Below are 57,146 nucleotides of genomic sequence, written 5' to 3' on the forward strand. Positions count from 1 at the left end.
AGCATCGGCGTCTCGAAGGTCATCTGGCCCCGCCACATGGTGCCGATCCAGTTGAAGAACTTCAGCCCGGTCGGGATGGCGATCATCAGGGTCAGCAGCGAGAAGAACGGCAGCAGCACGGCACCGGTGGCGTACATGTGGTGCGCCCACACCGCCGTCGACAGCCCGGCGATGCTCATCGTCGCGTAGACCAGGGTGACGTAGCCGAAGATCGGCTTGCGGGCGAACACCGGGATCACTTCGCTGACGATGCCGAAGAACGGTAGCGCGATGATGTACACCTCGGGATGGCCGAAGAACCAGAACAGGTGTTGCCATAGCAACTCGCCGCCGTTGGCGGAGTCGTAGATATGTCCGCCCAGGTGCCGGTCAACGGCCAGGCCCAGCAGGGCCGCGGTCAGCAGCGGGAAGACGATCAGAACCATGATCGAGGTGACCAGGATGTTCCAGGTGAAGATCGGCATCCGGAACATGGTCATCCCGGGGGCGCGCATGCACGCCACGGTGGTGATCATGTTGACTCCACCCAGGATGGTGCCCAGGCCACCGACGGCCAGGCCCATGATCCACAGGTCTGCTCCGGCGCCCGGGGTGTGCACCGCGTTGCTCAGCGGGGTGTAGCCGGTCCAGCCGAAGTCGGCCGCACCGCCCGGGGTGATGAAACCGGCCAGTGCGATCGTGGCGCCGAATACGAAGAGCCAGAACGAGAACGCGTTGAGCCGCGGGAAGGCCACGTCCGGCGCGCCGATCTGCAGCGGCAGCACCAGGTTGGCGAAGCCGAACACGATCGGGGTGGCATAGAACAGCAGCATGACCGTGCCGTGCATGGTGAACAGCTGGTTGAACTGCTCGTTGGACAGGAACTGCAGGCCCGGCGCGGCAAGCTCGGTGCGCATCAGCAGCGCCAGCAGACCGCCGATGAAGAAGAACACCATGCAGGCGACGCAATACATGATGCCGATCAGCTTGTGATCGGTGGTCGTGATCATCTTGTAGAGCAGGCCGCCCTTGGGACCCATCAACGGCGGGAATGGCCGACTGGGCTCGAGTTCTGCGCGCGGGGGTGCTTCGGCGGTCAACATTCCTCCAAACATGGGCATCCCGGGACTTGGCTCGAATCCTAACCCCGGGCCTCGCTCCGTCGGTATAGGCCTCCTACAAACTGTCGTATTCGTCTCCCCACGGGACTTGCCCCACCCGGGTGTTACCGTCACCGCGTGACCAGGGCGAACCGGCGAGCGGTGTCGGCGGCAGCACTGGCCGTGATGCTGATCACGGTCGCGGGTTGCGCCGGTGAGGGGACGGAATCGGCACCGACGTCCACCACCACCACCATGGTCGCCGGGGCCGGTGTGCTCGGAAACGACCGCCGCCCCGACGAGTCCTGCGCGCCCGAACCGGCCCGCGCCGATCCGGGGCCGCCGACGCGATCGGTGCACAACGCGGACGGGGTGGAGCCGCCGGGTACCGAGGTGCCCGAGGAAGCAGAACGCATCGTGGTGCTCTCCGGTGATCAGCTCGATGCGCTGTGCGCCCTGGGCCTGCAGTCCCGCATCGTCGGGGCTGCGCTGCCGGATGGCTCGGAGAGCCAACCGTCATATCTGGGCGCCGTGGTACACGGGCTGCCGGCCGTGGGCACCCGCAGCAACCCCGACATCGAGGCCATCGCCGCACTGCGTCCGGACCTGATCCTCGGCGCGCAGGGCCTGACGCCCCGGTATCCGGAGCTGGCCGCGATCGCGCCCACCGTGTTCACCGCGGCGCCGGGCATGGCGTGGGAGGACAACCTGCGCGGCGTCGGCGCGGCGACCGCGCGCAGCGGCGCCGCCGACCAGGTGCTCGACAAATTCAGTGAAGACGCCACCGAGGCCGGCGAGGTCAGCGACGCCACCCACTTTCAGGTCTCAGTGGTTGCTCTCACCGACAGTGGCCTGCGGGTGTACGGGGCGGCCAACTTCGCTGCCAGCGTGCTCAAGACCGTCGGCGTGGACCGGCCGCCGTCGCAGCGGTTCACCGACCAGCCCTACATCGAAATCGCCGCGGGCGAAAGCGATCTCGGCGGCCGCGCGGACTTCTCGGCGGCCGACGGCGACATCGTCTACGTCTCGTTCACCTCGCCGGCGGCCAAGGCGCGGGCGGCCAGAGTGTTCGACAGCGTCTCGTGGCGCCGGCTGGGGGCCAACCGCGACAGCCGGGTGTTCGTGGTCAACAACGAGATATGGCAGACCGGGCAGGGACCGGTCGCGGCCCGCGGAGTGGTCGAGGACCTGCGCTGGGTGAGCGCACCGATCAACTGAGCCTCAGGCGGGCTCGTCCTGCAAGCGCATCCGTCGCCGGTGACCGAACTCACCGCGTCGCCCGGGCATCACGGCAAATAACTTTGTTAAGCTATGTTTTTACGATTGCCGGTATCCCCGAAGAGGAATCTCGACTATGAGCACCGTTTCCGCTTACGCCGCCACCTCGGCGACCGACCCGCTGACCAGGACCACCATCACCCGCCGGGACCCCGGTCCGCACGACGTGGCGTTCGACATCGCCTTCGCCGGTATCTGCCATTCCGACATCCACACCGTCAAAGCCGAGTGGGGCGCTCCGCAATATCCGCTGGTTCCCGGCCACGAGATCGCCGGCGTGGTGACCGCGGTCGGATCCGAGGTCACCAAGTACAAGGTCGGCGACCGGGTCGGCGTCGGCTGCTTCGTCGACTCCTGCCGCGAGTGCCCCAGCTGCCTGGCCGGCCAGGAGCAGTACTGCACCGGCGGCGGCATGGTCGGCACCTACGCCGGCATCGGCCGTGACGGCCAACCCACGCAGGGCGGCTACAGCGGCGCGATCGTCGTCGACGAGAACTACGTGCTGCGCATCCCGGACGAGATTCCCCTGGACGCGGCCGCTCCCCTGCTGTGCGCCGGCATCACCACCTATTCACCGCTGCGGCACTGGAATGTCGGGCCCGGCAAGCGGATTGCGGTCGTCGGCCTCGGCGGTCTGGGCCACATGGCCGTCAAGCTGGGCACCGCGATGGGCGCCGAGGTCACCGTGCTGTCCCAGTCGCTGAAGAAGATGGAGGACGGGCTGCGCCTGGGTGCTCAGCACTACTACGCCACCAGCGACCCGAGCACCTTCAAGAAGCAACGCGGCACTTTCGACATCATCCTCAACACCGTGTCGGCGAGCCTGGACCTGGGCGCCTATCTGAACCTGCTCACCCTGGACGGCACGCTGGTGGAGTTGGGCATGCCGGAGGGTGCCCTGGCGGTGCCGCCGGGTCCCCTGGTCAGGATGCGGCGCAGCGTATCGGGTTCGTTGATCGGCGGGATCGCCGAGACACAGGAGATGTTGGACTTCTGCGCCGAGCACGACGTGCGGCCCGAGATCGAGGTGATCGAGCCGGAGTACATCAACACCGCCTACGAGCGGGTGCTGGCCTCCGACGTGCGCTACCGGTTCGTGATCGACACCGCGTCCTTGCGACAGCCCTGAGCTAGACGCACTAGACGTAACGGTTGCGCCCGGCCAGTGCACCCGCCGACGTCTGCACCAGGTAGACGGCGAGCACCATCAGCCACGGCACGGTCCATCCACCGCTGACGTGGTGCAACAGACCGAACAGGAACGGGCCGACGCCTGCGAGCAGGTAGCCGAAACCCTGCGCCATCCCCGACAGGCTCGCGGTGTCCTGCGCGTCGCGGGCACGTAGCGCAATCACGGTGAGCGCCAACGAGAAAACGCTCATCCCGAGCCCCACCAGCACGCTCCAAAGCAGCGGTGCGGCCGCGGGCGCGATCAGCAGACCGACCATGCCGGTGATGCCGAGCGTTCCCAGTCCGACGATCCATCCGCTTTGGCTGTCGCGCCGGGCGGCCAGCGGCGAGACGATCAAGCTGATCGGCACGGCGATCAGCGAGATCAGGCCGAGCAGCAGGCCCGCACGCGTTTCGCTGATGCCGTTGTCGATCAGCACCTCCGGCAGCCAGCCCAGCACCACGTAGGCGAGGAACGACTGGGTGCCGAAGAACAAGGTGACCGTCCAGGCCAGTTTGCTGCGCAACAGCGATCGGCCTTTCGTCGCGGCCGCGGGTGCGGTGGATCCGGGCCGATCGAATCCGCGGGCACCCACCACCCATGCCGCCAGTGCCAGCAGCGCCAGGGCACTCCACGCGCCCAGCGCCGATCGCCAGCCTCCCAGCGCGTCGTCCAGCATCGGGGTGGCTGCCGAGCCCAGTGCTCCTCCCCCTTGTAGCGCCGCGGTGTAGATCCCGGTCATCAGCCCGACCTGTGCCGGGAAGGATCCGCGGATGATCACCGGGATCAGCACGTTGATCAACGCGATTCCCGCGGTCGCGACCAGTGTTCCGCCGAGCACGACCAAGGCGCCATCGCAGATCCGGATCAGCAGTCCCGCAACAAGTGTGAGCAGCGCCGCCGAGACGGTACGGGCCAATCCGATCCTTCGGGACAACCACGGCGCGGCGAGGCCGGCTGCCGCGAAGCACAGACCGGGCAAGGTGGTCAGGACACCGGCCCAGGTGTCCGAGGCGCCCAGGGCTCCCCGCATCTCCGGGAGCAGCGGGCCCACGCTGGTGATGGCCGGGCGGAGGTTCAGCGCGGTCAACACCACCGCGACGGTCAGCAGGGCGCCGCCGGCCGCCATCGTCGCAGGCCGGAACTCGGCGGCGCCCTCGAGCTCCAGTTCAAGGTCACGCTCGTACTCGCCGAGTCTTTCGGTACGTGCTGCGCGGGTCACCTAAAGTAGGATCGCATACATCCGATGATTGGATGACGGGAGGATACTGTGCCGTTGATCACCACCCGCCGCACCTGCCTGGTCGATCAGGTGATTGACCAGCTCCGGGCCTCGGTGACCGGCGGGGAATGGCCCGTCGATTCTCGAATCCCCCCCGAGCCGGAGCTCGCCGAGGCGCTCGGGGTCGGCCGCAACACCGTGCGCGAGGCGGTCCGGGCGCTGGCCCACGCCGGCATTCTGGAGGTCCGTCAGGGCGATGGGACCTACGTGCGCGCCACCAGCGAGGTGTCCGGCGCCGTGCGTCGGTTGTGCGGCCCGGAACTGCGCGACGTGCTACAGGTGCGGCGCTGCCTGGAGGTTGAGGGGGCACGGATGGCCGCCGTAGCCCGCACCGACGAAGACCTGGCCGAGTTGCGCGCTCTGCTAAAGCGCCGCGACGATCACCAACAGCAGGGTCGAGATGAGGATTTCGCGCGGGCGGACACCGATTTCCACCTGGCCGTGGTCCGCTCCGCGCACAACCCGGTGTTGACCGAGCTGTACTGCGGGCTCACCGAAGTGGTCGTCGCCAGTGTGGCCACGGCGAGCGGGAAACCGGTGCGGGCGGACCAGATCCGGCACCGGGGCTTGCTGGAGGCGATCGCCGCGGGCGACGTCGAGGCGGCCGGGCGCGAGGCTGGTGGATTCCTCGACGAGCTGTTAGACCAGTTGCCGGCCCGCTGAGCCGCTCACTCGCGCCGCAGCCCCAACACGCGCAGCAACTCCGGCCGCCGCAGGATGAGCGCGATCCACACCAGCACGCCGACGTACACCCCGGACAGCACGAAGCCGGCCAGCGGCTTGTCGGTGAGCAGGTTGACGGTCACGGCTCCGCCCAGATAGGCGGTCAGGCCCAATGCCCCCAGCACCGCGGTGCGCGGGATCAGGAAGACGACCAGGCACACCACCAGCACCCAGCCGATCACGGCGGTCTTGTCCGGGGAGAACCCGAGTCCTTCGGTGGCTTCACGTGCGAAGGACATGCCGAGGATCTTCGGGATGGCATCGAACGCGAAGAACAGCCCCAGCAGGGCGGTGATCACGGCTCCGATGATCCAGGTCCGAGAACGCTTGGTGTGGTCGGTGTGAGTCGTCATCGGTGGCCCTCCTGAATTCGAATAGCGATGGTGATCGGCGTAAGGACAACACTATGAGGTTGGCGAGGTTTCCGGTTCGCGCGTATGTAGCCGCAGCGCGGTGTAGCCGAACATGATCAGCGCGGTCGCCACCAGCAACAGCAGTCCGACCGTGTAATCGTTGCGCACCGGGTCGTAGGTAGCGCCCATCACGATCGGCGGGAAATAACCACCCAATCCCCCTGCCGCAGAGACGATTCCGGTGACGGCCCCCAGTGACCCGGCCGGGGCGCGACGGGCCACCCACCCGAATACGCCACCGGTGCCGATACCCAACCCGACCGCCAGCGTGATGAACGTGGCCGCCGACAACACGTCGGGCGGCGGTTTGAGGGCGGCGGCCGCGGCCATTACCGCGGTGACCGCCAGCGAGGCCAACACGACGTACTTGGGCGCGATCCGGTCGGCCAGCGCACCGCCGACGGGCCGGGCCAGCACCGCGGCCAGCGCAAACGCGGCGGTGCGTTCACCCGCGGCCACCTGCGAGAACCCGTACACGGTTTTGATGTAGATGGGCAGGTAGTTGCTGAACGCGACGAACCCGCCGAACACCAAGCCGTAGAGCAGCGACATCTCCCAGGTGACCCGCAACCGGGCGGCCGCCGTGAGTTTGGGCACCACCGGCGAGGTGTTCGGCGCGAAGTACTCGCCGTTGCTCATCACCACCATGCACACCAAGACGGTGACCGCCAGCGCGGCCGCGATCATGTAGTGGGTGTGCAGCAATCCGAACCGCCGCACCATGCGGGGGGTGAAGAACGCCGACAGCGCCGTGCCCGCCATGCCCATGCCGAATACGCCGGTGGCAAAACCACGGCGGGCCGGCTCATACCAGTTGTTGGCGAACGGAATACCGATCGCGAACACCGTGCCGGGGATGCCCAGCAGCAGAGCCGAGGCCAGCACCAGCGGATAGGACGCCGCGGCTTCGGCCGCACCTACCGCCAGCACCGGGCCGATCGAGGCCAGCGACACCCCGATGAACATGGCGCGGCCACCGAACCGATCGGTCAGCGGCCCGGCCACCAGCCGGCCCAGGGAGCCGGCCAGGATGGGTGTCGCGACCAGCAACGCGACCTGGGTGCTGCCCAGCGACATCCGCGCCGCGTCGGTCAGGGCCACCGGGCCGATGAGGTTCCAGGCCCAGAAGTTGATGATCGACACCCAGGTGGCCAGGGCCAACTGAACGCCCGGCCGGGCGCCGGCAGCGGGTCGATCAACGCTCTTCACTGGAATATGCAAACACCGGGAAGCGCGGTCGGGTCGTCGTTCGGGCGAAATAGCCGGGGCGGCGCGCCCGGCGTTCAGCCTTGCAGCGCGGTGCGGAATCTGTCCCGGTAGGCCTTCGGCGAAACGCCGAGGTGATCGACGAATACCCGCCGCAGCGTTTCGGTGCTGCCGAAGCCCGCCAGACGTGCGGTGTCGGTGACGGTGTGGCCGGCGTCCAGGGCGGCACGGGCGGCGTCGACGCGGACCTTTTCGACATAGTCGGCCGGAGTCATCCCCAGCTCGGATCGGAATAGGCGTGTCAACTGCCGCGTACTGAGGCAGGCCCGGGTGGCGAGGACGCTCACCCGGTGGTCCGCGCCGGGGTCGGCGGCGATCGCATCGGTAACCGCTCGCAGCGGCGACTGCGGCGCCGGGTCGGCCTCGACCAGTGTCGAGAACTGCGATTGCCCGCCTGCCCGCTTGAGATAGACCACCAGCCAGCGGGCCACCGCGCGGACAAGATCTGCGCCATGGTCCATCTCGACCAGTGCCAGCGCCAGGTCGATGCCCGAGGAAATCCCCGCCGAGGTGAACACATCACCGTCGCGGACGAAGATGGCATCCGGCTCGACGGTGATCTCGGGGAAGGCGCGCGAAAACAATCCGACGTCGTGCCAGTGGGTGGTGGCGCGGCGGCCGTTCAGCAGACCGGCCTGTGCCAGGACAAAGGATCCGGTGCAGATGGAGGCCAGCCGTCGGGTGCGGCCGGCGAGCGACCTGACCGCCTCCACGAGTCCTGGGTCGATCGCGCGGCGGGGCAGGGTGTCGGCCCCGGCGACCATGACGGTATCGGCGGACACGATCGACGCGAGGGACTCGGTGACACCCAATCGCGTCCCGATCGAGGTGGTGACGTCGCCGCCGTCGACGGATGCGAGCATGATCTGGTAGTTCGCTCCGAAGCGATTGGCTTCGGCGAAGACCTCACCGGCTCCCGCGACGTCCAACATCGTCACCTCGTCGAACACGACGATCACCACGACCCGCGTTGGTGCGCTGGGTTCGGCCACGGATTCATTGTGTCGCGATCTGAGGTTTTGACGGCTCAATCGACACCTGTGAACCGGGCGCATCGGCCGCAATCTGGTTACTGATCGCCCCACCGAGGAGACCGACCATGACCATCCAGCCGATCGAGACCATCGCCGACGTCGTCGTACCCGACACCCGGCTCGCCCGAGAGGCAACCGATCTCGTTCGCAGCGCCGAAGACGACGTGCTCTTCCACCACTCCCGCCGGGTGTACTTGTTCGGAGCGCTGCACGGTCGCCGGTCGGGGCAACAACCCGATCTGGAACTGCTCTACGTCGCGGCGATGTTCCACGACTTCGGCCTCACCGCGCGCTACCAAAATTCAACTCAGCGCTTCGAGATCGACGGCGCCGACGCGGCACGGCAGTTCCTGTTGGAGCACGACGTCGACCCGTCCGACGCCGATAGGGTGTGGCTTGGCATTGCGTTGCACACGACACCGGAGGTCCCCGCACGCCTTGACACCGAAACCGCCTTGCTCGCAGCGGGTGTCAAGACCGATGTGGTCGGCGTCGGCAAGCACGACCTCGCCACGGCCGACATTGACGCGGTGATCACCGCCCATCCGCGCCCGGAGTTCAAAAACCGCATTCTGGCCGCCTTCAACAGCGGTATGAAGCATCGTCCGGAAACCACCTTCGGGACGATGAACGATGACGTACTGGCCCACTTCGATCCCGGCTTCCAGCGCGGCAACCTGGTCGAGGCCATTCTCAACAGCCCATGGCCCGAGTAGCGGGAAGGAGCAGGCACATGGAGATCCACGAAGCGCTGTACACCACCAGGATGATGCGGCGGCTGCGGCCCGATCCGATTCCGCTGGACACCCAGGCCCGCATCCTCGATGCCGCGGTACGCGCCCCCAATGGCGGCAATACCCAACGCTGGCATTTTCTCGCTGTCGATGATCCCGAACTCAAACGCGCGCTGGCCCAGCTGTTCCGGGAGGCCCGCGCCGTCGAGTACGAGAAGTTCGCGGGCGGGATGGGGCCGATGGCCGCGCCGGCGCCCGGCGCGGATCCGACCCAGCATGCCGAGACCATGCGCCGAATCAAGGGCTCGGGTGACTATCTTGCCGACCACTTCGAAGACGTTCCGCTGCTGCTGTTCGTCTTCGCCATCGACGACCTCGGCGGCGCCAACATCTACCCGGCGATCTGGAGTGCGTTGCTGGCCGCCCGCGCCGAGGGCGTCGGCGGCGTCATGACGATGGTGCTGCGCAACGTCGAGGACCGCATCAGTGAGATGTTGGGGGTGCCCGTCGCGGACGGCTGGAAGATGTCGGCCATGCTCGCGCTTGGCTATCCCCGGGGCATATGGGGTGTCGCGGCCAATCGGCGTCCCGTGCAAGAGGTTTCATCCAGAAACCGCTGGGGCACACCGTTCGGCGTCGACGTCCCGGAGCCACCGTGGCCGCACGACTACCTGGCTCCCGACCTGGCCACGGTGGGTTGAGAATGCTCCCCGGCCTCCGGCCCGCGCGTCTTTAGAACTCCCAGTCCTCATCCTCGGTGATGACGGCCTTGCCGATCACATACGACGAACCCGAACCGGAGAAGAAGTCGTGGTTCTCATCGCCGTTGGGACTCAGCGCCGACAGGATCGCCGGGTTGACGTCGGTCTCGTCGCGCGGGAACAGCGCCTCGTAGCCGAGGTTCATCAGCGCCTTGTTGGCGTTGTAGCGCAGGAACTTTTTGACGTCCTCGGTCAGCCCGACCCCGTCGTAGAGATCCTGGGTGTACTCGACCTCGTTGTCGTAGAGCTCGAAGAGCAGCTCGTAGGTGTAGTCCTTGAGCTCCTGGCGCTTGGCTTCATCCACGGCGGCCAGTCCACGCTGGAATTTGTAGCCGATGTAGTAGCCGTGCACGGCTTCGTCGCGGATGATCAGCCGGATCACGTCGGCGGTGTTGGTCAGCTTGCCCCGGCTCGACCAGTACATGGGCAGGTAGAACCCGGAGTAGAACAAGAAGCTCTCCAGCAGGGTGGAGGCCACCTTGCGCTTGAGCGGCTCGTCACCGCGGTAGTACTGCATGACGATGCCGGCCTTGCGCTGCAGGTTGACGTTCTCTTCCGACCAGCGGAACGCCTCGTCGATCTCGGCGGTCGAGCACAGCGTGGAGAAGATCTGGCTGTAGCTCTTGGCGTGCACCGACTCCATGAAGGCGATGTTGGTGTAAACGGCCTCTTCGTGCGGGGTCAGCGCGTCGGGGATCAGACTGACCGCGCCGACGGTGCCCTGGATGGTGTCCAGCAGGGTCAGGCCGGTGAAGACCCGCATGGTCAGCCGTTTCTCGTCGTCGGTCAGCGTCCCCCAGGAGGGGATGTCGTTGGAGACCGGCACCTTCTCCGGCAGCCAGAAGTTGCCGGTCAATCGGTCCCAGACCTCGAGATCCTTGTCGTCTTGAACCCGGTTCCAGTTGATCGCCGAGACCCGGTCGATCAGCTTCACTTTTTCGCTCACCACAACCCCATTTCACCCGCGGGAAGCTAGGCCCCCGACACTACCCCTGGGGGCCGACAACCCGCCGCAACACAAGAAGTTGTGTCTGCGTGTCGTGTCAGCCGACTCCGGAGAATCGGTACTCGCCGGGTCGCAACGAGCGGGTGGACTGCCAGTACTGCCAGGTCATCCCGCTCCACAGGGTCCGGTTGACGCCGTGTTCGTCGAGGTACCAGCTGTTGCAGCCGCCGGTCATCCACACCGAGCCGGCCAGCTTGTCCTGCAACTCGGCGTTGTAGCGGTCCTGGGCGGCCCGGCTGGGCGCCAGGGCCTGCGCGCCGGCCTTATCGGCGGCGGCGATCGCCTGAGCCACGTAGCGGATCTGCGACTCGATCATGAACACCACCGAGGTGTGGCCGAGCGCGGTGTTGGGACCCAGCAGGAAGAACAGGTTGGGCATATCGGCCACGGCGATGCCGCGGTGCGCCTCCACCCCTTCGCGGTTCCAGCGCTCCACCAGATCCTCGCCGTTCGGCCCGGTGATGCCGACGTAGGTGTAGGAGTCGGTGACGTGGAATCCGGTCGCGTAGACGATGACGTCGACGGGGCGCTCCACATTGTCGGCGGTGACGATGCCGTCGGCGGTGATGCGGGATATCCGCTCGGTGATCAGCGTCGTGGTCGGATCGGCCACCGCCCGGTAATAGTTGTTGCCGGAATAGAGGATTCGCTTGCAGCCGGCCCGGTAGCGCGGGGTCAGCTTGCGGCGCAGCTCTTTGTCGCGGACCTGGCGCCGGATGTTGAGCTTGCCGATCGCCTCGATCACACGCAGCAGGCCGGGTCGCTTGGTCATCGCGAATCCGACGCCTTCCAGCGCCCAGTAGATGCCCGCCCGCACCGCATAGCGCAGTCCGGGCACCACCACGAAGGCTTGTCGCACCGCATCCGGCAGCTGATGATGCGGCACCGGCACCACCCACGCCGGGGTGCGCTGGTAGAGCTGCAGTTCAGCAACCCGGTCGACGATCGCGGGCACGATCTGGATCGCGCTGGCGCCGGTTCCAATGACCGCGACCCGCTTGCCGGTCAAGTCCACGCTGTGGTCCCACTGCGCGGAATGGAATGCGGTACCGGCGAATTCGTTGATCCCCTCGATGTCGGGAAACCGCGGGATGTGCAGGCCACCGACACCGGAGATCACGAACTGGGCCACATACTCCTGACCGTCTTCGGTGAACACATGCCAGCGGAACTCATCGTCGTCCCACGCCGCGCGGGTGACCTTCGAACCGAACCGGATGTGGCGGCGCAGGTCGTATTTGTCGGTGACGCCCTTGAGGTAGTCGAGGATCTCCGGTTGCGGGGAGAACAGTCGGGTCCAGGTGGCCTTCGGCTCGAAGGAGAAGGAGTACAGGTGCGACGGCACGTCGCAGGCGCAGCCCGGGTAGGTGTTGTCGCGCCAGGTCCCGCCGATCTCGTCGGCCTTCTCCAAGATGAGGAACTCCACACCCTGCTTCTGTAGCGCGATGGCCATGCCCAGGCCGGAGAATCCGGTCCCGATGATGAGCGCCCGGGTGCGTACCGGTGCACGTCGCCCGGCGTCCTCGGCGGTGTGATCGGTCAGCGTCATGATGCGTCCTCCCCTTTTCGGGTGTCGATGTTCAGTGTGTTTGCTGGGTCTGAGTCCGTCAACGCCGGTGCCGCCTCCCGCAGGGTGGTGCGGAAAGGCGGCACGGCGGTTAGGACGCTCAGCCCATGAGGGCGGCCATCACCTGCTGGTTCAGATCTACCAGCGACTCCATCAGCGGCGCGTACCCGCTCAGATCAAAACTGTTGCCGGCGTTGAGAATTCCGGTCGATATGTCGTCACGTGCGTTGAGCAGGCCTGCGATGATGCCAGTGGTCGGGTCGTCCCAGGCCAGCTCGAAGACCGTTCCGAGCCTTTCCATACCACCGGTCAGCGTTGTCAACGCCTGCGTCCAGTCGCCGGAGCTGAAGTCGCCTTGCAAACTCTGCCAGGTCTGGTCCATGACAGCCTTCGAGCTCATCATGGCCAGCAGCATCGGCATCTCGATGTCTTTGACCGCCAACGGCATATTGCCGACCAACGCCGCCATGGCACCGGCCGGGTTGGTCAAGAACTCCGAAGAGACGGCGTCCAGGTTCGGCATCAGCGCGGGGTCGCTCATCCGGTCCCAGACGGTCGGTGCATCAACCTGGCTGCCGAAGATCTTCTCGAAGTTCTCCTCGCCCATCGCAGCCATAACCTGGTAGCGCAGCAGGTTGGCCCCCAGCCAGGAGATGTCGTGGTCCTGGTCCTGGTTGTAGTTCCAGTTGAACAGGCGCTCGTGCAGCAGTGCTGCCTGTTCGTCGGGGCTGACCAGGGGATGATCGGCCGGCAGGTAGTCCTTGACGTCGGCGACGTTCACCACCTGGGAGAACGTCTGCGAGCCCGTCGGATCGCCCTGCACTCCCTGCCAGCGAATTCCGAGCATTCCGTTGACGAGGCCACCGGTGTCGATCCAGTTGGCGACCCCGGGATCTTTGCCGCTGATGACGTAGTACGTGTAGCCGTCGGGATCCTCGAACGTCTGGGTGCTGTTCAAGCTGCCCTGTGCGGTCACAATCGGAACGTTCTGACCCCACGCGTTGGCCAGCTCCAGGCCCGAGTACCGAGCGTCGAGGTTGGGCACCTTGACGATCAACGCCTCGTCGTCGTCCAGTTGGAAGTGCCCCATCGTGCTGTATTGACCGGGCATGAGTCCGTTGATCGCGGTGGTGGACGAGGCCACGGGTGTCATCCAATTGGGCGGGAGGCTATTCGGGATCGCGGTCTGGTCGTAGTAGACGGCATCGGCGTTCGTTGTGGGGATGTCCCTGGCGACGTTGCTCAACAGCGACGTCAGCTGTTCGTCGGAGAGGAACGGCAGGTGATACGTCGGCGCAACACCGTCTTGCTGCAGCGAGAAGAAGTCGTGCGGTAATCCGGCGTCACCGATGGAGTTGCGGATAAGCATGGTTTCGGCGCCGCTGGTGTCGATCCAGTTCCCGTCATGCTGTGTCGGGCTGAAGGTAATCGTGTAACTGCCGTCAGCATTCGGTGTCGCCCCGGACAGACTGAGCACATGACCGGTCGGCAGGTAGCCCTGCTCCGAACCGATCGTGCCGGACAGCGTTGTGAACGACACATCGAGGCTGCCCGCGCCGGGGTGGACCGTCATCGTGTACGTGCCGTCCGCGCTGATCGGGATGACACCGTACTGATTGTCGGGGTTCACCAGGATGTAGAACTGTCCCGGGTCAGCCGAGTTGGCGTCCCACGGGAACCCGAGCAGCCACTGGATTCCGGTGTTGGGGTTGAACATTTCCCCGTACTGCAACACCAGCTCGGTGGCTGCCAGGCCCTGGATGTACTGCGGCAGCGACTCAAGATCCGACGGGATGATGAACGGATACTGGCTGTTGGTGTCGTACACCTGCTGCTGCGCATCGAGCAGCTGGTCGATGATCGATTGCATATCGGCCGTCGGCCCCGTGGCCGCGACCGCGTGCGGGGTGGCCAGCGCCATCGCCAGCGCCCCGGCCACCGCGCCCGGTGCGGTTGCGGCGACGACGCGCAGCCGCTGCCGCGCCCGGCGCCGCTGAACCGCCTTGCAGTGGGCGCGCCCGACGGCAGCGCGTTGTGTGGATCCGATGCGCGACATGTGGTCCTCCGGTGTGTGGTCAAGGTGCGCTGTGACGGCTGTCACCTGATAGCAACCTGATTGTTCGCTGCACCGAATTTCAGGCGTAAGAGCAATTCGCACCGAGTTAACCGATCAATAGATGCACTTTGCACCATTGCGCTACGCTCGGCCGATGGATTGGGAGAGGCCCTCCGAGCGGGTCTGCGAGCTGATCCGGCAGACCGCCCAGGCCTTGGTCAGCGCTCCCCCGGAGGCGCTCGACGAGCTTCACGAAGCCACCCTGTCCGCCGTGTACACGCAGGCCATCGCCTCGGATCCGGTTCTCGCCGAAGGTATCCGCCGGAGCAATCGGTCCAACCTGATGCACTGGGCGGCCGCCAATCTCAGTCATCCCGGGGAGCCGGTAGCGGCCAACCTCTCGACGGAGTCACTGGTGATCGTCCGCGACGGGTTCCGCCGCGGCCTGGACGAATCTGCGGTGCTGGACGCCTATCGGGTCGGGACGAACGTGGCGTGGCGGTCATGGATGCAGACCGCGTTCACCTTGACGCGAGATCCCGACGAACTGCGCGAGCTGCTCGACGTCACCTCTCGATCACTGACGTCGTTCATCGATGCCACCATCGCCGGAATCGGCGAGCAGATGCAGAGGGAACGCGAGGCGCTGACCCGGGGAACGCACGCCGAACGCCGGGAAACGGTAGCACTGATCCTGGACGGCGCGACGATCTCCAGACAGCGCGCCGAGAGCCGACTCGGTTACCGGCTGGAACAGCACCACACCGCTGCGGTGATCTGGGGCGACGACTCCACCACCAACCTGGCGGATCTGGACGCGGCGGCCGAGGTGCTGACGCGCACCGAGGGCGGGCAGCGCGCGTTGTCGGTGCTGGCGAGCGCGGCCACCCGTTGGGTGTGGGTCCCCGGGCCCGCCGGGCCGGACCTGGCAAGTGTCGCCGCTGCAGTGGACAAGCTGCCGGGGGTACAGATCGCGGTGGGCACGACCGTGGCCGGCATCGACGGGTTCCGGCGCAGCCATCTCGACGCCGTCGCCACTCAACGGGTGATGGTGCGGCTGGGGTCCACCCAGCGCGTCGCCAGATTCACCGATATCGAACTGGTGGCGCTGGTCAGTGCCGATCCGGAGCAGGCGGACCGATTCATCACCCATACACTCGGCGACTTCGCGTCCGCCGACAGCGAACTGCGGCAGACGGTTCTCACCTTCATCCATCACCAGTGCAACGCCTCGCGAACAGCCGAGCAGATGTTTCTGCACCGAAACACGTTGCTGCGCAGGATTGCTCGCGCGGATGAACTGTTACCGACGCCGTTGGCCGACAACAGCGTGCGCGTGGCGGTGGCGTTGGAGGCACTGCGCTGGCGTGGCGCCTGACACCCAGCCGTGCCCCGCAGCGCAAATCGCCGGGGTCAGGCGACCGGTTGACGCCGGACGGCCTCGTGGATCGGCCGGTCCGGATCCATGGTGGCACCGAGATTCTCGGCGGTGCCGCTGACCACACCCATCATGATCGTGGCCAGGTATGCCACGAACGTCTCACGCGCCATCCGCCGTGGACTGTCCGGTTCAGGGCCCAGCCACCAGTCGGTGGCCGATGTCGCGGTGCCGAAGGCCGCGAACGCCGCCAGGTCGATCCCCTGCCGGTCGAGTTCGACGTCGCGCAGTTCGTTGTTGAACATCTCCGCCATCGCCAGGGTGATCTCGCGGCCTTCGTTGAGGGTGCGCATCGTCGACTCGGAACGCTCCGGGAACCGGCCCTGAATGAAGAACCGCAGCACGTTGGGATGGGCGTCGACCAGGGCCACGTACTCCTCGACGCTGCGCCGGATGATGTCGCGTAGGGAGTCAGTGGCGAAGTCGATCGAGGCGATGATCGCCTCCCACAGCTCGTCGCGCAGCCGCTCTCCGATGGCCTGGAACAGGTCGGACTTGTCAGCGAAATGCCGGTAGATCTTGGGCTTGGCGGTGCCGGCCTCTTCGGCGATCTCCCGCACGCTCAGATCGGGTCCGAGCCGGTCGATGGCCCGGAATGCGGCCTGGACGATCTCCCCGCGGACCTTCTTGCGGTGTTCGCGCCAGCGCTCACTGCGTGCGTCGACCTTCTTCCCGCCGTTGTCGGCCGGGTTGACTCTGCTCGTTCCGCGCACGTCAAGCACCTTACCGCGTTCTCGCAGCTCACCTGGGGAGACCGCGCGGTGACCTGGTCCGTTAGCATCGACGGACAGTCCCGGTGGCCCCAGACGCGGCCGCGCCCATATCTGAGACGAGACGTAGTGACACAACGATTCGACCTGGCCATCGTCGGCGGAGGACCGGCGGGATCGGCGGCGGCGTGGCAGGCCCGCCAGGCCGGCGCGAGCGTCGTCGTACTGGACAAGGCCGACTTCCCGCGCGACAAGCCCTGCGGCGACGGCCTGACCGCCCGCGCGGTCAGCTACCTGCAGAAGATGGGCCTGTCCGAGCAGGTCGACAAGTTTCACCGGGTCAATCAGGTCAAGGTGTTCAGCCCGAGCGCCTGGCAGCTGTCGTTTCCTCGTCGGCCGGGAATGCCCGATCACGGGTATGTGGCGCGCCGACCCGAGCTGGACACCCTGCTGCTCAAGCACGCCGAATCGGCCGGGGCGCAGATCCGCCAGTCCGCCGAGGCCGCCGGGCCGATTCTCGACGACACCGGCCGGGTGGTCGGGGTGTCGCTCAAGAGCGGCGAGAAGGTGCTGGCCGACGCGGTGATCGCCGCCGACGGCGCCTATTCGCCCATCAAGCGGGCGCTGAAGCTGGACTCGCAGTACAACGGCTATTCCGCGATCGCCATCCGCGCCGAGATGCCGGCCACCCGGCCCGACGTCGATTCGCTCGACATCTACCTGAAGCTGGTGTTTCAGGGCGACCAGCTGCCGGGGTACGGCTGGGTCTTCCCGCTGGGCGGCGGCCGGGTCAACATCGGCTTGGGTTACATCAACAGCTACAAGAACTGGCAGGCCATCAACGCCACGGACTTCCTCGGCGAATTCCTGGCGACGCTGCCGCGGGACTGGGAGCTGCCCTCTATCACCGAGCTGAAGAAATCCAAGACGGTGCGGGCCTGGCGGCTGCCGATGGGCTTCACCGCCTGGCCGCCGTGGCGACCCGGTGTGCTGTTCGCCGGGGACTCGCTGGGCGCGGGGCGGCCGACCTCCGGTGCCGGCATCTCCAAGGCGTTGGAGTCGGGCTTGGCGGCCGGTGAGTGCGCGGTTGCGGCGTTGACCAACGGCGGGCCCGACGACTTCACCAATTACGCCCAGCGGATGTACGCCGCCTGGGGCCGCGAGTACCGGCGCGGCCGGTTGTTCCACAAGCTCGCTGGGATACCGGCGGTGGCCAACACCGGACTCAAGTTCGTCGACAACGCGCGCTTCCGCGACGTCCTGCTCACCCGGCTCTACCGGGGGCAGCAGGGGCCGCGGCACACCTACTGAGTCGAGCGGTGCCCGGGTGCCGCTGAGCTATCGGCTGCGCGTCACGGCAGTGCGCCCGCTGCGTGACGCGCGCGTGGATCGGCTCGGCGGCGACCGTCGTGAACGGCACCGCCATCGGAAATTCCGTGCTCAGTGAGCGGATCACGCAGCGCCGCACGCAGGTGGCCAGCGCCAGGGTGGCTTCCAGCATGGCGAAGTGATCCCCGACGCATTTGCGTGGCCCGCCGCCGAATGGCAGGTACTGCCACCGGTTACGGCCTGCAGAGTTCTGCGGACTGAATCGGTCCGGATCGAACTCCAGTGGGCGCTCCCACAGCGTCGGATCGCGGTGCATCGCATAAATGCCGACCCCGACCATGGAGCCGGCCTGAACCCGATAGCCGTCCACCGCGATATCGCGCACCGCGGTTCGGCCGTTGAGTGCACCGGGCGGGCACAACCGCAGTGCTTCATTCAAGACCTGGACGGTGTACGGCAGCCTGGGCACATCGTCAGGGCTGAGCTGCGCACCGAGCTCGGCGACCTCTGCGGCGACCCTGCGCTGGATATCGGGGTGATTTCCCAAGGCCCACAACGCGTAAGCCAACGTCGTGGCGGTGGTGTCGTGACCGGCCAGCATGAACACGAGCAGCTCGTCGCAGATCTCACGGTCGGTCAATCCACGGCCCGTGTCTGGGTCGGTTGCAGCCATCAGTCCCCGGACCAGCGGTGCGTCGCGCTCGGGGTCGGCACGACAGGCCTGCAGGATCTCGTCGGCGATCCGATGCAAGGTGGCGCTGGCGGCGCGGGCGCGCTGTCGCGCCGGGGTCGGCAACCAGCGTGGCGCGCGTACCGGAGCAAACACCCGATCCGTCACGTACTCCTGTGCGATGCGCATCGGCGCACCCAGTTCGGCGGCCTGCTCGTCGAGGTCGACGCCGAGCACCGAACGGCCCAGGGCCCGCAAGGTCAACTGGCGGCACTCGGCGTCCAAATCGACCGTTGACCCATCAGCCCAACCGGTGGCGATCATCTCGGCAGCCTGTGCCATATGCCCGGCGAACCCGCGGACATGGTGCTTGGTGAACAGTGGCTGCAACGTGCGTCGCCGCGGTAACCAGGCATCATTGCGCAGGTCGAACAGGTTCGGCCCCATCAGATGGCGCAACTCGTCGTGGGCTGGGGCGCGATCGACACCGCCGCTGCTGAACACGTCATGCGCACCTTGCGGCGAGGTCACCACCACCACCGGGGGCGCTAGCCAGCGCGGCGCCAGCTCCACCCTGGTTATCGGCCCGCCGGCGTCCCGCAATACCTCGATTCCGGTATGCAGTTGCCGGACCTCGCGCAGTTGCCGCCGGTACGGCAACGGGTTCTTCGGCGCAAGTGGCAGCGCACGAACATCGACCCCGACATCGTCCACGGTCATAGCGGTCAGCAAATCAGGCCGGGCTCGCGCCGCGCCTCATCCGAACGGTTGAGATTTTCCCAGGAAAATCCAGAGCAACCGGGCGTCCCGCGGGAGCAGAATGTCCGATAAACGGGCCATATGTCCGCTGAGCGAAAGACCTGGGTGCAGCGATGGCGACCCTGGACGACTTCTCCCGAATAGTCGCGAGCGTATACAGCTCGGTGATGGCACCCGAGAACTGGACCGTGGCACTGGGCCAGCTTCGGCACACCCTCGATGTACACAGCTGCGCGCTGATCCGAGCCGACGGAAACGGCCGGTCGGTCCAAGCCGCGCACCTGGCCCCGCAAGTGCGCCTCGACTATGAGCAGTACTACCACCGGATCGATTACGTGCTCGAGGCCGTCGAACACAGCCCCGTCGGAGAATTGCGCCGCGGGCGGTCGCTGGTGCAATTGCAGAAGGATTCGGAGTTCAACGTCGACTGGCTGAGCCCGCTGGAGATGACGGACGGCCTGTTCGTACGCCTCACCGACGGCCCCGCCCCGCTGATGTTCCTCGCCGCCGGGCCACGCCCGCCGACGCCGTTCGTCCCGTTGGTCAACGCCTTGGTGCCGCATCTGCAGCAGGCCCTGCGCAGCCAAGCGCACTTGGAACGCCTGCGTCGCTGCGCCGACGACCTCAGTGCGCTCAGTGAGGCGCTCGGCCACGCCGTCATCGTCGTCACCACCGACTCCACGATCGTCTACACCAACTCCGCCGCTGAGCAGCTGTTGCGATCGGCCGACGGACTTCTGGTCCGCGCCGGGCGACTCGAAGCGGCAGCCGCCAGCACCGACGCTGCGCTGCGGTGCAGCATCCATGCCGCGGTGACGCCCGGGGACAATCACCCGGCGGGAAGCTCCCTGCTGTGCGCTCGCTCCTCGGGTCATCGGCCCTACGTCATCGAGGTTCTGCCCTCCGGTCCGCCCGGAGCCACCGGTTTCGCCCGGCGCGCCATCGTCGTCGTGGCTGATCCAGAACACGAATCCGACACTGCGCCAGCGTTGTTGCGCCGCCACTACGGCCTGACGCGGGGTGAAACCGAGATCGCCGTCATGGTGCTGAACGGCGGCGGAGTCAAAGACATCGCCGAACGTATGTCGCTGTCGCAGGCCACCGTCAAAACGCACCTGCAGCATGTCTTCGACAAGACCGGAACGCATCGCCAATCCGACCTCATCCGGCTGATGCTGGGCCTACGCTCGCCCTGCCGCTGAGCTCAGCGCCGACCGCGCGCGGCGCGGCCCGGCTTGCGGGCGATTTTGCCCGCGGCGGCTCGCGCGGCTTGCTTGGCGAGGGTCTTTTCCCGCGCGCTGCGTTTCGGCGCCGGCTGAGCCTGCCCGCGTGACGAACCCGGTCTGCGGCCCCGCACGATGCCGACGAACTCTTCGACCAGCTCCGACTGCGCCCCTTCCGGGAAGGCCAGCGCCACCGGGCAGGTGGGTGCGTCGGCGATCGGCCGGTAGGTGAGGTCCTTGCGGTGATATAGCCGCGCCAGTGACTGCGGAACGATGAGCGCACCGAGACCAGCGGCGACGAGTTCTATTGCATCCCTGGTGGTTTCGGGTCGGTGATCGATCGGTTTGCCTGGCGCGTCCATCCAGGCAACGACGTCGTCGGCTGGGAGCAGTACCGGCTCGCCGTCGAGGTCCCCCGGGGTGATCTCATCAACGGCGCTGAAGACGTGATCCTTGGGCACCACGACCACCGTCGTCTCCGCGTAGAGCGGGATGACGACCAGCCCCGCGGTGTCGGGCCGCGGCCGCAGCAGCACCACATCCACGGTGCCGTCCCGCACCGCTGCGGCCGCGTCGGCGGCTTCCACGGTATGCAGCAGCAACGGAACGTCCGGATGGCGCTCCGCCCAGACTCGCGCCCACTTCGCGGGCGTCCCGCCGGGGACGTACCCGAGGGTGAGGGAAGGCGGGTTCACCGCCTCAGGCTACCGATAGGCTGGCGCCATGAGCAGGCCGAACGCCCAGTCCATGAAACCCGCCACGGCGGCCAAGAAGCTGGACGTGTACCTGCCCGCGACACCCGCGGAGTTCCAGGAGAACTCGATCACCCGCGCCGAGCTCGCCGCGTTGCAGGCAGACCCGCCGCCGTGGCTCAAGGACCTACGCAAGAACGGGCCGCACCCGAAGAACCTGGTGGCAGCCAAGCTGGGCATCTCGATCTCCGGCCTGACCCGAAGCGGCGTGGGAAATGCGCTCACCACCGAGCAGATCGGCGCGCTGCTCGAGGAGAAGCCGCCGTGGCTGGTCGCCGAACGCGAGAGCTACCAGGAGGTGCTGCGCGAGCAGCGACGCCTCAAAGCGGAGCGCGCCGAGCAGGCTCGCGAGAGCTGATTCTGATCATCAGACGGAATCAGGACTTACGGGCGGTCAGCAGCAGATACTCCCAACCCATCGACCCGTTTTGCAGCGCGCGATCGGCCAATGCCGCGATGTCGGCGTCGAGTGCAGCCACCCGATCCGGGTCGTCGGCGATCCCGCGGTAGGCGGCGATGGTGGGCCCGTAGTTCTCCTTGAAGTAGTCGCGGAACGCGGCGCCGTCGGCGAAGGCGGAGACGATCAGTTCGCGCCGTTGCGTTGCCACATCGGTGACCTGCTCCCCGAGTAGGGCGCGCACGTAGGGTTCACTGCCCCACAGCGGCGGCGCGCCGGCCCCGGCCGGAGGCGCAGGCACGTACGGCTTCATGGTGGCGAACAGTTGCCCGATGAAACCCTCGGGCGTCCAACTGATCACACCGATGCGGCCACCGGCGCGGCAGACGCGGATCAGCTCCTCGGCGGCCGACTGATGGTGTGGTGCGAACATCACGCCGATACAGGACATCACCACGTCGAACTCGGCGTCGTCGAACGGCAGCGCCTCGGCGTTGGCCTCACGCCAATCCAGCTCGACACCGCGTTCCGCAGCCGTCGCGCGCCCGCGTTGTACCAATTGCGGGCAGAGATCGCTGGCCACGACGTGGGCGCCGGTGGCCGCAGCGGGGGTCGCCGCATTGCCGGTTCCCGCGGCGACGTCGAGCACGCGGTCTCGTGGCCCGACCTCGCAGGCGCTCACCAGTACCGGGCCCAACGGCGCCACCACGTCGGTGGCTATCGCCGCGTAATCACCTAGTGCCCACAGCGCACGGTGCTTGGCCTCAATGTCGTTCACTACAGCGTTCATCGGTTCTGACTTCCTCTCGCACCCGGTGAACCCATCGTCGGTCCGGCCGTCGCACGCCTCCAGTTCTAGATCTGTACCGACCGCGCTACAGGATCTGTACCGGGCGGGCCGGCTGCGAGACCATAGATTCGGCGATCCACGAAAGGTACGCAGATGTCGGGATACAACCAGTTCTGCCCCATGGCCAAGGCGATGGAGCTGCTCGACGAACGCTGGACATTGCTGGTGGTGCGCGAACTACTGCTCGGCAGCACTCACTTCAACGATCTGCGCCGTGGCGTCCCCAAGATGTCACCGGCGCTGCTCTCCAAGCGGCTCAAGTCGCTTGTCCGGGCCGGCGTGGTCGAGCGCACCGAAACCGACGGCCGTGCAACCTATTCCCTCACCCCGTGCGGACAAGATCTGGCCGGCGCGGTAGAGGCGCTCACCGCGTGGGGAGTGCGCTGGATCAGTGACCTCGGCGACGCCGACCTCGACCCCCACCTGTTGTTCTGGGATATCCGCCGCACCATCGCGATCGGTGACTGGCCGCGGTCACGCACCACGGTCGAATTCATTCTCGGCGGGGTGGCGGCCAAGGCGTCACGGTGGTGGCTGGTGGTCGCCAACGGCCAAGCCGAGGTGTGCGACTTCGACCCGGGTTACGAGGTGACCGGCACAGTCGAGACCAGTCTGCGGGTCCTGACCCGGATCTGGCGTGGCGACCTCGGTTGGTCACATGCCATGCACGACGGCAGCGTCGCACTGTCGGGGCCCACCGAGGTGCGTCGAGCCATCCCCACCTGGATCGGGCAGGGCAGGGCCGCCTCGGTCCCCCGGCCGGCCTGAATACCACTCAGGGCAGGTTGAGCTGCCAGGACACCCCGAATCGGTCGTTGACCCAGGCAAACGCGGTGGAGAAACCGTAGTCGCCGAGCGGCATCAGGGTGGCGCCGCCCTCCCCCAGCGCGGCCACCAGCCGTTCCAGCTCCGCGCGGTCGGCGACGTCCACGAACAGCGAACTCGACGGGGTGAAGTCGAATCCGTGCTTGACGGCGCTGTCGCTGACCAGCACCCGCAGCCCGGCCAGGTCGAGCTCGGCCAGCATGATGCCGGTGGCCGGGTCGGGGTGCGGCGTCGAGGACACCACCGAGGCGCCCGGGAACGCCGCCAGGTACATCTCGATCGCGGCGGCGGCGGTGCCGCCCTGGAACATGAGGAAAGGTCTGATCCGGGTCACCCAGCCCACCCTATCCACGCCGGTGCGGGTGAGCCTTGCAATGGGCCCGCACCATGCCTACCCCACCGTGTGCCCAAACCTGCTGCGCGAGCAACGACGCCTCGAGCCGCTGCATGCACAACAGGCATAGCGGACCCGATTCTGGACAGCGGGAGACTAGTACCGAGCTACGCTGCTTGAGGCGGACTCCAATCGATTTGGTCGTCAGACCGACATAGCGGGACTCGAACTCCGATCGAAGCCTCACCCCGTAGATCAGGCCTGTCGTCGGTAGTTCGGCGGCCACAGAATCTGCGCCGTCAGCGGCCAGTCGTCACAACATGCAGCTGACGCAACCCTCCACCTCGGTGCCCTCCAGCGCCATCTGACGCAACCGGATGTAGTACAGCGTCTTGATTCCCTTGCGCCAAGCGTAGATCTGCGCCCGGTTCACGTCGCGGGTGGTCGCGGTGTCCTTGAAGAACAGGGTCAGGCTCAACCCCTGATCCACGTGCTGGGTGGCCGCGGCGTAGGTGTCGATGATCTTCTCGTAGCCGATCTCATAGGCGTCCTGGTAGTACTCCAGGTTGTCGTTGGTCATGTAGGGCGCCGGGTAATAGACGCGGCCGATCTTGCCTTCCTTGCGGATCTCGATCTTGGACACGATCGGATGGATCGAAGAAGTCGAGTGGTTGATGTAGGAGATCGACCCGGTCGGCGGCACCGCCTGCAGGTTCTGGTTGTAGATGCCGTGCGCGGCAACCGATTCCTTCAGCCGCTGCCAATCGTTCTGGTCGGGGATCCGGATACCCGCGTCAGCGAAGAGTTGGCGCACCTTGGCCGTCTTGGGTTCCCAGACCTGGTTGATGTACTTCTCGAAGAACTCCCCGGAGGCGTACTTGGACTTCTCGAATCCCACGAACGCCTGACCCCGTTCCAGCGCAATACGATTCGACGCCCGCAGCGCGTGGTAGAGCACGGTGTAGAAGTAGATGTTGGTGAAGTCGATGCCCTCTTCGGAACCGTAGTGGATGCGCTCCCGCGCCAAATAGCCGTGCAGGTTCATCTGGCCCAGCCCGATGGCGTGGGATTGGTTGTTGCCCTGCTCGATCGACGGCACCGACCAGATGTGGGTCTGGTCCGACACCGCGGTCAGCGCCCGGATCGCGACCTCGATGGTCTGGCCGAAGTCGGGCGAGTCCATCGCCTTGGCGATGTTGAGCGAACCCAGGTTGCAGGAGATGTCCTTGCCCACCTTGGCGTATGACAAGTCGTCGTTGAATTCCGATGGGGTGGAGACCTGCAGGATCTCCGAGCACAGGTTGGAGTGGGTGATCTTGCCTTCGATGGGGTTGGCCCGGTTCACCGTGTCCTCGAACATGACGTACGGGTAGCCGGACTCGAATTGCAGCTCGGCCAGGGTCTGGAAGAACTCGCGCGCCTTGATCTTGGTCTTGCGGATCGCCGCGTTGTCCACCATCTCGTAGTACTTCTCGCTGACCGAGACGTCGGCGAACGGAACCCCGTAGACCCGCTCGACGTCGTAGGGCGAGAACAGGTACATGTCCTCGTTCTTCTTGGCCAGCTCGAAGGTGATGTCGGGGATCACCACGCCCAGGCTCAGCGTCTTGATCCGGATCTTCTCGTCGGCGTTCTCCCGCTTGGTGTCCAGGAACCGGTAGATGTCGGGGTGGTGGGCGTGCAGGTACACCGCGCCGGCACCCTGACGGGCGCCGAGCTGGTTGGCGTAGGAGAACGAGTCCTCCAGCAGCTTCATGATCGGGATGACCCCGGAAGACTGGTTTTCGATGTTCTTGATCGGGGCGCCGTGCTCGCGAATGTTGCTCAGCAGCAACGCCACTCCCCCACCACGCTTGGACAGCTGCAGGGCGGAGTTGATCGAGCGGCCGATCGACTCCATGTTGTCTTCGATGCGCAACAGGAAGCAGCTGACCGCCTCGCCGCGCTGTTTCTTGCCGGAGTTCAAAAACGTCGGGGTGGCGGGCTGGAAGCGACCCTCGATGATCTCGTCGACCAGCTTCTCGGCCAGCGCGGTGTCACCGGCCGCCAGGGTCAGCGCCACCATGCACACCCGGTCCTCGAACCGCTCCAGATAGCGCTTGCCGTCGAAGGTCTTCAGCGTGTAGGAGGTGTAGTACTTGAACGCACCCAGGAACGTCGGGAACCGGAACTTCTTGGCGTAGGCGCGATCCAGCAGCGACTTGACGAAGTTGCGCGAATACTGGTCGAGCACCTCGCGCTCGTAGTAGTCCTTCTGGATCAGGTAGTCGAGCTTCTCGTCCTGGTTGTGGAAGAACACCGTGTTCTGGTTGACGTGCTCCAAGAAGTACTGGCGGGCGGCCAGCACGTCCTTGTCGAACTGGATCTTGCCGTCGCTGTCGTACAGGTTGAGCATCGCGTTGAGCGCGTGGAAGTCCAACTCGCCCACCGGAGTGCTGCGGGTGGTTGCGGTTACCTGCTCTGCAGTTGCAGCGGTTGGTGGCATGCCTCGTCCTTCCAAAATTCGGCCAAGCCCGCGCGGACGGCTTGCACGTCCTCGTCGGTTCCCATCAATTCGAATCGGTACAGGTACGGCACCGCGCACTTGCGGGCGACCACGTCGCCCGCGTAGCAGAATTCCGCACCGAAGTTGGTGTTGCCTGCGGCGATCACACCGCGCAGCAGGCTGCGGTTGTGTTCGTTGTTCAAGAACGCGATGACCTGCTTGGGCACATAGCCGCCCGCGGCGTCATCGGTGATGTTCGGTGTCCCCCGGCCGCCACCGTAGGTCGGCAGCACCAGCACATAGGGGTGGTCGACCTCGATGCGCCCGTGCAGCGGGATCCGGATGGCCGGCAGCTGCAACTTCTGCACGAAGCGGTGGGTGTTCTCCGACACCGAGGAGAAATACACCAGGCTGCATTCACGATCCGCAGACACGGCGACCCCCTTCAGCTCTCAGTCAGACTCCACCCGTACCCGACCGGGCGGCCGATTACGCGCTGAGCGCGGTCTGCGCCAGCGCCTTGATGCGGTCCGGGCGGAAGCCCGACCAGTGCTCGTCGCCGGCGACGACGACCGGGGCCTGCAGGTAACCCAGCGCCATCACGTAGTCCCGCGCCTCGGAGTCGAGCGTGATGTCGACGGTCTCGTAGGCGATGCCCTGGTTGTCCAGCGCCTTGTAGGTGGCGTTGCACTGCACGCACGCGGGCTTGGTGTAAACGGTGATGCTCATGGGCGGCAGACTCCTCAGCGAATCGTCGACAACGAACAGATGACGGATCAGGTATTACTTTCAGCGGGCCGCCAAGGCCTTGGATTTCCCGCTTCCGCCGCAGCTCCGGGCACCGAATCGATGCCGCTCGCCGCAGTCCGGTCAGCCGGGGGATCCGGGGTCTGTCGGTGCTTGAAACACTACACCTAGTGGGTGTCCTTGAGAAGTCATACAAGATGTTCCGAACAACATTCTTGAAATTCGCTGGTTGTAAGCCTGCGGCCTCCCCCGCACCGGCGTGTCGCACATCACACAATCCAGCTCGGTGGCCCATGCCGACAGGTCTACCATCGGCCACCGACAACGGCCGCCCTGCGGCGGGCCCGCGCACGCCTTCCAGCAAAGACACCTCAGGGCGGTTCAGCGCACCTCGGCGGCCAGTTTCGCCACCACGTCGCGCACGTCGGAAACCAGCTGTGCGTGCTCACGGGGATGCTTGCCGTCCAGGGTGCCGATGGGCACCGACAACTTGATCTCCTCGACCACGCGCGGCCCGGCGAGACCGAATGACTTCCGGGTCTCGTCATGCGCCCACACGCCGCCGTACCGGCCCAGGGCCGCCCCGATCACGGCCAGCGGCTTTCCCTTCAGCGCGCCGTCACCGAACGGACGGGACAACCAGTCGATGGCGTTCTTGAGCACGGCCGGGATGGTGCCGTTGTATTCCGGGGTGATCACCAGGGCAGCGTCGACGTCAGCGGCCACCGCCCGCAGGGCCGCCACCGGCGCGGGCAGCACCGCCGGAGCATCCAGGTCCTCGTTGTAGAACGGCAGCTCACCCAAGCCCTCGCAGACCGTCACCGTGACACCGCTCGGGGCGGTCTCGGCCGCCAATTGCGCGATCTGGCGGTTGACCGATGCCTTGCGCAGACTGCCCACCAACACCAGCACCGTGAGCTTCCGATTCACCGTCATGCCTGAGGCGAACCGGAACCGGTCCCGATTCATTCCGCAGCGCCCTACCGGGTCAGGGGTTTCCTCGATGGGCGCAGTGCGCGGCTGAACAGCACGTTGACCTGGCGCATGGTCACGCTGTAGGGCAGCCACGCCAGCCGCTTGAACGCGTAGAGCGCCCGGATGTCGCCGGAGGTGTAGACCAGGTAGCGGTTACGGGCCACCCCGGCCAGGATCTTCTCCGCCGCCTTCTCCGGTGTCACCGCGTGGCCGGCGAACCGACCGACCCAGCGTTGGACCTGCGGATCATCGCGGTCGACCCCGGCGATCTCCACGGTGTTGACCAGTGGGGTCTTCACCGCGCCGGGAACAACCACCGACACTCCGATGCGGTGGCGCGCCAGGTCGAAGCGCAGCACCTCGGACACCCCGCGCAGGCCGTACTTGCTCGCGCTGTAGGCGGCATGCCACGGCAGAGCGACCAGCCCGGCGGCCGAGGACACGTTGACCAGATGGCCGCCCCGGCCGGCCGCGACCATCGGCGGCAGGAATGTCTCGATGACGTGGATCGGGCCCATCAGGTTGATCGAGACCATCTTGCTCCACTGCTCGTGGGTCAACCGGTCGACGGTCCCCCACGCCGACACCCCCGCGATGTTCATCACGATGTCCATCGCGCTGTGCCGCTCGTGGATTTCGGCGCCGAAGGCGGCGACCTCGTCGTAATCGGCGATGTCGACCACCCGGTGCTCGGGCACCAGCGCACCGAGGGCCCGCGCGTCGGCGACGGTCTCGGCAAGTCCGTCGGCGTTGCGGTCGGTCAGATACAGTTCGGCGCCCAGCTCGGCCAGCCGTAACGCGGTGGCCCTACCGATCCCGCTCGCCGCCCCGGTGATGAAGCACCGCTTGCCCCGGTAGTACTCCGCAACGCGTGTCATGGGTGCAGACGATACCGGCGGTACCGACCACGGACGTTTCAATCCCCGACCGCGTCCGTACTTCCGCTCCACAGCGCGGTGCGCCACAGCGCCTCGAGCACTCGCACGCCGCCCTGCACGTCACCGTCGGCGCCCAGGAAGGCGCTGTCGCCGGAGAGCATGTAGGCGGTGGTGGCCGCCAGCGTCCGCACCAGTGCGGGGATGTCGTCGCTGATCGGGTTCGCGGTGCCGGCGGCGATCTCGTCGTTGACCACGCAGACGATCTGGTTGATCACCGCGTCGATCTGGGCGTCGAGCAGTTCGCGGATCTCGGCATCGCTGTTGCGTGCCAAGTTGCACGCCGACATCACCGGATCGTTGTGGGCGTAAACCGCCGCCGCGCTGCCTACCATGCGTCGCGCGAAGGCCGCCGGCGATTCGTCGGCACCGCGCGGCGCGAAGTAGTGGGTGAGCTCTTCGAGCTCGTGGGTCGCCTCGGCGAGGATGTGGGCCAGGACGGCGTATTTGGAATCGAAATAGAAGTAGAAGCCCGACCGGGCCACCCCGGCCCGATCGCTGATGGTGCTCACCGACAGCTCCGCGAACGGCTTTTCCTCCAGCAGTTCCCGCACCGCCTGGACAATCGCCTGGCGCTGCTTATCGCCTCGGCGCTGGGGCGCATCGCCGGTAGCCGGGCCGCCCGCGTCACGCTGGATACTCACCCCTTGCACCTTGCACCACGCCGCGCCGGATTCAAACTTGACACGCGTCAACTTTAACCTGAGGATGTGGTTGCGTGACGGTTGCCACACGCACCAAAATCGCTGCGCGTTATGACGCCATCAACGAGAGGTAGCCAGCCGATGACGACCATGACCACCCCGCAGTATCTGCTCGACCAGGCCAAGCGCCGGTTCACCCCGACGCTGAACACCATCCCCGGCATGGGCGCCATCGAGAAGCGGCTGCTGAACGTGGATTGGAAGCAGAAGACGCTGGCCGAGCCGCCGCCGGGCAGCGAGCTCAAGCCCATCATGGGTGACTCCGGGCTGCCGCTGCTGGGCCACATCATCGAGATGTTCCGCCAGGGGCCGGACTTCCCGCTGCACATCTACAACAAGTACGGCCCGGTGTACTTCGCCGAGTCGCCGATACTGCCGTCGATCGTCGCGCTGGGACCCGACGCCACCCAGGCCATCTTCACCAACAAGCAGAAGGACTACTCGACCACCGGCTGGATCCCGGTCATCGGGCCGTTCTTCGACCGCGGCCTGATGCTGCTGGACTTCGACGAGCACCTGCACCACAAGCGGATCATGCAGGGGGCGTTCACCCGGCCGCGACTGGCCAGCTACGTCGAGACCATGGACCGGGTGATCACCCCGATCGTGGCCGACTGGCCGACCGACAACGCCCGGTTCCTGTTCCACCCCGCGGCCAAGGAACTGACCCTCGACGTGGCGGCGGTGGTATTCATGGGCCACGAACCCGGTGAGGACCACGAGCTGGTAACCAAGGTCAACCACGCGTTCGAGCAGACCACCCGCGCCGGCGGTGCGATCATCCGCACCGCGGTGCCGCCGTTCAAGTGGTGGCAGGGCCTGCAGGGCCGCAAGGTGCTCGAAGCCTATTTCGCCGAGCGGGTCACCGCACGCCGGCGCGTCGAGGGCGCCGACATGCTGTCGGTGCTGTGCCACACCGCCGATGACGACGGCAACACCTTCAGCGATCAAGACATCGTCAACCACATGATCTTCCTGATGATGGCCGCGCACGACACCACCACGTCGACGGTGACCACCATGGCCTACCACCTGGCCGCCAACCCACGGTGGCAGGAGCGGGCCCGCGACGAATCGGCGCGGCTCGGCGACGGACCGCTGGACATCGAGTCGCTGGAGAAGCTGGAGACCCTCGACCTGGTGATGGACGAGTCGCTGCGCTTGGTCACCCCGCTGCCGTTCAATATGCGCCAGGCGGTGCGCGACACCGAACTGCTCGGGCACTACGTCCCGGCCGGCACCAACGTCGTCACCTGGCCGGGCATGAACCACTGGCTGCCCGAGCTCTACACCAACCCCCGCGAGTTCGACCCGGAACGATTCCTGGAGCCGCGCGCCGAGCACAAGAAGCACCGCTACGCCTGGGCGCCGTTCGGCGGCGGCGCGCACAAGTGCATCGGGATGAACTACGGACGCCTCGAGGTCAAGACCATCCTGCACCGGATGCTGCGCCGCTACCAGCTGGACGTAGCCCGGCCCGGTTACCAACCGCGCTGGGACTACGGCGGCATGCCGATTCCGATGGACGGTATGCCGATCGTGTTGCGCCGGCTGTAGATCCGCGCCTCACCGGTCGTTCAGGAGGCGGTTGGCACAGGCGATGACCGCCTCCAGCGCGGAGCGCCCGGCCTCGGGCGCGAAGCCCACCGCCCAGGACGCGCCGCGGCCGTTCGAGCCGTGGATGAACGTGGCGGTCTCGGTGCCGCACCGAAGCTGGTGAAAACCCAAGATTTCCAGGGTGATTCCGCGGTCGTGCAGCATCGTGGTGAGTGCGGCCAGCGGTCCGGACGCGGCAGCGGTGCAGGTGCCGGTGACGCCGCGCACGGCGATGGTCGCCTGGTAGGTGCGTCCCTGCGGACCCAGTCGGGCGGCGGGCCGCTCGGCGTCCAGGCAGCGCCACCGGCTCAGTGTCAGCGGTCCTCCGGCGCGGCCGTAGGCGGAGACGAAGCCGTCCCACGACAGCCGCGCGGCCTGGTCGCGCAGTTCACGCGGGAGCGGAACCCGGAATTGCTCGGCGAATGATGCTGTGGTCATGTGTCGGTCTCTTCTGCTCGGTGGAGAGTGACCGACGGGTAATAGCCTCCGACCCACAGCGGGGGGTCGGTCTGGATCAGACCCCGCTGCGGGTACCGGCTACTACGAGCAGATGACGCATGATCCGGCCAGGCTAGTCGGGCTCGGCTCGGTGTGCAACCCGATTATTTCGGCTCAATTCAGGATGCGCCGGGCGACATTGGTGGTCACCAGATCGAGCAGTTCTTCGCCGCGGCCGGCGAGGATGGTCCGAATCGCATACAGCGAGAACCCCTTGGCCTGCTCGGCGGTGATCGCCGGCGGAATCGACAGTTCCTGACGGGCCGTGACGACATCGACCACGGCCGGCCCGTCGTAGCCGAACGCATCGGACAGGGCGGCTTCCAGGTCACCGGGCTGCTCCACCCGGCGCCCGAACATGCCTAGTGCGCTCGCGACGGCGCCGAAGTCGGGGTTGTGCAGTTCGGTGCCGAAGTTGACGATGCCGGCGGCCTTCATCTCCAGTTCGACGAAGTTCAGCGACGAGTTGTTGAACACGATCACCTTGACCGGCAACCGATTCTGCGCCAGCGTCAGCAACTCGCCGAACAGCATTGCCAGCCCGCCGTCGCCGGCCAGGGCGATGACCTGTCGCCGGCGGTCGACGGTCTGCGCGCCGATCGCGTGCGGCAGCGCGCACGCCATGGTGCCGTGGTTGAACGACCCGATCAGTCGTCGTCGCCCGTTCATGGTCACGTAGCGCGCCGCCCACACCACCGGGGACCCGACGTCGACGGTGAACACTGCGTCGTCGGACGCCAATCGATTCGCCACCGCGGCAACGTATTCGGGACGAATCGGGGTGCGGTCCCGATCGTTGGACGCCAATGCGTCCAGCCGCTTGCGGGTCTTGCGGTAGTGCCCCAGCGACCGCTCCAGATGAGTGCGGTCGGTCTTGGTTGCCAACAGCGGGCGCAGCGCGGCGACGGTGTCGACCACCGTACCCAGCAGCCCGAGGTCGATCGGGGTGCGTCGTCCCAGGTTGCGGCCGCGGATATCGACCTGGATGATCTTCGCGCGTTCGGGATAGAACTGCTGGTAGGGAAAATCGGTGCCGAGCATCAACAGCACGTCGGCTTCCCTGATCGCCTTGTAACCGGAGGCGAATCCGAGCAGCCCCGTCATACCGACATCGTTGGGGTTGTCGTATTCGATGTATTCCTTGCCGCGCAGCGCGTGCACGATCGGCGCCGCCAGCGTGCGCGCCAGGTCGATGACCTCGTCGTGGGCGCCGGCCACCCCGGCACCGGCCAGGATGGTGACGTTGTCCGCGGCGTTGAGCATGGTCGCGGCGGCGCTCAGGGCGCGCTCGTCGGGATGGCAGACCGCCCCGGCGGGCAGCACCGGACGCGCTCCCCAGGCGGTGGTCTCGACCCGGGTGGAAAAGATCTCCCCGGGCACGACCACCACCGCGACGCCGTTCTCCTCGACCGCGGCGCGCATCGCCAACTCCAGGATGCGCGGTGCCTGCTCGGGGGTGCTGACCAGTTCGCAGTAGACGCTGCATTCGCGAAACAGGTTCTGGGGGTGGGTTTCCTGGAAGTAGTCCGAGCCGATCTCGGCGAGCGGGATGTGTGCGGCGATCGCCAGCACCGGCACCCGGCTGCGCTGGGCGTCGTACAGCCCGTTGATCAGGTGCAGGTTGCCGGGTCCGCAACTGCCGGCGCACACCGCCAGCCTCCCGCTCAGTGCGGCGTCGGCGGCGGCGGCGAACGCCGCGGTCTCCTCGTGACGGACCTGCTCCCAGCTGAAGTCGCCGGCCCGCCGGATCGCGTCGGTGAAGCCGTTGAGGCTGTCCCCCGGGATCCCGTAGACGCGGTGCACTCCGCTGCGCTTGAGGGTGGCGATGACATGGTCGGCGACGGTTGCCATTTCACGTCCTCCTCACCGGGAGCGAGCGTGCGCAGAATGCCACCGCAGACGGCGTGTCGCCGCGCAAACACGCACGCTCGCCCGTAACGCGCCGCACGTTCGCACGGGTCGCGCGTAGGAGACGCTACTTGATCAGCGGGTCGCGGGGCATCCCCAGAATCCGCTCGGCGATCTGGTTGCGGGTCACCTCCGAGGTGCCGCCGGCGATCGCGATGCCGCGCGCACCCATCACCATCCGCCCGGCCAGCGCACCCGGGCCGTCCTCGAGAGCCACAGCCGGGCCCAGCAGCGCCGCTCCGATGGCCGCACCGTCGCCCATGTGCTCGGCGAGTTTGAGTTTGGTGACGTTGCCCTCCGGTCCGGGTCCCGCGCCGGCGATGCTGCGCGCCACCCGGCGCAGGTTCAGCAGCCGCAGCGCGTGCTCGTCGGCGACGAACCGGCCGATCCGCACCGACGCGTCGGCCACCGGCTGCCTGCCCTGCTGGGCCAGTGCGATCAGCTGCTGGTCGATCCCGGCGGTGAAGGAGCCGCCGCCGCCGATGCTGACCCGCTCATTGCCCAGGGTGGCCCGGGCCACCTTCCAGCCTTCGTTGACCTCGCCGACGACGTCCTCGTCGGGCACGAACACGTCGTTGAAGAACACCTCGTTGAACTCCGAACCGCCGGTGATCTGACGCAGCGGCCGCACCTGCACCCCGGGCGCCTCCATGTCGATGATCACCATGGTGATGCCGGCGTGCTTGGGGACGTCGAAATCGGTACGCACCGTGGCCAGTCCGCGCCGGCACAGGTGCGCACCGGAAGTCCACACCTTCTGGCCGTTGATCTTCCAGCCGCCCTCGACCCGGGTCGCCTTGGTCTTGACCGCGGCGGCATCCGAGCCGGCGTCGGGCTCGGAGAACAGCTGGCACCAGATCTCCTCCTGGCGCAGCGCCTTCTCCACGAAGCGCTCGATCTGCCAGTCGGTGCCCTGCTGGATCAGGGTCAGGACCACCCAGCCGGTGATCGAATAGTCGGGCCGCTGAATACCGGCGGCACTGAACTCCTGCTCGATCACCAGCTGCTCGATGGCGTCGGCAGCCCGGCCCCACGGCTTGGGCCAGTGCGGCATCACGTAGCCGGTCGCGATCAGCCGGTCCAGCTGCTCCTCACCGCTCAACGCGGCGATCTCCGCGGCGTCGGCGTGGATCTGCGTGCGCAACTCCTCGGCCTCCGGCGGCAGGTCCAGGCTGTTGGCCCGGGTGATGCCTGCGGCCGCGCTCTCGAAGACCGCCTGGGCCGGTGCGTCGCCGCCGAACAGCGCCTGCACCGTCAAGGCACGGCGCAGCTGCAGGTGGGCATCGTGTTCCCAGGTGTAGCCGATACCGCCGTGCACCTGGATGTTCAGCTCGGCGTTGCGCACGTGGGCGGGGAACGCGAGCGTGGCGGCCACCGCGGCGGCCAGCCGGAAGGCGAACTCGTCCTCCCCGTCGGCGCGGGCGGCATCCCAGACCGCGGCGGTGGCCGACTCGGCACCGACCAGCATGTTCGCGCAATGGTGCTTGATGGCCTGGAACGTGGCGATGGGCCGGCCGAACTGCTCGCGCACCTTGGCGTACTCGACGGCCGAATCGGTGCAGTCGGCCGCACCGCCGACCGCTTCGGCGGCCAACAGCACCCGGGCCCGTGCCAGCGCGGACTCGCGCCCGCCGGCCAGGATGTCGTCGGCGCTCACCCCGACACCGGTCAGCGTCACCCGCCCAGACCGGCGGGTCGGGTCGAGGTTGCCGGGCACCTCGACGTTGACCCCGGCCCGGTCCCGCTCGAGCACCAGCACGTCCTCGCCGGCGGCCACCAGCAGCACATCGGCCAGGCCCGCCCCCAGCACCACCCCGGTGTCCCCGGAGGCCACGCCGCCGTCCAGGACGACATCACCGGCCAGTCCCACCCCGGCGACGACCGAACCGTCGATCAGGCCGGGCAGCAGGCGGGCCTGCTGCTCGGCGGTGCCGGCGGCGGCGATCACCGCCGAGGCGATGACGGTCGGCACGAACGGCCCCGGTGCCACCGCCCGGCCCAGCTCCTCGATCACCACCACCAGCTCGGGCAGCCCGAAGCCCGAGCCGCCGTATTCCTCGCCGATGTGCAGGCCCAGCCAGCCCAGGGCGGGCAGTTCGTCCCAGAACGGCGGCCTGCCCTCGTCTGGGGCATCCAGCAGCGCACGGGCCGCCGCTCGGGCCTTCTGGGCGGTCAAGAATCCGCGGGCCACCTCGGCCAATTCGCGATGGTCGTCGGTTACTGCGATGCCCATTGAAGGCCTCCTGGTCGGTATCTACTTGGGTGCGAAGCGCTGCCCGGCGTCGAGCCGCAGGCACTGCCCGTTGAGCATCGGGTTGTCGACGATGGCGGCGACCAGCTTGGCATACTCCTCCGGGCGGCCGAGCCGCTTGGGGAAGGCCGCATCCTTGGTCAGGGCGCTGGCGAACTCGTCCGGGATGCCCTTGGTCAGACCGGTAGCGAACAGGCTGGGGGCGATCGCCAGCACCCGGACGCCCACCGACCCGAGGTCACGGGCCATGGTCAGGCACATGCCGGCGATGCCGGCTTTGGCGGCGGTGTAGGCGACCTGGCCGATCTGCCCCTCGAACGCCGCAATCGACGCGGTGTTGATGATGACGCCGCGCTCCTCGTCTTCGGGCTCGTTGACGCTCATGTGCGCCGCAGCGAGCCGGCTGATGTTGAACGTGCCGACGAGGTTGAGGTCGACGACGGACTGGAACGATTCTAGGTCGTGCGGCCCGGACTTGGACAGCGTGCGCTTGGCGATCCCGCCGCCTGCGGTGGTCACGATGACGTGCAGGCCGCCCAGGGCCTCGACCGCGTTCTTGAGCACCTCCTCGGTGCCGGCGAAGTCGGTGACGTCAACCGGGTAGAACTCGCCGCCGAAACCGGCCGCGACCTCTTTGCCCTCCGAGCCCTCCCGGTCCAGCACCGCCACGCTGGCGCCGCGCGACGCCAGCAGCTCAGCGGTTGCCCGGCCCATCCCCGAGGCGCCACCGACGACGACGACCTTCTTGCCACTGATCTCCATGCGAACTCCTTCGACAAGTACTTGAGTATCACCGAACAAGTTATCGTTCCGCTCGGAACCCGCTGCCACTCGGGCATCCGGCAGGCCTCAAGGAGGTGACCGTGGCCGCACCGACCACGCCGGAGGTGATCGAGCGACGCGACGGCGCGGTGACCTATCTGCAGACCGACCCCGGACTGCCACCGGTCGCCGTTGTCGACCACTCCCCGGTCTCCGCACGCCACAAGCTGGCGCTCGGTGCGCTGGCCGCCGTCGGCGCGGTGGCATGGGCACTGATCGCCTTCACCCGCGGCGAGTCGGTGAACGCGGTGTGGTTCGTGGTCGCCGCGCTGTGCACCTACATCATCGGATTCCGCTGCTACGCAAAACTTATCGAACGTAAGATCGTCGCGCCCCGCGACGAGCATGCGACTCCCGCGGAGATCTTCGAAGACGGCACCGACTACCTGCCCACCGACCGGCGGGTGTTGTTCGGCCATCACTTCGCCGCGATCGCCGGCGCCGGCCCGCTGGTGGGCCCGGTGCTGGCCACGCAGATGGGCTACCTGCCCGGCACGATCTGGATCGTGATCGGCGCGGTGGTCGCCGGCTGCGTACAGGACTACCTGGTGTTGTGGTGTTCTACCCGGCGCCGCGGCCGCTCGCTGGGCCAGATGGCCCGCGAAGAACTCGGCCCCGTCGGCGGTGCCGCCGCGATCATCGGGGTGCTGGTGATCATGGTGATCCTGATCGCGGTGCTGGCACTGATCGTGGTCCGGGCACTGGCGGTCAGCCCCTGGGGGGTGTTCTCGATCGCGATGACGATCCCGATCGCGCTGTTCATGGGAATCTACCTGCGCTTCCTGCGACCCGGCCGAGTCTCGGAGGTGTCGCTGATCGGCGTCGTCGCATTGCTGGGCGCCGTCGCGTCCGGCCGCTGGGTTGCCGAAACATCCTGGGGCGCGGCATGGTTCACGTTGTCGCCGGTAACGCTGTCGTGGTACATCATCGGCTACGGCTTCGCCGCCTCGGTGCTGCCGGTGTGGTTACTGCTGGCGCCGCGCGACTACCTGTCGACGTTCATGAAGGTCGGCACCATCATGCTGCTGGCCGCCGGAATCGTGATCGCCCAGCCGGTGATGGCCGCTCCCGCCGTCTCGGCGTTCGCCCACAGCGGCGACGGGCCGGTGTTCGCCGGTTCGCTGTTCCCGTTCCTGTTCATCACGATCGCATGCGGTGCGCTGTCGGGATTCCATTCGTTGATCGCCTCGGGCACCACCCCCAAGCTGCTGGAAAAAGAGAGCCAGATGCGGCTGATCGGCTACGGCGGCATGCTTACCGAGTCCTTCGTCGCGATCATGGCGCTGATCACCGCGTCGATTCTGGATCAGCACCTTTTCTTCACCCTCAACGCTCCGGTGGCCTCCACCGGCGGCACCGCCGCAACCGCCGCCGACTATGTCAACGGGCTCGGTCTCGGCGGGCCGCCGGTGACCGGCGAACAGATCAGCGAGGCCGCCACCGCCGTCGGCGAGTCCTCGATCGTGTCGCGCACCGGCGGGGCGCCGACCCTGGCGCTGGGCATGGCCGAGGTGCTGGGCAGGGTTTTCGGCGGGCCGGGCCTCAAAGCGTTCTGGTATCACTTCGCGATCATGTTCGAGGCGCTGTTCATCCTCACCACCGTGGATGCAGGCACCCGGGTGGCCCGCTTCATGTTGTCCGACGCCCTGAGCAACCTCGGTGGGCCGCTGCGCAGGCTCGCCAACCCCGGCTGGCGTACCGGGGCGTGGGTGTGCAGCGTGGCGGTGGTCGCCGGCTGGGGTTCGATCCTGTTGATGGGGGTGACCGATCCGCTCGGCGGAATCAACACCCTGTACCCGCTGTTCGGCATCGCCAACCAATTGCTGGCCGCGATCGCGTTGACCGTGGTGACGGTGATCGTGATCAAACGGGGCCGGCGCACCTCGGGACTCAAATGGGCACTGGTTCCGGGCATTCCGCTGTTGTGGGATCTCGCGGTCACCATGACGGCGTCGTGGCAGAAGATCTTCTCCGGCGATCCGCGGGTGGGCTACTGGACGCAGCATTTCGCCTACCGGGCCGCCGAGCGGGTCGGCGAGACATCGTTCGGGTCGGCGGCCGACCCGACCCAGCTGCATGACGTCGTCCGTAACACGTTCATCCAGGGCAGCCTGTCGATCGTGTTCGCCAGCCTGGTCGCGGTCGTGTTCGTGACCGGACTCGTGGTGTCGTTCAAGGCGATTCGCGCCACAGCGCCGACTACCGAGGCAGCGCCGGTATTGTCGCGGCGATTTGCACCCTCGGGGCTGCTCCCCTCGGCGGCCGAGCGAAAGGTACAGGCACAGTGGGACGCTCACACCGGCTAGTCCGGGCGGCCCGCCACATCGGCTGGTACTGGGCCACCTTGATGGGCGACAACCACTACCGCCGCTACCTGGAATACCGGCGGCGGGACCATCCCGGCGAACCGGTGCTCTCCGAGCGGGACTACTGGCGGCGGCGTTATGACACCGATCCCGGTGGACGCTGCTGCTGAGCGCGCGCATCTTCGGGCATGATCGATAGGTGGCTGACATCACCCGCAGGGGGGCGGCGCGCAATGCGAAGCTGGCAGGTCTGCCGCTGAGCTACGCCGGGCGGGCCGCGCTCGGGTTGGGGAAACGCCTGGCCGGCAGGTCCAAAGACGAAGTCACCGCCGAACTGATGGAGCAGGCGGCCGAGCAGATGTTCACCGTCCTGGGTGAGCTCAAGGGCGGCGCCATGAAGGTCGGCCAGGTGCTCTCGGTTCTGGAGGCGGCGGTGCCCACCGAGTTCGGTGAGCCCTACCGGGAAGCGCTGACCAAGCTGCAGAAGCACGCCCCGCCACTGGCTGCGACCAAGGTGCATCGGGTGCTCGACGTCCAGCTCGGCACCCGGTGGCGGCAGCGGTTCTCCTCCTTCGACGACGACCCGGTCGCCGCCGCCAGCATCGGGCAGGTACACAAGGCGGTTTGGGCCGACGGCCGCGTGGTCGCGGTCAAGATCCAGTACCCCGGCGCCGACGAGGCCCTGCGCGCCGACCTGAAGACCTTGCGGCGGCTGACCGGGATACTCAAGCCGCTGGCCCCCGGCGCCGACGTGCAGGGCGTGGTCGACGAACTGATCGAGCGCGCCGACATGGAACTGGACTACCGACTGGAGGCCGACAACCAGCGCGCGTTCGCCAAGGCCTATGCCGGCCACCCGCATTTCGCGGTGCCACAGGTGGTGGCCAGTGCCCCCAAGGTGGTGGTCCAGGAGTGGATCGAAGGCGTCGGCATGGCGCAGATCATCGCCGGGGGCAGCGTTGAGCAACGCGACCTGCTGGGCGCCCGGCTGGTGGAGTTGATCGGTGACGCACCGGCGCGGGTGGGCATGGTGCACGGCGACGCCCACCCGGGCAACTTCATGCTGCTGCCCGACGGCCGGATGGGCGTCATCGACTTCGGCGCGGTGGCGCCGCTGCCCGACGGCCTGCCGGTCGAGCTGGGGATGGCGCTGCGGTTCGCCGGCCAGTTCAACTACGACCTGCTGCTGCCCACACTGGAGAAGGCCGGTTTCATCCAGCCCGGCGCGCAGATCTCGGTGGAGGAGGTCGACGAGTTGCTGCGCCGCTACGTCGAGCCGGTGGCACCGGAGGTGTTCCACTTCAGCCGCGAGTGGCTGCAGAAACTGGTCGCCGCACAACTGGATCAGTCGATTCACCAGATCAAGACCGCGCGCCAACTGAATCTGCCGCCCAACCTGGCGGTGCTGGCGCGGGTCGTGGGGACCACGGTGGCGATCCTGGCTCAGCTGGACGCGCACGTGCCGGTTCGGGCGATCGCGCTCGAGCTGCTGCCCGGTTTCGCCGGGTAATCACTCGAGAACCGGACGGTTCGCCGGGCTCGTGGCCAAACCTTAATGAAGCCTTGACCGAGTCGTGGGCATGTACGGCGGGGTCGGCGGCCCGAATCTCCTTACCATCAACGGCGATAACTTGTGTTATTTGGTCGGGAAGGTAAGCGGGAGATGTGGATATCGGTGCGCTCTGCAATTGTCGTAGTCGGGGTCGCCGTCACCACGGTGCTCACCCCGCCGGCCACGGGTTCGGCGGCCGCCAACCAGCTTTCGGGTAGTGCGATCTCGTCGATCCAGCCGGCGTCGGGTGCGGTCGTGGGTGTGGCACATCCGGTGGTGGTGAAGTTCTCCACCCCGGTGCTCGACCGCCGTGCCGCCGAGCGCGCCAACGCGGTGCGGTCGACCCCGGCCATGACCGGAAACTTCGAGTGGGTCGACGACACCGAGGTGCACTGGGTTCCTGACCGATACTGGCCGGCACACAGCACCGTGGCACTCTCGGTGGGCAAGCGCTCCGCCGACTTCGCCACCGGAGCGAAGGTGGTGGGCGTGGCCAGCATCTCCTCACACACCTTCACCGTGTCCGTCGACGACGAGGCGGCCGGTCCCCTGCCGGCACCGCACCACCGCCCGCACTGGGGCGAGGACGGGGTGCTGCCCGCCACCCTGGGTAAGTCCGACTTCCCCACGCCGACAGGTAATTACACCGTGCTGGCCAAGGAGAGAAAAGTCCTGATGGACTCCAGCAGCGTCGGCATCCCGATCGACGACCCCGAGGGCTACCGCTTCGACGTCGAACAGGCCGTGCGCATCTCGCGGCGCGGACTCTACGTCCATTCCGCGCCCTGGGCGCTGCGCTCGCTGGGCCTGGAGAACGTCAGCCACGGCTGCGTGGGCCTGAGCCCCACGGACGCGGAATGGTACTTCGACCGGGTCAACATCGGCGACCCGGTGATCATCAAGGAATAGTGCGCCGAGACCACCTCTAGGGCGTCGAGGTGCCGCCGAATTCCACCGGCATCGCGTCGATCCCGTTGATCCAGGGCAGCACGGATCGCGATGGGCGACCCAGCTGGTGAATGTCGGGAATGATGTCGGCCACCGCTCCGAAGATCAGGTTGATCTGCATGCGGGCGAGATTCGCGCCGATGCAGTAGTGCGCTCCGGGAGCCCCGAAACCCAAGTGGGGGTTGGGGCTTCGCAGGATGTCGAAGGTGAACGGGTGGTCGAAGACCTCTTCGTCGTAATTGGCTGATCCATAGAACATCCCGACCCGCTGGCCGCTGCGGATCTGCACGCCACCGAGTTCGACATCGCGCAGCGCCGTGCGCTGGAAGGAGATCACCGGCGTGGCCCAGCGGACCACCTCGTCGACCATGGTCGGGGGGGCGTTCGGCCACGAACAACCGCCATTGATCCGGATGGTCGAAGAACGCCAGCATCCCCTGCGACGTGGCGTTACGGGTGGTCTCATTGCCGGCGACCATCAGCATCATCACGTAATAGCCGAATTCCAGCGCGCTCAACGCCTCACCGTCGATCGTCGCGGTGACCAAGGCGGTGGCGATGTCGTCGCGCGGACGACTCTTGCGGTCTTCGGCCAGTTGGTAGGCGTAGCCCAGAAGTTCGGCGGAGGCCTGCATCCCGTCGGCGACGGCCGCCGGCTCACCGGTGCCACCGCCCACCAGGCGATTGCTCCAGTCGAAGACCTGCTGGCGCTCGTCTGCCGGAACCCCGATCAGCTCGCAGATGGTCGCCAGCGGCAACTGCGAGGCGACTTCGGTCACGAAGTCGCCGGTGTCGTGTTCGGCGGCGGCCGTGACGATCTCCCGCGCCTGACGATCCAGCGACTCCCGCATGCCCGCGACCACTCGCGGGGTGAACCCGCGTGAGACGATCCGGCGCAACTTGGCGTGCTTGGGTCCGTCGAGGAACAGCATGACGTTGTCGCGGCTGGCCTCGTGGACATCGGCGTTGCTCGTGGTGTTGGTGCGGATCAGCGAGGTGTTCTCGTGCGAGGAGAACACCTCGTCCTGCAGTGACACCGCTCGCACGTCAGCATGTTTGGTGACAACCCAATACCCCGCGTCGCGGTAGCCCGAGATCCCGAACGGCTGGTCGTTCCACCAGATGGGTTCGGTCTTGCGCAGCAGTGCGAACTCCTCGTGCGGGATCCGTTCTGCGATGAGTGCAGGGTCGGTGAAGTCGAAACCCTCGGGGAGCAGGCGGCGTGTCTGGGTCATCGGGATGCCTCTCTGTCGACCAGCGGTTGCCACGTTTGTCGGGCGCCGTCGATGAACCCGCCCGACGGCGCGGTGAAGTGCGATCCGAGCAGCAGCGCGCGCTCGTCGGCGACCCGGCGCAGCAGCCGCAGCCTGCTGGTCCGGGCGGCGCTCGCGTCCGCATCGGGCAGGGCGGTGATCTCGGGGTGGGAGATCTGGATCGGATGATGCACGACGTCGCCGCTGATGTAGGCCACTGCCCCGGCGGACTCGATGCGCACCGAGACGTGGCCCGGGGTGTGGCCGGCGGTCGGCATCAGCTGCACGTTGTCGGTCACGCGGTGATCCGGGCCGACCCGCCGCAGCTTTCCGTGGTGTTCCAACGGTGCAACACATTCCGAGGGCGCGCGGTCCTCCCCGGTGAACTCGCGCCAATGGTCGTGCTCGGCCGCGGTCACCAGATACTCGGCGTTGGGGAACGTCGGCACCCACCGCCCGTCACGCTCGACCGTATTGCGGCCGGCGTGGTCGCGGTGCAGGTGGGTACACACCACCGCCGTGATGTCGGCGGGACGAAATCCGGTGGCGGCCAGGGACTGCTCGTGGCGGTCGGGAATGTTGCGGGAGCGCAGGAAGCTTTCGCCGAAGCAGGTGTCGACAAGTACGCGTGCCGCTGCGGACACGATCAGGTAGGACTGGATCGCCATCAGGATGTTGCCCGAGCCGTCGACGTAGTCCGGCACCAGCGGCGACGGAAATCGCTCGGGTGCATTGGCGAACAGACGTGTGGGCGGGATCGGGATGACCGCCTGCGGAACCGCGTGGATTGAAACGTCGCCGACAGTCCAGTGCTGCACGCCCGTGGTCCCCTCTCGCACGGCGATCGTATGACACAAATCATTTGGATACAACGCCTCTATCGGCGCGGTGAACGGCGCTCGATCTGGCACACTCGACCCGTGGCAGCACCTACCGTCCGATTCCGGCGGCTCGCCGAGCAGGTGGCCGACGAGCTTCGTCGGCGCATCCTGGCCGGCCAGCTCACCGACGATCAGGTGCTGCCCAAAGAGGACGAGTTGCTCGTCGAGTTCGCCATCAGCAAGCCGTCGCTGCGCGAGGCCATGCGGATTCTGGAAGCCGAGGGACTGCTGACGGTGCGCCGCGGCAAACGTGGCGGCGCGGTGATTCACCGGCCCAGCCCAGCAAACGTCGCTTATACGATGGGGCTGGTGTTGGGTTCCCAGCAGGTGAGCCTCGCCGATGTCGGCACCGCGCTGCTTCAGGTGGAGCCCGCCTGCGCGGCGCTGTGCGCGGAGCGACCGGACCGCAAAAGCACGGTGGTACCGATTCTGCGGCAACTGCACGAGGAATCGATAGCGTCCGTCGATGACCTGCCCCAGGCGACCTCGGCCAGCCGGCGCTACCACGAAGCCCTGGTGACCCACTGCGGCAACGCCACGATGCTGGTCATGGCGGGCGCGCTCGAAACCCTGTGGTCGGCCCACGAGCAAAGCTGGTCCACCCAAGTCACCGACCACTCGACGGTGCCGGTGTCCGAGCGGCGAGCGGTTTTGGAAGACCACCGTCAGGTGATCGACGCGATCGACGTCGGCGACGCCCAGCGGGCCCGCGACCTGGCGGCGGCACACCTGGTGCACGCCCAGCGCTACCCCGGCTGGTCGGGAGTCGTCGATCCCGCGATGATCCGGCCGGGCGGGTCCCGCACGTCGCGTGACAATGAGGACTGAACCGCCGCGACGGGATTGACGATCCGGCTTATTTTCATATGATTTGGTCATGATGGGGCCGGCGGCGGGCGAGTATGGGCACGACTGAACCGGCGCGGCCAGGCGGCTCGGCGGTCTGGTCCCCCGCGGTCATGCCGCCGATCGGGGTCGAGCTGAGCGACCCCCAGGCGCTCGCGGTTGCGTTTCGCCACCTCGCCGACATCGGCTTCGCCGAGAACATGGCGGGACACATCACCTGGCAGCCGGGCGGCCAGGCCGAGATGCTCGTCAATCCATGGGGATTGTGGTGGGCCGAACTCACCGCCTCCGATATCTGCGCCGTCGATGGGGACGCCCGGGTGGTCCGGGGCCGCTGGGATGTCACCCCGGCCATTCATATCCACACCGAGTTGCATCGCGCCCGCCCCGACGCCCGGGTGGTCATCCACAATCACCCCTACTACGTCAGCCTGCTGGCATCGCTACAGACGCTGCCCGACCTGGTCCACCAGACCGGCTCGTTGTTCCTCGATGACCTGTGCTTCATCGACAGCTACGACGGCGAAATCGACAGCGCCGCCCTCGCCCGGGACCTGGCCCTGCGCATCGACGAGGCGAACGCGGCCATCCTGGCGTCGCACGGGGTGATCGTCACCGGACGCACCCTGGCCGAGGCGGTATATCGGTCAGCGACCATCGAACGGGTCTGCAAGCTGGCCTATCACGTCATGCTGACGGGGCGAACCCCCGCGCCGATGAAGCGGTCCGACATGGCCGGCATGCAGGCGTCGTTGATCGAACGCGCCGCCGAGGTGTATTGGGCCGGTGCGGCGCGCATGACCATCAAGGCCGACCCCCATGTGCTGGACTGAGCAGAATCGAGGCTTTCGGTGAAATCGATCGACGAACTCAGCTCCGACCCGAACTTCACCACCGCCAAAGTCGGCGGCGAGCGCACCGTGACGTTTCTGCCCGAACCACCACGGGCGCAACGTCGTTACACGGTGATCTCGGTCGACGACCACATCGTCGAACCCCCCGACACCTTCGAAGGCCGCGTGCCGCGCAGCCTCGCCGCCCGGGCACCCAAGGTGGTCGAGACCGACAACGGCGGCCAGACCTGGATCTACGCCGGCCAGGCGCTGCCCAACGTCGGGTTCAATGCCGTCGTCGGCCGGCCGGTGTCGGAGTACGGTTTCGAACCCGCCCGGTTCGACGAGATGCGGCGCGGCGCCTGGGACATCCACGAACGCATCAAGGACATGGACCTCAACGGCGTCTACGCCTCCCTGAACTTCCCGTCGTTCCTGCCGGGGTTCGCCGGTCAGCGTTTGCAGCTGACCACCAAGGACCGCGACCTCGCCCTGGCATCGGTACGGGCCTGGAACGACTGGCACCACGAAGTCTGGGCCGGCACCTATCCCGACCGCATCATCGGATGCCAGCTCCCGTGGCTGCTCGACCCGAAACTGGCCGCGACGATGATCTACGAGAACGCCGAAAGAGGTTTCCGCGCCGTCACTTTCAGTGAGAACCCGGCCATGCTGGGGCTACCGAGCATTCACTCCGGCCATTGGGATCCGTTCATCGCCGCGTGCGCCGACACCGGCACCGTAGTCAACCTGCACATCGGATCGTCCGGTTCGGCGCCGGCCACCACCGACGATGCACCGCCCGACGTGGCGGGCGTGCTGTTTTTCGCCTACGCGATCTCGGCCGCGGTGGACTGGCTGTATTCCGGGCTGCCCAGCCGGTTCCCCGAGCTGAAGATCTGCCTGTCCGAAGGCGGGATCGGCTGGGTCGCAGGGCTTCTCGACCGGCTCGACCACATGCTCAGCTATCACGAGATGTACGGGACGTGGAAAGCGCTCGGTGAAACCCTGTCGCCGGCCGAAGTGCTGCGACGCAACTTCTGGTTCTGCGCCGTCGAAGACCAGTCGTCGTTCTGCCAGCATGAGCGCATCGGCACCGACCACATCATGCTCGAGGCCGACTACCCGCACTGCGACTCGACCTGGCCGCACACCCAGCGTGTCATCCACGAGCAGATCGGCGACCTGGCCCCCGGGGTGATCCAGAAGTTGACCTGGGAGAACGCCTCCCGGCTGTATCAGCATCCGGTGCCCGAGGCGATCCAGCGCAACCCGGACGCATTCTGAGATGGACACTTCCGCGCCGTTGCGTATCGCGGTACTCGACGACTACCAGGGCATCGCCGAAACCGTGGACTGGTCGGCCATCCCGCGGCCCGTCGAGTTGCTCGCGTTGCGCGAGCACATCGCACCCGGTGATGCACTCGTCGCCCGGCTGGCCGATCGCGAGGTCGTGGTGGCGATGCGCGAGCGCACGCCGATCGACGCCGACCTGCTGGGCCGGTTGCCGTCGCTGAAGCTGCTGGTCACCACCGGCCCGTTCAATGCCGCTATCGACACCGCGGCCGCTCACCGGCTCGGGATCACGGTGTGCGGCACCGGCGGCATCATCACCCCTACGGTCGAACTCACCTGGGCGCTGATCCACGCCCTACAGCGCCACCTGCTCGTCGAGGACGCGGCGCTGCGGGCCGGACGCTGGCAGCAGACCGTCGGCGCCGATCTGGCCGGGGCGACGCTGGGACTGCTCGGAGTGGGCCGCATCGGCCGGCGGGTCGCCGCGGTGGGCCACGCCTTCGGCATGCGGGTGACGGCGTGGAGCCCGAACCTGACCGCGGAACGCGCTGCCGAAGCGCAGGCGGAGCTGCTGGACCGGCGCCGGCTCTTCGAGACCGCCGACGTCGTGTCGATCCACCTGGTGCTCTCCGAGACGACCCGGGGCATCGTCGGCCGCGATGAGCTCGCCGCGATGAAACCCGGCGCGATCCTGATCAACACCTCCCGCGGCGGCCTGATCGACGAGGCGGCGCTGATCGAAGCGCTGCGCACGAACCGGATCAGAGGCGCGGGGCTGGACGTCTATGGTCAGGAGCCGTTACCGGCCGGCCATCCCTTGACCGCCCTGCCCAATACCGTGCTCACGCCGCACCTCGGGTATGTCACCGAGAAATGCATGGACCGGTTTTACCGGGATATCGTCGACGATATCGCCGGGTATTGCGCGGGCACGCCGCGACGAATTATTGACGCCTGACTGCCGCCATTTTATTCGATATTGCCCCCATAGGATCGCAACAAAAACGTCGCATCGGAATAACAATTCGACAATTATTCTTCCCGCGAATTCAACGCGCGGAAAAGGGCCCGCGGCCAGATGGTCGCAGGCCCTTTACCGAGGGGCTTACTTGGTGCCGCCGGCCAGGCCGATGGGGGCGCCGGCAGCGTCTGCAGCCATTCCCACGAGAGGACTCGCCGCGGCGGCTCCGGCCGGTCCCGGCGCCACCAGCGGCACCGGAGGAGGCGCTCCCGGCAGCACCGGAATCGGGGCGATCGGCACCGGCGGAACCGGCCCGGGAAGTCCCATCGGCACAACAGGAGCAGCGAGAGTAGTCAGGTCCGCGGCGGCCGGCCCACAAGGAGCCCCCGCCACCACTGCGGTGGTGTCGACCAGCGTCGCATCAGCCGGCGCTGCGGCGCCCGCCGGTCCCACGAACGCGGTGAGGCCGCCGTTACAGATCGGCCCACCTATCGGCAGCGGCGCCATTGATGGCGCGGCTGCCGCACTGGCACTGAAAATCAGTGCACTTGCACACAAGCCAATACCGGCGAATATCGCGATACCGGGTCTCCCGAGGCTCTTCAACGCAAACTCCGATTGTAGTATCCAGCCCCCCGGACACGCAGTTTTTCGACTGCGATTGGAACCGTATCACAGCGGTGTAAGTTACTCGGCGCGCAATGTGATTCGTTACCGCACTGATGCGGATCAGCGACGTTGAATCTGCGTTCACCAGGCGGCCTACTCGCATTTTTGCCTGGTCAACGCAGAGCGAACGCCGGTACTCAAAAAATGAGTGGAGCTAAGGGGACTCGAACCCCTGACCCCCACACTGCCAGTGTGGTGCGCTACCAGCTGCGCCATAGCCCCGCGGTGTCGTGCTCATCGAAGCTACACCACCGCCATACCCAGGCTCAAAACACCTGGTCACTCGGCGACCCGTTCAGGCCGGATGCTGGGTCTGATGCAGCCCGTAGGGCACCGCGTCGAGCAGGGTGACGGTCACACTGGCACCGCTGGGCACCTGGTAGCTGCGCTGCTCGCCGGGACGGGCCCCGGTGATGGCCTTGCCCAGCGGTGACTGCGGCGAGTACACGTCCAGCCCGCTCTGGTCGTCGTCGCGCACCCCCAGCAGGAAGGTCTCGGTGTCCCCGTCGTCGTAGCGGACCGTGAGCACCATGCCGGGCTCGGCCACACCGTCATCCGGCGGATCCTCACCGACGACCGCGACCGCCAGCAGGTCATGGATCTGGTGGATCCGGGCCTGGCGCGCCTGCTGTTCGGTGATGTCAGCGCTACTGGAACCGATGTGCGGCTCGGACAACTCGGCCAGCTCGGCCAGCAGCCGGTCCTTGGTCTGCTGTGTCATCCAGACACCTTGCGAATCAGCCATCGACAATCTCCTTTACAAACTTCAATTGGCTTGGGTATCAGATAGATTCAGCGCAGCGGGTCGAGTTCACGCAACACGGTGGACTGCTTGCCGGTGGTGATCTGCTCGGCCAGCAATCGACCGGTCACCGGACCGTGCGTCAGGCCCCACATCCCGTGTCCACCGGCGACGTACACGGTGCGCGGACACACCTCGCCCACCAGGGGGCGCCCGTCGGGGCTGACCGGGCGTGGGCCCACCCACACGTCCGTGCGCTCGGCCCAGCGCACCCCGTCGAGCAGCGGCCGGGTCGCCGCGATGATGGCCTCGACGCGGGCGGGAGTGACCGGGGCGTCCGGATCGCCGAACTCCATGGTTCCGGCGACCCGCAGTTTGGCGTTCAGCGGTGTGCAGGCCACCCGGGCATCGGGCAGGTAGATCGGGCCGGTGACCGGGCCGTCGACCGGGACCGTGAAGGAGTAGCCGCGTCCGGCCCGCACCGGCACCCGAACCCAGCGGGCCGCCAGCTGCGACAGCCAGGCACCGCTGGCGATCACCGCTGCCGCCGCGGTCAATGTCGTACCGTCATGGCCCGTCACTACCACTCCGTCCCCCGACGGCGTCACGTCGGTGACGTCCACGGTGTGCAGCTCGGCGCCGCGGTCCACCACCGCGCGTCCCAACGCTGTCACGAACCGGCCGGGGTCGAGGAAGCGCTGGCCGTCGATCTGCACCGCGGCGGCCACCGCCGACGACGCCAACGGCACCCGCTCGCGCAGCGCCGCACCGGTCAGTTCGGTGCAGTACACCGGCCGGCCGGCCTCGGAGAACCGCCGCAACTCGTCGAGCAGGCGCTCGGCGTCGGCCGAGGTGCGAAAGATCGCGGTGATCGGGGCATCGGTGACCGGGGCATCCACCCCGTTTGCCACCAGCACGTCGTAGACCTCGATGCATTCGGCGCTCAGCGGCGCGTTGGCCCGCACCGCGCGGCGCCACGCCGACGGGCGGCTGTTCGCGGCAAAGCGCGCCAAGAAGGCCCATAGCGCCGGGCCCGCGTTGAGCGGGATCTGCAGCGGCGCGCCCCTGCTCAGCAGGGACCGCAGCCCGAAGCGCAGGTTGGCGGGCTCATTGAGTGGGATGGCCAGGGCCGGCGAGATCCAGCCGGCATTGCCCCACGACGAACCGGCCGCGACGCCGACGCGATCGACGACGGTGACCTGCACGCCGCGTTCCTGCAGGAACCAGGCGGTGGACAACCCGACGATGCCGGCGCCCACCACGATCACCGACCGTGGCACGCCGTCGATCCGATTGTCCGCACCCATTAGTCCATGATGCGCTGAACACCGAAAACCGGCTTGACCGAATCACACAACGACGACGTCAGCGTTTGTCGAAAACCGACATGTCACCGGCCGCTAGCTCGATCATCGCCGCGAACCGGGCGCGGGCATCGTCGAGGCCCAGCGGCGTCACCTCCGCCATCTTGCGCAACCGGTAGCGCAGCGTGTTCTTGTGCACGCCCAGCCGCTCCGCCGCCCGCGCCAGATCGCCCTGGGCATCCAGCCAGGCCCGCAGCGTAGCCACGTACGGGGTCCCATGTGCCGCATCGTGGCGGCGCAGCTCGGCGACCGGCCCCCGCGCCGGTACCCGGCCGGCGCGGGCCGCGGTGTAGAGCCGTCGCAGCACGATCTCGTCCCAAGCCTCGTCGTAGGCCGGCGGCGCAGTGTCGGGCGGCGCGGCCTGGTGCAGCTCAAGGCACTCCTCGGCCTCGCGGCGCGCCGCCGCCAACTCGGCCACGTCGGCGACCGCACTGATTCCGGCCAGCACAGTGGCCTGCGGGGGCAGCGCCGAGCGCAGCCCACTCACCCATTGCCGGGCCTGCGCCGCGTCTTGAGCGGGCAGCACCGTGTAGACCGTGTTGGCGGCCAGCGCGCTGCGCCCGGGACGCGACCAGCCGAACCCGGTGGTGACGGCCTCGAACACCAGCAACAGCCCGGCGTGCGGTTGGGTCGCGATCCGGGTGTGCACCACGATCACCCGCAGCGGCGCCCGGGGCAGACCCAACCGGGCGACCAGGGCCGCGGCGTCGGCCGGGTCGGTGTGGCCCTCCAGCAGCCGGGTCACCCACTCGGATTCGACCTGACGTTCCAGGTCCGCACTGGCCCGCGATCGCAGTACGTGCAAGGCCACGGTGTGGGCACCGTCGGCCAGTGCCGTCAACCGCTGCCCTTTCAGCGGGGCCGGGCACGCGACCCACACCGCTCCCAACAGCTCGCGGCCGGCGCGTATCGCCACCACCATCCGGCCGGTCAGGCCGTGCTCGGGGTCGGCGGCGACGAACAGTGGCTCGTCGTGGTGGTCCAGATGCTCGAGCACGCCGCGTTTTTCGAACAACCGCCGCAGCGACGCGGCCTCCTGGCGGTCCAGGATCGTCGCCGAGCGCGCCGGATCGGCGTGCCGCTGGCCGCGCGAGTAGGCCAGCAACCGGCCGAGGTGGTCCTCGATGGTGACCGCTCCACCGACGGCATCTGCCAGGCTGTCGGCGACCGCGAACAGATCCGTTGGGCCGCGGCCCGATTCGGTCTCCCGGCCTTCGAGCACCAGCCCGTAGACCACAGCGGCCAGCTCGCTCCAGGACACCGCCGGATCCAGCACCAGCACCGCCAGCGACTCGCCCTCGCCGGCGAAGGCGGTCTTGTCCTCGCCGTCGCGCACCAGTACGGCGACGGCCTTGGCGGCCACCGCCCAACGCACCGCCTCCTTTACCGAGCGGGCGCCGACGGCCAGCAGGACGTCGCCGATGACGGCGCGATCACCGTTCACCTCGTGCATCACGACGCTGCTCAGCTGCGTCGTCCGCGGGACGGAACAGAACCGCAGATGAACCCCGTAGCTGCCCACTACGTTGACCAGCCGGTCCAGCGTCACCATCTACCGAGCCTAGCCATGTCGCGCTTGTGATTTCGCCGATCGGGCTGCGTGCCCGGGTCTCCGGTGCCAGCACCCAGGCCACGGCTGCCACCAGCAGCACCGCGCCGCTGATCGCAAAGCCCCACTCGAACGACAGCCGCTGGGCGATCTGCCCGACCACCAGCGACCCGACGATCGACCCGAGGTCGGACATCATCTGGTAGGTGGCCACCGCGGTTCCGGCCCGGGCCTGGTTGCCGACCAGGTCGGCGATGACGGCCTGCTGCGGCGCCCCGTACATGCCCGAGGCCAGACCGGCCAGATATGCCGCGGCCAAAAACATCGCCAGCGACGAGCTCGCACCGAGCAAGAGCGTCGCGACGCCGGCCACCGCCAGGCCGGTGATCAGCGGGCCTCGGCGGCCGATCCGGTCGGACATGTGGCCGCTGGGCAACACCGCGCACACGTTGCCGATCCCGATCGTGGCCAGCGCCAGACCGGCGAAGGCCGGTCCGCGGTCTAAGACCTCGGTGACGAACAGCGGCACCAGCGCCACCCGCAGGCCGAACACCGACCAGCCGGTGGCGAAGTTGGACAGCAGCGCCGACCGGTAGGCGCGATGGCCCAGCGCTGCGCGCACCGACACCGTCGGCCCGGTCGAGTCGGCCGGTTCGGCCAGATGCGAATGGCGCAGGCTGACGAACACGCCGGTGGCCGCGACCAGCAGCACCGAACCGTAGAACAGAAACGGCGCGCTGAGACCGAAACCGGCTGTCAGGCTGCCTAATACCGGACCGCCGACGGTGCCCAGCAGGAACGCGGTGGCGAACATCCCGGCCACCCGCCCGCGAGCATCCGCCGGGCTGATGCGGATCATCAGGCCCACCGCGGCGATGAAGAACATCGTCGAACCGACACCGCCGAGCGCGCGGAACACGAGCAGCTGCCAGTAGGTCTGAACGAAGGCACAGGCGGTGGTCGACACCGACACGATCAGCAGGCCGGTCACATAGACCCGGCGTTCCCCCAGCCGCTGCACCATCAGACCGCTCACCGGCGCGAAGCACAGGCGCATCAGCGCAAACGCGGTGATGAGGAAGGTGGTCGCGGAGATACTCACGCCGAAATGGCGGGCATAGACCGGCAATACCGGCGACACCACCCCGTAGCCGAGCGCGATCAGGAAATTCGCACCGAGCAACACGAAGACCTCCCGCGGCAGCCCCATGCGGGCGGCCGGGGAATCAGAAGTCACCTGCCGATTTTAGGCAACGGGCGCTGTCGCCTCCGCCCCGGACCTGCGGCAACCGGGCAGCGCGGCGCTGCACGCGACGCGGATCGCGGTGCGGCGGGTCGATGCCGCGCCCCGGTAATCTCAAGCCCGGAGGCGTGATCATGATGAATTGTCCAGGCGGCGACGAGGTCCGGCGATGAACGACGTCGCCGCCGGGGTGGCCGGCCCGAACGACCCGCCGCAGCGGCCGGCGGCGCTGGCGCTGTGGGATCAGCGGGCCTCGTTCAAACCTTTTGTGGTGGCCGGCGCCACCGCGATCGTCACCGGCGGTGCGCTGGCGGCGGCCATCGCCGCACCGTCACCGACCCGTCACGGCGTGTGGGCGGTCGCCTATCTGGTGCTGGTGCTCGGGGTCGGCCAGTTGGTGCTGGGTGCGGGGCAAGCATTGTTGGCGGCCGAGCCACTGACGCCGGGCGCGGCGGCGCTCACCTCGGCGGCGTTCAACCTCTCCGGCGCGGCGATCGTGCTCGGTGTCGTCACCGACCGCATCGTGGTGTTCGACATCGGTGCCGCAGTGTTGTTCGTGGTGTTGGTGTGGTTGCTCTATGTGGTGCGGCGCCCGGCACGGCGCGGCTGGGCGCTGATCGCCTACCGGCTGTTCGTCGCGGCGCTGATCGTGAGCATCCCGATCGGCACACTGATCACCACCGCAGGCCGCAGCTAGCGTGGCGGGCTGGCCCCGGCTTCAGTGCTGGTCGAGCAGTTTGGCCAGCACCGCCGCCTGACTGCCGTCCAGGTCGCGGGTCGCGGTCACCAGGGTGACGGTCTTTTTGCCGCGAGTCAGCTCACGCAGGCCGTCGAACGCGGCCGCGCCCTGCGGGGTACGCAGTTCGTCCGTGTAGCGGGTGACGAACTCGTCGAAGCGTTCGGGCTGGTGGTTGTACCAACTGCGCAGCTCGCGGGAGGGCGCCGCGTCTTTGAACCAGTGCCCCACCCGCGGGTCGTCCTTGCGGAACCCCCGCGGCCACACCCGGTCGACCAGGATCCGCTGCCCGTCCTCGGGGCGAGGTTCGTCGTAGACCCGGGCCACCCGGATCTCGGTTTTCGCAGGCATACCCCAGGTTATCGCCGCTGGCCGGGCCCGGCCACGGCCGCGTGGCCTGCAGCGGAGCGCTCCGGGCGGGTGGCTATGGGCTCGATCACTCCACCCGGCAAGCACTTTAAATTTAGGTTAGGCATTGCTATCTTCACGCCATGTGGCAAGTCCCGTTTCGCGGACTTCGGTGTCATGATGCGGACAGCGCGCGAGATCCGCTTGCCGCGCGGCCGAGTTTCTCGCCCGCGCCGATAACCGGGCGCTGTAGACGCTGATGGCTGCGATCTGGATCGCATCCCCACCCGAGGTGCATTCCGCCCTGCTGAGCAACGGACCCGGCCCGGGCGCCTTGCTCGGTGCCGCGGGAGCCTGGTCGGCGCTGAGTGCCGAATACTCCGCGATCGCCGCCGAGCTTGTCACCGTGCTCGGCGCCACCCGGTCGACAACGTGGAACGGCCCCAGCGCCGACAGCTACGTCGCAGCCCACGCGCCCTACCTCGACTGGCTGACCCGGGCCGGTGCCGATAGCGCGCGCAGCGCCGCGCAACACGAAATCGCGGCGGCCGCCTACAGCACCGCCCTGGCGGCCATGCCCACCCTGGCCGAGTTGGCGCTGAACCACACTGTCCACGGGGTGCTGACCGCCACCAATTTCTTCGGCATCAACACCATCCCGATCGCGCTCAACGAGGCGGACTACGCCCGCATGTGGGTTCAGGCGGCCACGGTGATGACGACCTATGAGGCGGTGTCCGGTGCGGCACTGGCGTCGCTGCCCGGAACCGAACCGGCCCCGCCGATCGTCGCCGCCGACGCCGGCCCCGGCGGCGAAGACCCGACGGATCCGCTTGATGAGGCGAACTTCTGGTTCTGGTTCTGGTTCTGGAACATCGTCTTCTGGTCGAATGTCTTGCACCTCATAACGATTGCGGTGCGCATCCCCATCTTCCTACCGCTGTTCATCTCCGCCATCAACGACTTCATCGCCTCGATGCAGCCGCAGTCCGAGCCCGCGCCCGAGGCGTCCGAGCCGCAGCCCACGCCCGCCCCGGCGCTGGGCGCAGTGGCGCACCGCGCACCGGTATCCGACCGTCCCGACCTGATGGGCTACGGCCTGGCCAGCCCCATCGCGGGAGCCGCAGCAGGGGCACCCGCGAGCCCGGCCACTCCGGCGACCAGCGGGCCGGCACTGCCCGTGGGCGGCGCGGAGATTTCGGGCTATCTGGTCTTCGGGGGCTATGCCGAAGACTCCGGGCCCACCCTGATCGACCGCGACCAGGCCACCGCACCGGCCGCCGGCGTTTCGGCCGCCACCGCTGCCAAGGCACCGTCGGTGCGGGCGCCGTTGCGGGCACGACGCCGCCGGCGTGTGGCCATGGAGGAATACGCCGACGCCACCATGGCCCTCGACGCCGAGTCGACGCAGTTTCCGGTCGATCCGGCCTCGGCCGCCTCGGAGACCGGCGCCGGGCCGCTGGGCTTCACCGGTACGGCGCGCCGAGGCGATGCGTGCTCGACGGGGCTGGTCCGGCTGCGCGGTGACGCCTTCGGGGCCGCCCCCGTGGTGCCGCTGCTGCCCGAGTCCTGGGACCGCCCGGAAAAAACGGACCCCGACTGATACCGCCGCCGGATGCCATGACGCCGCACGGAGCGCGAGTCCCACCGGTCGGCCCAAAAGGAAAGCCGGCCAGAGCGGGTGGCTCTGGCCGGCTACCTGGTGTGGAGCTGCCGGGAATCGAACCCGGGTCCTACGGCATTCCCTCAAGGCTTCTCCGTGCGCAGTTCGCTATGCCTCTACTCGGATCTCCCGGTCACGCGAACGAGCCGAGATGACGATCCCAGTCGCTGTTGGTGTCCCGATAAATCCCGCGACCGGACGTATCGGTGGATCCCTCTAGTCGATGCCAGGGTCCGGGCCGAGGGAGGTCCCGGTCTGACAGGCCCGCCGTCGCTTAGGCAGCGAGGGCGAAGTCGCTCTGAAGAGCGACCTTAGCCGGAGTAAGTGCAACCTTGGCGCTTACTTGGTTACAGCGACGCTTACGGTGGTCTCCTGCCTGCACCGGCACGCTTCCCTTGATTCGACGCGCGAAGTCGAAACCTTTCAGCCCCCTGTCCCTATCTCTGCATCACCTGCGGTTACCCCGCCGTTTCGGCGAGACACCCCATGGTACCGGTCTGCAACGACGGGTCGCGACAATTTCTTCCCGGGACACCCCGGGGCCCGCGGCGCGGTTTGGCCGCGTCAGATGACGTAGTTGAGGTGCTCGACGATGCCCGCGGCCACCTCCCGGTCACCGCCGAGTTCGACCGCCCCGGGTGCCGCGCGCCCGCCGGCCACCCGGGTGAACGCCACCGCGTCCATCGTGATGGTGGCCGTCGGCAGCTGGCCGCCGAAGTCGTCCACCACCTGCGCCCGGCCGTCGACGGCCACCCGGACGGTCCGTGCCAGCGGTCCGGTCAGCTCGATGGCCACCCGGGAGCCCTGCGGCGCGCCGGCGAGCTTGCCCACCACGAATCCCATGCCGGCAGCCATCTCATCGAGGGCCAGCCGGGCCGCCGGTCCGGCCAGCTCCGCATCCGACGCCGGCCGGCCCAGCCCGTCACGGATGTCGGTTTCATGCATCCAGCAGTCGAAGACCCGCACCCGCATGAACCGGCCGTAACTGTCCGGCCCCACCGGTGTCACCGTCGGCGCGTTCCAGTCGTCGTCGGACAGCTGCGCCAGCACCGCGCGCCGCTGCTCGGTCACCGACCGGAACCGGGCGAGCAGATCGGTGCCGGATTCATCGCGCAGGTGCCGCACCCAGCACTCGTTGTTCACACCGACGCCGTTGCGCACGTGCTCGAGCGCCGACACGTCGAGATCGCTTTCGGGAGTGGGACTGCCGAGCAGCATCGATTCGGTGCCGGCGATGTGCGCGAGGACGTCATGCACCGACCAGCCCGGCAGGGGAACCGGCCGGGACCACTGCGATTCGGTCAGGCCGGCCAGCAGCCGGTCCAGCGATTCCCAGCAGGCGAACAGCCCCGCCAATACCTCGGACTTGTCGAGCAGG

General features: G+C 67.5%; 52 protein-coding genes, 1 tRNA gene, 1 other RNA gene and 1 pseudogene (1 of these 55 running past the window's edge). 21 read left to right on the forward strand and 34 right to left on the reverse strand.

Features of this window, described 5'->3' with window-relative positions; translation table 11 throughout:
- A partial coding sequence (locus tag BST28_RS17085; protein ID WP_207570123.1) for a cbb3-type cytochrome c oxidase subunit I occupies positions 1–1,079 on the reverse strand: 1,079 nt, incomplete at its 3' end.
- A gap of 186 nt (positions 1,080–1,265) precedes the next feature.
- On the opposite strand from BST28_RS17085, the gene BST28_RS17090 reads away from it, so the two are divergent.
- Positions 1,266–2,297: an iron-siderophore ABC transporter substrate-binding protein gene (locus BST28_RS17090; RefSeq protein WP_065288874.1), complete on the forward strand. Its 1,032-nt coding sequence runs from the start codon at positions 1,266–1,268 to the stop codon at positions 2,295–2,297.
- 136 nt (positions 2,298–2,433) lie between these two features.
- Positions 2,434–3,486 (forward strand): NAD(P)-dependent alcohol dehydrogenase, encoded by a 1,053-nt coding sequence (locus tag BST28_RS17095; protein ID WP_065288867.1) that lies wholly within the window; start codon positions 2,434–2,436, stop codon positions 3,484–3,486.
- A 10-nt stretch (positions 3,487–3,496) separates the two neighbouring features.
- Here BST28_RS17095 and BST28_RS17100 read toward each other — a convergent pair whose 3' ends face one another.
- Positions 3,497–4,657 (reverse strand): CynX/NimT family MFS transporter, encoded by a 1,161-nt coding sequence (locus tag BST28_RS17100; RefSeq protein WP_065288873.1) that lies wholly within the window; start codon positions 4,655–4,657, stop codon positions 3,497–3,499.
- 141 nt (positions 4,658–4,798) lie between these two features.
- Between BST28_RS17100 and BST28_RS17105 the strand changes: the two genes are divergently transcribed.
- Positions 4,799–5,473: a FadR/GntR family transcriptional regulator gene (locus BST28_RS17105; protein WP_065288866.1), complete on the forward strand. Its 675-nt coding sequence runs from the start codon at positions 4,799–4,801 to the stop codon at positions 5,471–5,473.
- Between the two features lie 5 nt (positions 5,474–5,478).
- Here the strand turns inward: BST28_RS17105 and BST28_RS17110 are convergent, their stop codons facing one another.
- The 3 genes from BST28_RS17110 to BST28_RS17120 all read right to left on the reverse strand — a co-directional run bounded on the left by BST28_RS17110 (position 5,479) and on the right by BST28_RS17120 (position 8,204).
- Positions 5,479–5,886 carry a DoxX family protein gene (locus BST28_RS17110; protein ID WP_065288865.1) on the reverse strand — a complete coding sequence of 136 codons (408 nt, stop codon included), beginning with the start codon at positions 5,884–5,886 and terminating at the stop codon, positions 5,479–5,481.
- 51 nt (positions 5,887–5,937) lie between these two features.
- Positions 5,938–7,155 carry an MFS transporter gene (locus BST28_RS17115; RefSeq protein ID WP_065288864.1) on the reverse strand — a complete coding sequence of 406 codons (1,218 nt, stop codon included), beginning with the start codon at positions 7,153–7,155 and terminating at the stop codon, positions 5,938–5,940.
- Between the two features lie 74 nt (positions 7,156–7,229).
- Positions 7,230–8,204 carry a GlxA family transcriptional regulator gene (locus BST28_RS17120; RefSeq protein ID WP_019735014.1) on the reverse strand — a complete coding sequence of 325 codons (975 nt, stop codon included), beginning with the start codon at positions 8,202–8,204 and terminating at the stop codon, positions 7,230–7,232.
- A 107-nt stretch (positions 8,205–8,311) separates the two neighbouring features.
- Here BST28_RS17120 and BST28_RS17125 point away from each other — a divergent pair, with 107 nt between their 5' ends.
- Both BST28_RS17125 and BST28_RS17130 read left to right on the forward strand, forming a co-directional pair.
- Positions 8,312–8,962: an HD domain-containing protein gene (locus tag BST28_RS17125; RefSeq protein ID WP_019735013.1), complete on the forward strand. Its 651-nt coding sequence runs from the start codon at positions 8,312–8,314 to the stop codon at positions 8,960–8,962.
- 17 nt (positions 8,963–8,979) lie between these two features.
- Complete coding sequence (locus BST28_RS17130; RefSeq protein WP_019735012.1) at positions 8,980–9,681, forward strand: nitroreductase family protein; 702 nt, start codon at positions 8,980–8,982, stop codon at positions 9,679–9,681.
- A gap of 31 nt (positions 9,682–9,712) precedes the next feature.
- Here BST28_RS17130 and nrdF read toward each other — a convergent pair whose 3' ends face one another.
- The 3 genes from nrdF to BST28_RS17145 all read right to left on the reverse strand — a co-directional run bounded on the left by nrdF (position 9,713) and on the right by BST28_RS17145 (position 14,370).
- The gene (gene nrdF / locus BST28_RS17135; protein ID WP_029248767.1) at positions 9,713–10,687 is read right to left on the reverse strand and encodes a class 1b ribonucleoside-diphosphate reductase subunit beta; all 975 of its coding nucleotides are present in this window, start codon (positions 10,685–10,687) and stop codon (positions 9,713–9,715) included.
- Between the two features lie 97 nt (positions 10,688–10,784).
- On the reverse strand, positions 10,785–12,296 hold the full coding sequence (locus BST28_RS17140; protein WP_019735010.1) for a flavin-containing monooxygenase: 1,512 nt from the start codon (positions 12,294–12,296) through the stop codon (positions 10,785–10,787).
- A gap of 118 nt (positions 12,297–12,414) precedes the next feature.
- The gene (locus BST28_RS17145) at positions 12,415–14,370 is read right to left on the reverse strand and encodes a hypothetical protein (RefSeq protein ID WP_083082072.1); all 1,956 of its coding nucleotides are present in this window, start codon (positions 14,368–14,370) and stop codon (positions 12,415–12,417) included.
- Positions 14,371–14,524: 154 nt separating this feature from the next.
- Here BST28_RS17145 and BST28_RS17150 point away from each other — a divergent pair, with 154 nt between their 5' ends.
- Positions 14,525–15,748, forward strand: a complete 1,224-nt coding sequence (locus tag BST28_RS17150) for a PucR family transcriptional regulator (RefSeq protein WP_083082073.1) — start codon at positions 14,525–14,527, stop codon at positions 15,746–15,748.
- 35 nt (positions 15,749–15,783) lie between these two features.
- On the opposite strand, the gene BST28_RS17155 is transcribed toward BST28_RS17150, so the two are convergent.
- A complete protein-coding gene (locus BST28_RS17155) occupies positions 15,784–16,521 on the reverse strand; it encodes a TetR/AcrR family transcriptional regulator (protein ID WP_019735007.1) in 738 nt (245 codons plus the stop codon).
- 126 nt (positions 16,522–16,647) lie between these two features.
- Between BST28_RS17155 and BST28_RS17160 the strand changes: the two genes are divergently transcribed.
- Positions 16,648–17,829 carry an NAD(P)/FAD-dependent oxidoreductase gene (locus BST28_RS17160; RefSeq protein ID WP_019735006.1) on the forward strand — a complete coding sequence of 394 codons (1,182 nt, stop codon included), beginning with the start codon at positions 16,648–16,650 and terminating at the stop codon, positions 17,827–17,829.
- Here the strand turns inward: BST28_RS17160 and BST28_RS17165 are convergent.
- Complete coding sequence (locus tag BST28_RS17165) at positions 17,783–19,237, reverse strand: cytochrome P450 (protein ID WP_083082074.1); 1,455 nt, start codon at positions 19,235–19,237, stop codon at positions 17,783–17,785. The genes BST28_RS17160 and BST28_RS17165 overlap by 47 nt on opposite strands.
- 152 nt (positions 19,238–19,389) lie before the next feature.
- On the opposite strand from BST28_RS17165, the gene BST28_RS17170 reads away from it, so the two are divergent.
- Positions 19,390–20,478, forward strand: coding sequence for a helix-turn-helix transcriptional regulator (locus BST28_RS17170; protein WP_083082075.1), 1,089 nt, complete (start codon positions 19,390–19,392; stop codon positions 20,476–20,478).
- Positions 20,479–20,480: 2 nt separating this feature from the next.
- Here BST28_RS17170 and BST28_RS17175 read toward each other — a convergent pair whose 3' ends face one another.
- The gene (locus tag BST28_RS17175; RefSeq protein ID WP_083082076.1) at positions 20,481–21,194 is read right to left on the reverse strand and encodes a LysR family substrate-binding domain-containing protein; all 714 of its coding nucleotides are present in this window, start codon (positions 21,192–21,194) and stop codon (positions 20,481–20,483) included.
- Between the two features lie 28 nt (positions 21,195–21,222).
- Between BST28_RS17175 and BST28_RS17180 the strand changes: the two genes are divergently transcribed.
- A complete protein-coding gene (locus tag BST28_RS17180; RefSeq protein ID WP_019739171.1) occupies positions 21,223–21,609 on the forward strand; it encodes a DUF5997 family protein in 387 nt (128 codons plus the stop codon).
- 19 nt (positions 21,610–21,628) lie between these two features.
- Here BST28_RS17180 and BST28_RS17185 read toward each other — a convergent pair whose 3' ends face one another.
- On the reverse strand, positions 21,629–22,438 hold the full coding sequence (locus tag BST28_RS17185; RefSeq protein ID WP_083082077.1) for a class I SAM-dependent methyltransferase: 810 nt from the start codon (positions 22,436–22,438) through the stop codon (positions 21,629–21,631).
- A gap of 153 nt (positions 22,439–22,591) precedes the next feature.
- Between BST28_RS17185 and BST28_RS17190 the strand changes: the two genes are divergently transcribed.
- Positions 22,592–23,266 carry a winged helix-turn-helix transcriptional regulator gene (locus BST28_RS17190; RefSeq protein ID WP_065288855.1) on the forward strand — a complete coding sequence of 225 codons (675 nt, stop codon included), beginning with the start codon at positions 22,592–22,594 and terminating at the stop codon, positions 23,264–23,266.
- Positions 23,267–23,273: 7 nt separating this feature from the next.
- Here the strand turns inward: BST28_RS17190 and BST28_RS17195 are convergent, their stop codons facing one another.
- The 7 genes from BST28_RS17195 to BST28_RS17230 form a co-directional block, all read right to left on the reverse strand.
- Positions 23,274–23,657: a VOC family protein gene (locus BST28_RS17195; RefSeq protein WP_083082088.1), complete on the reverse strand. Its 384-nt coding sequence runs from the start codon at positions 23,655–23,657 to the stop codon at positions 23,274–23,276.
- A gap of 313 nt (positions 23,658–23,970) precedes the next feature.
- Complete coding sequence (gene nrdE, locus BST28_RS17205; RefSeq protein ID WP_029249396.1) at positions 23,971–26,142, reverse strand: class 1b ribonucleoside-diphosphate reductase subunit alpha; 2,172 nt, start codon at positions 26,140–26,142, stop codon at positions 23,971–23,973.
- Entirely contained in the window at positions 26,109–26,576 is a 468-nt protein-coding gene (gene nrdI, locus BST28_RS17210) for a class Ib ribonucleoside-diphosphate reductase assembly flavoprotein NrdI (protein WP_065288854.1), read from the reverse strand. Before nrdI ends, nrdE begins: the two co-directional genes overlap by 34 nt.
- Positions 26,577–26,631: 55 nt before the next feature.
- Positions 26,632–26,871 carry a redoxin NrdH gene (locus BST28_RS17215; RefSeq protein ID WP_065288853.1) on the reverse strand — a complete coding sequence of 80 codons (240 nt, stop codon included), beginning with the start codon at positions 26,869–26,871 and terminating at the stop codon, positions 26,632–26,634.
- A 399-nt stretch (positions 26,872–27,270) separates the two neighbouring features.
- Entirely contained in the window at positions 27,271–27,858 is a 588-nt protein-coding gene (locus tag BST28_RS17220) for an NAD(P)H-dependent oxidoreductase (protein ID WP_234808312.1), read from the reverse strand.
- A gap of 11 nt (positions 27,859–27,869) precedes the next feature.
- Positions 27,870–28,742 carry an SDR family oxidoreductase gene (locus tag BST28_RS17225; RefSeq protein ID WP_065288852.1) on the reverse strand — a complete coding sequence of 291 codons (873 nt, stop codon included), beginning with the start codon at positions 28,740–28,742 and terminating at the stop codon, positions 27,870–27,872.
- A 38-nt stretch (positions 28,743–28,780) separates the two neighbouring features.
- Positions 28,781–29,443 (reverse strand): TetR/AcrR family transcriptional regulator, encoded by a 663-nt coding sequence (locus BST28_RS17230; protein ID WP_065288851.1) that lies wholly within the window; start codon positions 29,441–29,443, stop codon positions 28,781–28,783.
- Positions 29,444–29,584: 141 nt separating this feature from the next.
- Here BST28_RS17230 and BST28_RS17235 point away from each other — a divergent pair, with 141 nt between their 5' ends.
- Positions 29,585–31,060 carry a cytochrome P450 gene (locus tag BST28_RS17235; protein WP_019737918.1) on the forward strand — a complete coding sequence of 492 codons (1,476 nt, stop codon included), beginning with the start codon at positions 29,585–29,587 and terminating at the stop codon, positions 31,058–31,060.
- A gap of 9 nt (positions 31,061–31,069) precedes the next feature.
- Here the strand turns inward: BST28_RS17235 and BST28_RS17240 are convergent, their stop codons facing one another.
- From BST28_RS17240 to BST28_RS17255, 4 genes are all read right to left on the reverse strand, one after another.
- Positions 31,070–31,537, reverse strand: coding sequence for a 2-isopropylmalate synthase (locus BST28_RS17240; RefSeq protein WP_065288850.1), 468 nt, complete (start codon positions 31,535–31,537; stop codon positions 31,070–31,072).
- 174 nt (positions 31,538–31,711) lie between these two features.
- Positions 31,712–33,448: a ubiquinone-dependent pyruvate dehydrogenase gene (gene poxB, locus BST28_RS17245; protein ID WP_065288849.1), complete on the reverse strand. Its 1,737-nt coding sequence runs from the start codon at positions 33,446–33,448 to the stop codon at positions 31,712–31,714.
- Between the two features lie 124 nt (positions 33,449–33,572).
- A complete protein-coding gene (locus BST28_RS17250; RefSeq protein WP_083082079.1) occupies positions 33,573–35,738 on the reverse strand; it encodes an acyl-CoA dehydrogenase family protein in 2,166 nt (721 codons plus the stop codon).
- A gap of 21 nt (positions 35,739–35,759) precedes the next feature.
- A complete protein-coding gene (locus BST28_RS17255) occupies positions 35,760–36,518 on the reverse strand; it encodes an SDR family NAD(P)-dependent oxidoreductase (protein WP_019736650.1) in 759 nt (252 codons plus the stop codon).
- A gap of 101 nt (positions 36,519–36,619) precedes the next feature.
- Between BST28_RS17255 and BST28_RS17260 the strand changes: the two genes are divergently transcribed.
- The 4 genes from BST28_RS17260 to BST28_RS17275 all read left to right on the forward strand — a co-directional run bounded on the left by BST28_RS17260 (position 36,620) and on the right by BST28_RS17275 (position 41,345).
- Entirely contained in the window at positions 36,620–38,884 is a 2,265-nt protein-coding gene (locus BST28_RS17260; RefSeq protein ID WP_083082089.1) for a carbon starvation CstA family protein, read from the forward strand.
- Positions 38,863–39,054 carry a YbdD/YjiX family protein gene (locus BST28_RS17265; RefSeq protein WP_080575629.1) on the forward strand — a complete coding sequence of 64 codons (192 nt, stop codon included), beginning with the start codon at positions 38,863–38,865 and terminating at the stop codon, positions 39,052–39,054. Before BST28_RS17260 ends, BST28_RS17265 begins: the two co-directional genes overlap by 22 nt.
- Positions 39,055–39,083: 29 nt before the next feature.
- Positions 39,084–40,394, forward strand: coding sequence for a macrolide-binding ATPase MABP-1 (locus BST28_RS17270; RefSeq protein WP_019735693.1), 1,311 nt, complete (start codon positions 39,084–39,086; stop codon positions 40,392–40,394).
- A 153-nt stretch (positions 40,395–40,547) separates the two neighbouring features.
- Positions 40,548–41,345 (forward strand): L,D-transpeptidase, encoded by a 798-nt coding sequence (locus BST28_RS17275; RefSeq protein ID WP_019735692.1) that lies wholly within the window; start codon positions 40,548–40,550, stop codon positions 41,343–41,345.
- Positions 41,346–41,361: 16 nt separating this feature from the next.
- On the opposite strand, the pseudogene BST28_RS17280 reads toward BST28_RS17275, so the two are convergent.
- Together BST28_RS17280 and BST28_RS17285 are read right to left on the reverse strand one after the other, a co-directional pair.
- Positions 41,362–42,619: pseudogene (locus BST28_RS17280) on the reverse strand (cytochrome P450).
- Positions 42,616–43,455, reverse strand: a complete 840-nt coding sequence (locus BST28_RS17285) for an MBL fold metallo-hydrolase (RefSeq protein ID WP_019735690.1) — start codon at positions 43,453–43,455, stop codon at positions 42,616–42,618. The pseudogene BST28_RS17280 and the gene BST28_RS17285 overlap by 4 nt, the downstream one beginning before the upstream one ends.
- A 102-nt stretch (positions 43,456–43,557) precedes the next feature.
- On the opposite strand from BST28_RS17285, the gene BST28_RS17290 reads away from it, so the two are divergent.
- The 4 genes from BST28_RS17290 (at position 43,558) to BST28_RS17305 (ending at position 47,451) form a co-directional block, all read left to right on the forward strand.
- Positions 43,558–44,346: a FadR/GntR family transcriptional regulator gene (locus BST28_RS17290; protein WP_019735689.1), complete on the forward strand. Its 789-nt coding sequence runs from the start codon at positions 43,558–43,560 to the stop codon at positions 44,344–44,346.
- A gap of 74 nt (positions 44,347–44,420) precedes the next feature.
- On the forward strand, positions 44,421–45,197 hold the full coding sequence (locus tag BST28_RS17295; RefSeq protein WP_019735688.1) for a class II aldolase/adducin family protein: 777 nt from the start codon (positions 44,421–44,423) through the stop codon (positions 45,195–45,197).
- 18 nt (positions 45,198–45,215) lie between these two features.
- Positions 45,216–46,484, forward strand: coding sequence for an amidohydrolase family protein (locus BST28_RS17300; RefSeq protein WP_019735687.1), 1,269 nt, complete (start codon positions 45,216–45,218; stop codon positions 46,482–46,484).
- 1 nt (position 46,485) lies between these two features.
- A complete protein-coding gene (locus BST28_RS17305; protein WP_207570124.1) occupies positions 46,486–47,451 on the forward strand; it encodes a D-2-hydroxyacid dehydrogenase family protein in 966 nt (321 codons plus the stop codon).
- Between the two features lie 147 nt (positions 47,452–47,598).
- On the opposite strand, the gene BST28_RS23720 is transcribed toward BST28_RS17305, so the two are convergent.
- The 6 genes from BST28_RS23720 to BST28_RS17330 all read right to left on the reverse strand — a co-directional run bounded on the left by BST28_RS23720 (position 47,599) and on the right by BST28_RS17330 (position 52,988).
- The gene (locus BST28_RS23720) at positions 47,599–47,961 is read right to left on the reverse strand and encodes a hypothetical protein (protein WP_133054308.1); all 363 of its coding nucleotides are present in this window, start codon (positions 47,959–47,961) and stop codon (positions 47,599–47,601) included.
- A 311-nt stretch (positions 47,962–48,272) separates the two neighbouring features.
- A tRNA-Ala gene (locus BST28_RS17310) sits at positions 48,273–48,345 on the reverse strand.
- A gap of 73 nt (positions 48,346–48,418) precedes the next feature.
- Entirely contained in the window at positions 48,419–48,868 is a 450-nt protein-coding gene (locus BST28_RS17315) for a GreA/GreB family elongation factor (RefSeq protein ID WP_083082080.1), read from the reverse strand.
- A 47-nt stretch (positions 48,869–48,915) separates the two neighbouring features.
- On the reverse strand, positions 48,916–50,172 hold the full coding sequence (locus tag BST28_RS17320) for an NAD(P)/FAD-dependent oxidoreductase (protein WP_083082081.1): 1,257 nt from the start codon (positions 50,170–50,172) through the stop codon (positions 48,916–48,918).
- A 58-nt stretch (positions 50,173–50,230) separates the two neighbouring features.
- Positions 50,231–51,781 (reverse strand): PucR family transcriptional regulator, encoded by a 1,551-nt coding sequence (locus BST28_RS17325; protein WP_065288838.1) that lies wholly within the window; start codon positions 51,779–51,781, stop codon positions 50,231–50,233.
- Complete coding sequence (locus BST28_RS17330; protein WP_083082082.1) at positions 51,663–52,988, reverse strand: MFS transporter; 1,326 nt, start codon at positions 52,986–52,988, stop codon at positions 51,663–51,665. Before BST28_RS17330 ends, BST28_RS17325 begins: the two co-directional genes overlap by 119 nt.
- A gap of 202 nt (positions 52,989–53,190) precedes the next feature.
- Between BST28_RS17330 and BST28_RS17335 the strand changes: the two genes are divergently transcribed.
- Positions 53,191–53,718 (forward strand): hypothetical protein, encoded by a 528-nt coding sequence (locus tag BST28_RS17335; protein ID WP_083082083.1) that lies wholly within the window; start codon positions 53,191–53,193, stop codon positions 53,716–53,718.
- Between the two features lie 21 nt (positions 53,719–53,739).
- Here BST28_RS17335 and BST28_RS17340 read toward each other — a convergent pair whose 3' ends face one another.
- Positions 53,740–54,108, reverse strand: a complete 369-nt coding sequence (locus BST28_RS17340; RefSeq protein ID WP_083082084.1) for a DUF488 domain-containing protein — start codon at positions 54,106–54,108, stop codon at positions 53,740–53,742.
- A gap of 256 nt (positions 54,109–54,364) precedes the next feature.
- Between BST28_RS17340 and BST28_RS17345 the strand changes: the two genes are divergently transcribed.
- Complete coding sequence (locus BST28_RS17345; RefSeq protein ID WP_083082085.1) at positions 54,365–55,708, forward strand: PPE family protein; 1,344 nt, start codon at positions 54,365–54,367, stop codon at positions 55,706–55,708.
- 99 nt (positions 55,709–55,807) lie between these two features.
- Here BST28_RS17345 and ssrA read toward each other — a convergent pair.
- Together ssrA and BST28_RS17355 are read right to left on the reverse strand one after the other, a co-directional pair.
- Positions 55,808–56,199: a transfer-messenger RNA gene (gene ssrA, locus BST28_RS17350) on the reverse strand.
- 133 nt (positions 56,200–56,332) lie between these two features.
- A protein-coding gene (locus BST28_RS17355; RefSeq protein WP_083082086.1) for a maleylpyruvate isomerase family mycothiol-dependent enzyme crosses the window boundary here: on the reverse strand, positions 56,333–57,146 show its 3' portion. The gene runs 20 nt beyond the window's last position; the window shows 814 of its 834 coding nt (coding positions 21–834); its start codon lies beyond the right edge, outside the window — the gene reads right to left on this strand; its stop codon occupies positions 56,333–56,335.

It is taken from the genome of Mycolicibacter kumamotonensis, from assembly GCF_002086285.1.
Lineage (GTDB): Bacteria > Actinomycetota > Actinomycetes > Mycobacteriales > Mycobacteriaceae > Mycobacterium > Mycobacterium kumamotonense.

Excerpts from the sequence above, each read along its gene's own strand:
- BST28_RS17165 (WP_083082074.1), bottom strand. The coding sequence starts at position 19,237 with ATGACCGTGGACGATGTCGGGGTCGATGTTCGTGCGCTGCCACTTGCG.
- BST28_RS17095 (WP_065288867.1), top strand. The coding sequence starts at position 2,434 with ATGAGCACCGTTTCCGCTTACGCCGCCACCTCGGCGACCGACCCGCTG.
- BST28_RS17315 (WP_083082080.1), bottom strand. The coding sequence starts at position 48,868 with ATGGCTGATTCGCAAGGTGTCTGGATGACACAGCAGACCAAGGACCGG.
- BST28_RS17225 (WP_065288852.1), bottom strand. The coding sequence starts at position 28,742 with ATGACACGCGTTGCGGAGTACTACCGGGGCAAGCGGTGCTTCATCACC.
- BST28_RS17190 (WP_065288855.1), top strand. The coding sequence starts at position 22,592 with ATGTCGGGATACAACCAGTTCTGCCCCATGGCCAAGGCGATGGAGCTG.
- BST28_RS17150 (WP_083082073.1), top strand. The coding sequence starts at position 14,525 with ATGGATTGGGAGAGGCCCTCCGAGCGGGTCTGCGAGCTGATCCGGCAG.
- BST28_RS17255 (WP_019736650.1), bottom strand. The coding sequence starts at position 36,518 with ATGGAGATCAGTGGCAAGAAGGTCGTCGTCGTCGGTGGCGCCTCGGGG.
- BST28_RS17130 (WP_019735012.1), top strand. The coding sequence starts at position 8,980 with ATGGAGATCCACGAAGCGCTGTACACCACCAGGATGATGCGGCGGCTG.
- BST28_RS17170 (WP_083082075.1), top strand. The coding sequence starts at position 19,390 with ATGGCGACCCTGGACGACTTCTCCCGAATAGTCGCGAGCGTATACAGC.
- BST28_RS17250 (WP_083082079.1), bottom strand. The coding sequence starts at position 35,738 with ATGGGCATCGCAGTAACCGACGACCATCGCGAATTGGCCGAGGTGGCC.
- BST28_RS17185 (WP_083082077.1), bottom strand. The coding sequence starts at position 22,438 with ATGAACGCTGTAGTGAACGACATTGAGGCCAAGCACCGTGCGCTGTGG.
- BST28_RS17110 (WP_065288865.1), bottom strand. The coding sequence starts at position 5,886 with ATGACGACTCACACCGACCACACCAAGCGTTCTCGGACCTGGATCATC.
- BST28_RS17305 (WP_207570124.1), top strand. The coding sequence starts at position 46,486 with ATGGACACTTCCGCGCCGTTGCGTATCGCGGTACTCGACGACTACCAG.
- BST28_RS17140 (WP_019735010.1), bottom strand. The coding sequence starts at position 12,296 with ATGACGCTGACCGATCACACCGCCGAGGACGCCGGGCGACGTGCACCG.
- BST28_RS17335 (WP_083082083.1), top strand. The coding sequence starts at position 53,191 with ATGAACGACGTCGCCGCCGGGGTGGCCGGCCCGAACGACCCGCCGCAG.
- BST28_RS17235 (WP_019737918.1), top strand. The coding sequence starts at position 29,585 with ATGACGACCATGACCACCCCGCAGTATCTGCTCGACCAGGCCAAGCGC.
- BST28_RS17330 (WP_083082082.1), bottom strand. The coding sequence starts at position 52,988 with ATGGGGCTGCCGCGGGAGGTCTTCGTGTTGCTCGGTGCGAATTTCCTG.
- BST28_RS17325 (WP_065288838.1), bottom strand. The coding sequence starts at position 51,781 with ATGGTGACGCTGGACCGGCTGGTCAACGTAGTGGGCAGCTACGGGGTT.
- BST28_RS17240 (WP_065288850.1), bottom strand. The coding sequence starts at position 31,537 with ATGACCACAGCATCATTCGCCGAGCAATTCCGGGTTCCGCTCCCGCGT.
- BST28_RS17345 (WP_083082085.1), top strand. The coding sequence starts at position 54,365 with ATGGCTGCGATCTGGATCGCATCCCCACCCGAGGTGCATTCCGCCCTG.
- BST28_RS17320 (WP_083082081.1), bottom strand. The coding sequence starts at position 50,172 with ATGGGTGCGGACAATCGGATCGACGGCGTGCCACGGTCGGTGATCGTG.
- BST28_RS17100 (WP_065288873.1), bottom strand. The coding sequence starts at position 4,657 with ATGGCGGCCGGCGGCGCCCTGCTGACCGTCGCGGTGGTGTTGACCGCG.
- BST28_RS17215 (WP_065288853.1), bottom strand. The coding sequence starts at position 26,871 with ATGAGCATCACCGTTTACACCAAGCCCGCGTGCGTGCAGTGCAACGCC.
- BST28_RS17180 (WP_019739171.1), top strand. The coding sequence starts at position 21,223 with ATGAGCAGGCCGAACGCCCAGTCCATGAAACCCGCCACGGCGGCCAAG.
- BST28_RS17340 (WP_083082084.1), bottom strand. The coding sequence starts at position 54,108 with ATGCCTGCGAAAACCGAGATCCGGGTGGCCCGGGTCTACGACGAACCT.
- nrdE (WP_029249396.1), bottom strand. The coding sequence starts at position 26,142 with ATGCCACCAACCGCTGCAACTGCAGAGCAGGTAACCGCAACCACCCGC.
- BST28_RS17275 (WP_019735692.1), top strand. The coding sequence starts at position 40,548 with ATGTGGATATCGGTGCGCTCTGCAATTGTCGTAGTCGGGGTCGCCGTC.
- BST28_RS23720 (WP_133054308.1), bottom strand. The coding sequence starts at position 47,961 with ATGGCGCCGCTGCCGATAGGTGGGCCGATCTGTAACGGCGGCCTCACC.
- BST28_RS17090 (WP_065288874.1), top strand. The coding sequence starts at position 1,266 with ATGCTGATCACGGTCGCGGGTTGCGCCGGTGAGGGGACGGAATCGGCA.
- poxB (WP_065288849.1), bottom strand. The coding sequence starts at position 33,448 with ATGGCAACCGTCGCCGACCATGTCATCGCCACCCTCAAGCGCAGCGGA.
- BST28_RS17125 (WP_019735013.1), top strand. The coding sequence starts at position 8,312 with ATGACCATCCAGCCGATCGAGACCATCGCCGACGTCGTCGTACCCGAC.
- BST28_RS17295 (WP_019735688.1), top strand. The coding sequence starts at position 44,421 with ATGGGCACGACTGAACCGGCGCGGCCAGGCGGCTCGGCGGTCTGGTCC.
- BST28_RS17145 (WP_083082072.1), bottom strand. The coding sequence starts at position 14,370 with ATGTCGCGCATCGGATCCACACAACGCGCTGCCGTCGGGCGCGCCCAC.
- BST28_RS17220 (WP_234808312.1), bottom strand. The coding sequence starts at position 27,858 with ATGAATCGGGACCGGTTCCGGTTCGCCTCAGGCATGACGGTGAATCGG.